General features: G+C 64.7%; 54 protein-coding genes and 2 riboswitches (1 of these 56 cut by a window edge). Of the genes, 22 read left to right on the plus strand and 32 right to left on the minus strand.

Annotated features, from left to right (window positions below; genetic code table 11):
• Nucleotides 1–120 carry the beginning of a zinc ribbon domain-containing protein YjdM gene (locus tag IEJ03_RS11700; protein ID WP_192035029.1) on the minus strand. It extends 222 nt beyond the left edge of the window, so 120 of the gene's 342 nt are visible here — the first part of the coding sequence; its start codon is at nt 118–120; its stop codon lies beyond the left edge, outside the window.
• Between the two features lie 259 nt (nt 121–379).
• On the opposite strand from IEJ03_RS11700, the gene IEJ03_RS11705 reads away from it, so the two are divergent.
• Nucleotides 380–1465 carry a phosphatase domain-containing protein gene (locus IEJ03_RS11705; RefSeq protein WP_347400979.1) on the plus strand — a complete coding sequence of 362 codons (1086 nt, stop codon included), beginning with the start codon at nt 380–382 and terminating at the stop codon, nt 1463–1465.
• Between the two features lie 28 nt (nt 1466–1493).
• On the opposite strand, the gene IEJ03_RS11710 is transcribed toward IEJ03_RS11705, so the two are convergent.
• On the minus strand, nt 1494–1919 hold the full coding sequence (locus IEJ03_RS11710) for a hypothetical protein (protein ID WP_192035030.1): 426 nt from the start codon (nt 1917–1919) through the stop codon (nt 1494–1496).
• Between the two features lie 178 nt (nt 1920–2097).
• Between IEJ03_RS11710 and IEJ03_RS11715 the strand changes: the two genes are divergently transcribed.
• The 4 genes from IEJ03_RS11715 (at nt 2098) to IEJ03_RS11730 (ending at nt 4683) form a co-directional block, all read left to right on the plus strand.
• Nucleotides 2098–2433 (plus strand): hypothetical protein, encoded by a 336-nt coding sequence (locus tag IEJ03_RS11715; protein ID WP_192035031.1) that lies wholly within the window; start codon nt 2098–2100, stop codon nt 2431–2433.
• Nucleotides 2434–2486: 53 nt separating this feature from the next.
• A complete protein-coding gene (locus IEJ03_RS11720; RefSeq protein ID WP_192035032.1) occupies nt 2487–2948 on the plus strand; it encodes a copper chaperone PCu(A)C in 462 nt (153 codons plus the stop codon).
• A gap of 20 nt (nt 2949–2968) precedes the next feature.
• A complete protein-coding gene (locus IEJ03_RS11725) occupies nt 2969–3547 on the plus strand; it encodes an SCO family protein (protein WP_192035033.1) in 579 nt (192 codons plus the stop codon).
• A gap of 245 nt (nt 3548–3792) precedes the next feature.
• On the plus strand, nt 3793–4683 hold the full coding sequence (locus tag IEJ03_RS11730) for a DMT family transporter (RefSeq protein ID WP_192035034.1): 891 nt from the start codon (nt 3793–3795) through the stop codon (nt 4681–4683).
• A 99-nt stretch (nt 4684–4782) separates the two neighbouring features.
• Here IEJ03_RS11730 and IEJ03_RS11735 read toward each other — a convergent pair whose 3' ends face one another.
• From IEJ03_RS11735 to IEJ03_RS11755, 5 genes are all read right to left on the minus strand, one after another.
• The gene (locus IEJ03_RS11735) at nt 4783–5556 is read right to left on the minus strand and encodes an enoyl-CoA hydratase-related protein (RefSeq protein WP_192035035.1); all 774 of its coding nucleotides are present in this window, start codon (nt 5554–5556) and stop codon (nt 4783–4785) included.
• Nucleotides 5557–5693: 137 nt separating this feature from the next.
• Nucleotides 5694–6542, minus strand: a complete 849-nt coding sequence (locus tag IEJ03_RS11740; protein WP_192035036.1) for a 3-hydroxybutyryl-CoA dehydrogenase — start codon at nt 6540–6542, stop codon at nt 5694–5696.
• A gap of 133 nt (nt 6543–6675) precedes the next feature.
• The gene (locus IEJ03_RS11745; RefSeq protein ID WP_192035037.1) at nt 6676–8481 is read right to left on the minus strand and encodes an acyl-CoA dehydrogenase family protein; all 1806 of its coding nucleotides are present in this window, start codon (nt 8479–8481) and stop codon (nt 6676–6678) included.
• Between the two features lie 95 nt (nt 8482–8576).
• Entirely contained in the window at nt 8577–10040 is a 1464-nt protein-coding gene (locus IEJ03_RS11750; protein WP_192035038.1) for an MFS transporter, read from the minus strand.
• Nucleotides 10041–10267: 227 nt separating this feature from the next.
• The gene (locus IEJ03_RS11755) at nt 10268–10927 is read right to left on the minus strand and encodes a class I SAM-dependent methyltransferase (RefSeq protein ID WP_192035039.1); all 660 of its coding nucleotides are present in this window, start codon (nt 10925–10927) and stop codon (nt 10268–10270) included.
• Nucleotides 10928–10998: 71 nt separating this feature from the next.
• On the opposite strand from IEJ03_RS11755, the gene IEJ03_RS11760 reads away from it, so the two are divergent.
• From IEJ03_RS11760 to IEJ03_RS11770, 3 genes are all read left to right on the plus strand, one after another.
• Nucleotides 10999–11379 (plus strand): VOC family protein, encoded by a 381-nt coding sequence (locus IEJ03_RS11760; RefSeq protein ID WP_192035040.1) that lies wholly within the window; start codon nt 10999–11001, stop codon nt 11377–11379.
• Nucleotides 11380–11469: 90 nt separating this feature from the next.
• On the plus strand, nt 11470–11862 hold the full coding sequence (locus tag IEJ03_RS11765) for a DUF4870 domain-containing protein (protein ID WP_192035041.1): 393 nt from the start codon (nt 11470–11472) through the stop codon (nt 11860–11862).
• A 6-nt stretch (nt 11863–11868) separates the two neighbouring features.
• Nucleotides 11869–12798, plus strand: a complete 930-nt coding sequence (locus IEJ03_RS11770) for a lysophospholipid acyltransferase family protein (protein WP_192035042.1) — start codon at nt 11869–11871, stop codon at nt 12796–12798.
• 27 nt (nt 12799–12825) lie between these two features.
• Here the strand turns inward: IEJ03_RS11770 and IEJ03_RS11775 are convergent, their stop codons facing one another.
• On the minus strand, nt 12826–13908 hold the full coding sequence (locus IEJ03_RS11775) for a glycosyltransferase family 4 protein (RefSeq protein ID WP_242457952.1): 1083 nt from the start codon (nt 13906–13908) through the stop codon (nt 12826–12828).
• 86 nt (nt 13909–13994) lie between these two features.
• A riboswitch (TPP riboswitch) is annotated at nt 13995–14121 on the plus strand.
• An 83-nt stretch (nt 14122–14204) separates the two neighbouring features.
• Here IEJ03_RS11775 and tenA point away from each other — a divergent pair.
• The gene (gene tenA / locus IEJ03_RS11780; protein ID WP_192035043.1) at nt 14205–14873 is read left to right on the plus strand and encodes a thiaminase II; all 669 of its coding nucleotides are present in this window, start codon (nt 14205–14207) and stop codon (nt 14871–14873) included.
• Nucleotides 14874–15007: 134 nt separating this feature from the next.
• Nucleotides 15008–15145, plus strand: a riboswitch (TPP riboswitch).
• Nucleotides 15146–15228: 83 nt separating this feature from the next.
• Nucleotides 15229–17145 carry a phosphomethylpyrimidine synthase ThiC gene (gene thiC, locus IEJ03_RS11785; protein WP_192035044.1) on the plus strand — a complete coding sequence of 639 codons (1917 nt, stop codon included), beginning with the start codon at nt 15229–15231 and terminating at the stop codon, nt 17143–17145.
• A gap of 124 nt (nt 17146–17269) precedes the next feature.
• Here the strand turns inward: thiC and IEJ03_RS11790 are convergent, their stop codons facing one another.
• The 8 genes from IEJ03_RS11790 to cyoA form a co-directional block, all read right to left on the minus strand.
• Nucleotides 17270–17800: a porin family protein gene (locus tag IEJ03_RS11790; RefSeq protein WP_192035045.1), complete on the minus strand. Its 531-nt coding sequence runs from the start codon at nt 17798–17800 to the stop codon at nt 17270–17272.
• A gap of 251 nt (nt 17801–18051) precedes the next feature.
• Entirely contained in the window at nt 18052–18735 is a 684-nt protein-coding gene (locus IEJ03_RS11795; protein ID WP_192035046.1) for a CBS domain-containing protein, read from the minus strand.
• Nucleotides 18736–18996: 261 nt separating this feature from the next.
• Nucleotides 18997–19605 carry a Yip1 family protein gene (locus IEJ03_RS11800; RefSeq protein WP_192035047.1) on the minus strand — a complete coding sequence of 203 codons (609 nt, stop codon included), beginning with the start codon at nt 19603–19605 and terminating at the stop codon, nt 18997–18999.
• Between the two features lie 172 nt (nt 19606–19777).
• Nucleotides 19778–20665 carry a heme o synthase gene (gene cyoE / locus IEJ03_RS11805; RefSeq protein WP_242457953.1) on the minus strand — a complete coding sequence of 296 codons (888 nt, stop codon included), beginning with the start codon at nt 20663–20665 and terminating at the stop codon, nt 19778–19780.
• 14 nt (nt 20666–20679) lie between these two features.
• Nucleotides 20680–21009 (minus strand): cytochrome o ubiquinol oxidase subunit IV, encoded by a 330-nt coding sequence (gene cyoD, locus IEJ03_RS11810; RefSeq protein WP_192035049.1) that lies wholly within the window; start codon nt 21007–21009, stop codon nt 20680–20682.
• A 1-nt stretch (nt 21010) separates the two neighbouring features.
• Nucleotides 21011–21634: a cytochrome o ubiquinol oxidase subunit III gene (gene cyoC / locus IEJ03_RS11815; RefSeq protein ID WP_192035050.1), complete on the minus strand. Its 624-nt coding sequence runs from the start codon at nt 21632–21634 to the stop codon at nt 21011–21013.
• 2 nt (nt 21635–21636) lie between these two features.
• On the minus strand, nt 21637–23655 hold the full coding sequence (gene cyoB, locus IEJ03_RS11820) for a cytochrome o ubiquinol oxidase subunit I (protein WP_192035051.1): 2019 nt from the start codon (nt 23653–23655) through the stop codon (nt 21637–21639).
• A gap of 3 nt (nt 23656–23658) precedes the next feature.
• Complete coding sequence (cyoA, locus tag IEJ03_RS11825) at nt 23659–24657, minus strand: ubiquinol oxidase subunit II (RefSeq protein ID WP_192035052.1); 999 nt, start codon at nt 24655–24657, stop codon at nt 23659–23661.
• Nucleotides 24658–25256: 599 nt separating this feature from the next.
• Here cyoA and IEJ03_RS11830 point away from each other — a divergent pair.
• The 5 genes from IEJ03_RS11830 (at nt 25257) to IEJ03_RS11850 (ending at nt 29727) form a co-directional block, all read left to right on the plus strand.
• Nucleotides 25257–26081 (plus strand): outer membrane protein OmpK, encoded by an 825-nt coding sequence (locus tag IEJ03_RS11830; RefSeq protein WP_192035053.1) that lies wholly within the window; start codon nt 25257–25259, stop codon nt 26079–26081.
• Nucleotides 26082–26141: 60 nt separating this feature from the next.
• A complete protein-coding gene (locus IEJ03_RS11835; RefSeq protein ID WP_192035054.1) occupies nt 26142–27410 on the plus strand; it encodes a NupC/NupG family nucleoside CNT transporter in 1269 nt (422 codons plus the stop codon).
• 204 nt (nt 27411–27614) lie between these two features.
• Nucleotides 27615–28076: a cytidine deaminase gene (gene cdd, locus IEJ03_RS11840; RefSeq protein ID WP_347400980.1), complete on the plus strand. Its 462-nt coding sequence runs from the start codon at nt 27615–27617 to the stop codon at nt 28074–28076.
• Nucleotides 28077–28282: 206 nt separating this feature from the next.
• Entirely contained in the window at nt 28283–29296 is a 1014-nt protein-coding gene (locus tag IEJ03_RS11845) for a DnaJ domain-containing protein (RefSeq protein ID WP_192035056.1), read from the plus strand.
• 2 nt (nt 29297–29298) lie between these two features.
• Nucleotides 29299–29727 (plus strand): hypothetical protein, encoded by a 429-nt coding sequence (locus tag IEJ03_RS11850; protein ID WP_192035057.1) that lies wholly within the window; start codon nt 29299–29301, stop codon nt 29725–29727.
• Between the two features lie 13 nt (nt 29728–29740).
• Here IEJ03_RS11850 and IEJ03_RS11855 read toward each other — a convergent pair whose 3' ends face one another.
• Nucleotides 29741–32095 carry a mechanosensitive ion channel family protein gene (locus tag IEJ03_RS11855; RefSeq protein WP_192035058.1) on the minus strand — a complete coding sequence of 785 codons (2355 nt, stop codon included), beginning with the start codon at nt 32093–32095 and terminating at the stop codon, nt 29741–29743.
• A 158-nt stretch (nt 32096–32253) separates the two neighbouring features.
• Here IEJ03_RS11855 and IEJ03_RS11860 point away from each other — a divergent pair, with 158 nt between their 5' ends.
• Entirely contained in the window at nt 32254–33261 is a 1008-nt protein-coding gene (locus tag IEJ03_RS11860) for an amidoligase family protein (protein WP_192035059.1), read from the plus strand.
• Nucleotides 33258–33917 carry a type 1 glutamine amidotransferase gene (locus IEJ03_RS11865; RefSeq protein ID WP_192035060.1) on the plus strand — a complete coding sequence of 220 codons (660 nt, stop codon included), beginning with the start codon at nt 33258–33260 and terminating at the stop codon, nt 33915–33917. The genes IEJ03_RS11860 and IEJ03_RS11865 overlap by 4 nt, the downstream gene beginning before the upstream one ends.
• A 60-nt stretch (nt 33918–33977) precedes the next feature.
• Here IEJ03_RS11865 and amt read toward each other — a convergent pair whose 3' ends face one another.
• The 6 genes from amt to IEJ03_RS11895 form a co-directional block, all read right to left on the minus strand.
• Nucleotides 33978–37328, minus strand: a complete 3351-nt coding sequence (gene amt / locus IEJ03_RS11870) for an ammonium transporter (RefSeq protein ID WP_192035061.1) — start codon at nt 37326–37328, stop codon at nt 33978–33980.
• Between the two features lie 528 nt (nt 37329–37856).
• Nucleotides 37857–38288, minus strand: a complete 432-nt coding sequence (locus tag IEJ03_RS11875; RefSeq protein WP_192035062.1) for an OsmC family protein — start codon at nt 38286–38288, stop codon at nt 37857–37859.
• Nucleotides 38289–38389: 101 nt separating this feature from the next.
• A complete protein-coding gene (tpx, locus tag IEJ03_RS11880) occupies nt 38390–38890 on the minus strand; it encodes a thiol peroxidase (protein ID WP_192035063.1) in 501 nt (166 codons plus the stop codon).
• 103 nt (nt 38891–38993) lie between these two features.
• Entirely contained in the window at nt 38994–39614 is a 621-nt protein-coding gene (locus tag IEJ03_RS11885) for a DUF1415 domain-containing protein (RefSeq protein WP_192035064.1), read from the minus strand.
• 105 nt (nt 39615–39719) lie between these two features.
• Nucleotides 39720–40412 carry a deoxyribonuclease V gene (nfi, locus tag IEJ03_RS11890; protein ID WP_192035065.1) on the minus strand — a complete coding sequence of 231 codons (693 nt, stop codon included), beginning with the start codon at nt 40410–40412 and terminating at the stop codon, nt 39720–39722.
• A 7-nt stretch (nt 40413–40419) separates the two neighbouring features.
• Entirely contained in the window at nt 40420–40842 is a 423-nt protein-coding gene (locus IEJ03_RS11895; RefSeq protein ID WP_192035066.1) for a DUF1499 domain-containing protein, read from the minus strand.
• A 549-nt stretch (nt 40843–41391) separates the two neighbouring features.
• Here IEJ03_RS11895 and IEJ03_RS11900 point away from each other — a divergent pair.
• From IEJ03_RS11900 to IEJ03_RS11910, 3 genes are all read left to right on the plus strand, one after another.
• Nucleotides 41392–42720: an exonuclease SbcCD subunit D C-terminal domain-containing protein gene (locus tag IEJ03_RS11900; RefSeq protein ID WP_192035067.1), complete on the plus strand. Its 1329-nt coding sequence runs from the start codon at nt 41392–41394 to the stop codon at nt 42718–42720.
• Complete coding sequence (locus tag IEJ03_RS11905; RefSeq protein WP_192035068.1) at nt 42717–46025, plus strand: AAA family ATPase; 3309 nt, start codon at nt 42717–42719, stop codon at nt 46023–46025. The genes IEJ03_RS11900 and IEJ03_RS11905 overlap by 4 nt, the downstream gene beginning before the upstream one ends.
• Nucleotides 46026–46140: 115 nt before the next feature.
• The gene (locus IEJ03_RS11910; RefSeq protein ID WP_192035069.1) at nt 46141–47004 is read left to right on the plus strand and encodes an SDR family oxidoreductase; all 864 of its coding nucleotides are present in this window, start codon (nt 46141–46143) and stop codon (nt 47002–47004) included.
• A 234-nt stretch (nt 47005–47238) separates the two neighbouring features.
• Here the strand turns inward: IEJ03_RS11910 and IEJ03_RS11915 are convergent, their stop codons facing one another.
• The 8 genes from IEJ03_RS11915 to IEJ03_RS11950 all read right to left on the minus strand — a co-directional run bounded on the left by IEJ03_RS11915 (nt 47239) and on the right by IEJ03_RS11950 (nt 53464).
• Entirely contained in the window at nt 47239–47703 is a 465-nt protein-coding gene (locus IEJ03_RS11915; protein ID WP_192035070.1) for a hypothetical protein, read from the minus strand.
• A 75-nt stretch (nt 47704–47778) separates the two neighbouring features.
• On the minus strand, nt 47779–48348 hold the full coding sequence (locus IEJ03_RS11920) for a hypothetical protein (protein WP_192035071.1): 570 nt from the start codon (nt 48346–48348) through the stop codon (nt 47779–47781).
• A 78-nt stretch (nt 48349–48426) separates the two neighbouring features.
• On the minus strand, nt 48427–48564 hold the full coding sequence (locus IEJ03_RS11925; RefSeq protein WP_192035072.1) for a hypothetical protein: 138 nt from the start codon (nt 48562–48564) through the stop codon (nt 48427–48429).
• Nucleotides 48561–49619 (minus strand): nuclease-related domain-containing protein, encoded by a 1059-nt coding sequence (locus tag IEJ03_RS11930; RefSeq protein WP_192035073.1) that lies wholly within the window; start codon nt 49617–49619, stop codon nt 48561–48563. Before IEJ03_RS11930 ends, IEJ03_RS11925 begins: the two co-directional genes overlap by 4 nt.
• A gap of 307 nt (nt 49620–49926) precedes the next feature.
• Complete coding sequence (locus IEJ03_RS11935; RefSeq protein ID WP_192035074.1) at nt 49927–50352, minus strand: universal stress protein; 426 nt, start codon at nt 50350–50352, stop codon at nt 49927–49929.
• 9 nt (nt 50353–50361) lie between these two features.
• Nucleotides 50362–51684: a TRAP transporter large permease subunit gene (locus IEJ03_RS11940; protein WP_192035075.1), complete on the minus strand. Its 1323-nt coding sequence runs from the start codon at nt 51682–51684 to the stop codon at nt 50362–50364.
• On the minus strand, nt 51674–52219 hold the full coding sequence (locus IEJ03_RS11945; RefSeq protein WP_192035076.1) for a TRAP transporter small permease: 546 nt from the start codon (nt 52217–52219) through the stop codon (nt 51674–51676). The genes IEJ03_RS11940 and IEJ03_RS11945 overlap by 11 nt, the downstream gene beginning before the upstream one ends.
• Before the next feature lie 219 nt (nt 52220–52438).
• Entirely contained in the window at nt 52439–53464 is a 1026-nt protein-coding gene (locus tag IEJ03_RS11950) for a TRAP transporter substrate-binding protein (protein ID WP_192035077.1), read from the minus strand.
• 195 nt (nt 53465–53659) lie between these two features.
• Between IEJ03_RS11950 and argE the strand changes: the two genes are divergently transcribed.
• Together argE and IEJ03_RS11960 are read left to right on the plus strand one after the other, a co-directional pair.
• Nucleotides 53660–54814 (plus strand): acetylornithine deacetylase, encoded by a 1155-nt coding sequence (argE, locus tag IEJ03_RS11955; RefSeq protein ID WP_192035078.1) that lies wholly within the window; start codon nt 53660–53662, stop codon nt 54812–54814.
• Nucleotides 54815–54848: 34 nt separating this feature from the next.
• Nucleotides 54849–55565 carry a glutamine amidotransferase gene (locus tag IEJ03_RS11960; protein WP_192035079.1) on the plus strand — a complete coding sequence of 239 codons (717 nt, stop codon included), beginning with the start codon at nt 54849–54851 and terminating at the stop codon, nt 55563–55565.
• Here the strand turns inward: IEJ03_RS11960 and IEJ03_RS11965 are convergent.
• Nucleotides 55562–56533: a DMT family transporter gene (locus tag IEJ03_RS11965; RefSeq protein ID WP_192035080.1), complete on the minus strand. Its 972-nt coding sequence runs from the start codon at nt 56531–56533 to the stop codon at nt 55562–55564. The two genes, IEJ03_RS11960 and IEJ03_RS11965, sit on opposite strands and share 4 nt — an antisense overlap.
• Nucleotides 56534–56576: the final 43 nt, after the last annotated feature.

Raw genomic sequence — 56576 nt, forward strand, 5'->3', positions numbered from 1 at the left:
GCTGGCATCGGTCGAGGCCTCCTGCGCCCACTCGTGGCCGCAGCCCGGGCACACGAACATGGCGCCGTCCTGGTAGGTGTAGTCGGCTGCACAAGACGGGCAGTGGGGCAGATCGCTCATGGTTCGGTCCTGATCAAGAGGCGTGAAAGGGCGCGGCACGTCGCCGGGCGCCACGAAGGTCGGCAAGCCTACCCGGTTTGACGCCGCCTCTCCACCGACGGACATCCACGACGGGGCGGGGAGCGATGTCGGGGATGGCCGCGGCAGCGGGCTTTTGCAGGATGGCGCCAGGCTTCTCATAATGAGTTCAATGCCCTGCACGGCCCCTGGCCCATCGCTCGGACCACCGTGCTGTTCCCACCCAACCGCGAGGCGCCTGTTGATCTCCTCATTGCTGCACGCAACGAAAAAGCTGCTTCGCCTGTTCACGCGGCCGATGAAGAGCGACAAGGGCCGTGGCGGCGTCATCGTGCAACCCTATCGCGGCTATGGCTCCCACAAGGAAGCCTTCGTCATGGGGCGGGTGTTTCGTCAGCCGGGCACGGGCCGGCAGTGGGTGGAAGGCGGCACCACCCGGGACCTGGTCGATGTCGCCCGGCGGGTGATACGCCATGGGGTGCGCGATGCACGGGTCATCATGCGGCTGGGCGACGCCCAGACCATCGTGCGTTCCGACCGCGATGGCTACTTCTACGCCCACATCGACATCAACCATTCCCTGCCCACCGACCGGGTCTGGCATACGGCAAGCCTCGAGGTCATCTCGGAGAAGGACGCCATCAGCACCACTACCGAGGTCTACATTCCCCCCGCCGACACCGACCTGATCGTGATCAGCGATATCGACGACACCGTGATGTACACCGGGGTCGCCAACAAGCTCACCATGCTCTATCGGCTGTTCATGGAGAAGGCACAGCGTCGCACCGCCTTTCCCGGGGTCGCGGCCTTCTACCAAGCCCTGCATGGCGGCGTCGAGGGCGATCGCCAGCGTCCGATGCTCTATGTCTCGCGGGGCCCCTGGTGCCTGTATGAGATGCTCGATCTGTTCTTCAACCTCAACCGGATTCCGGTCGGGCCCATCCTCTTCCTGCGGGAATGGGGGCTGCGCCTGTCACGCCCCTGGCCGCGCCGGGCCGAGGATCACAAGTCCGGCGTGATCCGCAACATGCTCGGCCTCTACGCCGACCTGCCGTTCATCCTGATCGGCGACAGCGGCCAGCGAGACCCCGAGATCTATACCCAGATCGTCAAGCGTTATCCCGAGCGGGTGCGAGCCATCTACATCCGCAAGGTGGACAAGGACCCGAAGCGCGATGCCGCCATCGAGCGGCTGGCGGCCGAGGTCAGTCATACCGGCTGCCAACTGGTACTGGCCCACAGCAGCCTCCACATGGCCGAGCACGCCCGGATGCACGGCTACATCTCCGCCGAGGGGCTCGAGGCCGTGCGCGAGGCGCAATGAGCCCCCACTAAATGAGCCCTGCTATTTATTAGTGCCTGGCGCGATGGAAGGCGGTGCTCAGATCGGGGGACATGGTCGGACAGAGCCGCCCCAGCCCCCAGGCCAGGGCGATACCCAACAGCGTGAGGCCGACCGGCAACCAGCCGAACGCCACGCCGGAGGCGGTGTACATGGTCAGGAAGAACACGGCCATGACGCCGCCGCCGAGCATGCGCCCCGCCTTCACGCCCGCGATCGCGATGCTCGCCAGCACCCCGAGACAGGGGATCAGCACGCTGAACAGGTGGATCATGAGGCCCCGGGCGCTTTCGTCGACGCCGGGCAACACTCCGCGTGCCACGCCTTCCCAGGCCAGCAGATAGACGATCACGGGGGCGGCGAAGGCGCCGAGCAGGCGAAGCAGGGTGCGGGGAGTCTCGTTGCCATCGGGCGTAGGCGGTTGAGGCGTCGACATGAGAAGCGTCCTGAATAAAGAGGCGTGATTCGAAGGCCGCCATTGAACCATCGACATCCGCTCGTTGCACGAGGCCTCCACGGCAGGCTGCCGAGCTCCCCGGCGCCGCGCCATAGGACAATCCGCCGCAGGCCGATGCGCTTGCCGGTTCAACGCCCTTCTCAATAGAATGCGCGACATGAAAACGTCACGCCCCTTCCTGCTCATGATCCTCATTCCCGTGATCGGCACCCTGGCCCTCGCAGGGCTCATCTTCGGTGGTCAGGCCATGTCGGATAGTGGTGTGGACGGTGAGATCAAGCGGGCACTGGCCGCCGAGCTTGGTACCTCGGAAGACATCGACCTTCAGCATCTGCAGGACGTGCAGTACGGCTATGGCATCTGTGGCGCCTACAAGGCCGCCGACGGCGACGGCTACGCGTCCTTCTACTACGCGACCACCAGCGATCGTCTGACGCTGGACGTCAACTCCCGTGAATACACGGATAACTGCGGTCTGTCGGCCATCTGCTGATCGCCGCCTGCGGGCGTCATCCCACACGTCCTTCCCGAATGGAGAGCACCGAGATGGCCAACACGCCAGGCAGGACCCTCAAGAACTGCTCCTGGGCAGTCGGCCTGCTGATGCTGCTACTGTGCGGCGGCACGGCCCATGCCGAGGACCTGTCCCTCGAGCATCCGCGGCTTCGCCTGCTGCCGGGAGACATGCCTGGAGCCGGCTACTTCCTGCTCCACAACCGCAGCGAGGCGCCCGTGACGCTGATCGGCGCCCGGACCGATGCCTTCCGGCATACCGAGCTGCACATGAGCATGGAGACAGACGGCATGGCCCACATGCATGAGGTGCAAAGCCTCGAGGTGGCGGCCGGTGACAGCCTCGCATTGGCGCCCAAGGGCTATCACCTAATGTTCATGAAGCGTGTCGATCCGCTGACCGTCGGGGATGAGGTCGAGGTCGAGCTGCTCTTCGAGGACCGTCCGCCATTGCCGGCGACCTTCCAGGTCGTCTCTCCCATCGCCATGCACTGAACGCCGACAGGAAGGTCATGATGCGCAACTGGCTCCTCCCGATCCTGGTCTCGCTGTCGCTGGCGGGCTGCAGCGATCCCAACTGGCACGCCACGGACATCTCCGAGGTCATGCCCGCCCTCGACCTGAGCCTGGTGAACGAGGACGGCAAACCGGTCGAGGAAGACGATTTCCTCGGCACCACCACCCTGCTCTATTTCGGCTATACCCACTGCCCGGATGTCTGCCCGACCTCCCTCGCCCGGCTGACGGCCGCCATCAAGAAGCTCGATGAGCCAGACCGCGACGACGTCCAGGTGCTGTTCGTCTCGGTGGACCCTGAGCGCGACACGCCGGCGGTGCTCAAGCGCTATACCGATGTGTTCGGGCCGCAGTTCATCGGCCTGACCGGCACCACCGCGCAACTCCATGCCCTGACCAATCGCTACCGGATCAGCTACAGCTACGGGGAAGAAGACGCCAACGGCAACTACGACGTCTCGCACTCCAGCGGCATCTTCGCCTTCGACAGCGAGGGCCAGGCCCGCCTGCTGATGCGCGACAGCGACCCCATCGACACGCTGGTCAGCGATATCCGACGCCTGATCGCACAGGGGTAGGCGCAACCTTGGCCCAAGGATGAACGACGCTGCCATCCTTTTTGCCGACGATCCCCCCAGGGTGGCAAAAAACGGCAGTGGCATCGCCGCCACTGCCGAGCTGTCTAATAATATCCATCAGCCTTTCAAACTAGATTCTGTCGCGAGTTCTCGCCTCTGCCTCCGAGCCGGTGCTTTGGTCGACCTCGCCTTCCCCTGGGGCGGCGTCGCCCGTACTCTGCCTGCCCTGCCGACAAGGATGCCGAATGTCTCCCACCGATACACTGCGCATGATCCTGCTCTCCACCCTATGGGGCATGTCGTTCATCTTCATGCGGGTGGCGGTGCCGGAATTCGGCCCGGTGTCCTTGATCCTGGTGCGCATGGGGGTGGGCGCCCTGCTGCTGATGCCACTGTTGCTGGGGGCGGGCTACCTGCGCCTGGTGTGGGAGAACAAGGGACGCCTGTTGCTGCTGGGACTGGTGAGCCATGTGCTGCCGTTCTCCCTGCTGGCCCTGGCGACCACCCGGCTGGAGGCAGGCTTCACCTCATTGATCAACGCCACCACACCGATCTTCACCGCCCTGCTGGGTGCGCTGTTCTTCACCACACCGGTGCAGCGCCAGCAGTACCTGGGGCTCGCCCTGGCCTTCTTGGGTGTCTATGTGCTGTCGGCCAATCGGCTGGATTTCGCCCTGGGCGGGGACGGCTGGTTCATCCTCTCGGCCCTCGGCGCCACCTTCTGCTATGGGGTGGCCGGCAACTATTCGAAGACCCATCTGGCACACCTGCCCGTGCGCGTGCTGGCGGCGGGCAGCACCGCCATGTCGTCGCTGCTGCTGCTGATTCCCGGCCTGCTGCTGTGGCCGGCCGAGCCGATCGGCGCCGTGGCCTGGGGCAACGGCCTGGCGCTGGCGACGTTCAGCACCGCCCTGGCCTTTCTGCTCTTCTTCGGCCTGTTGTCGAGTGCCGGCGCCACCGCGACCTCGACGGTCACCTTCCTGGTGCCGGTGAGTGCGCTGCTGTGGGGCTATCTACTGCTCGGCGAGGCACTCGATCTGCAGATACTCGCCGGCATGGCGATTACCCTGATCGGTACCGCCATCGCCACGCGCATGATCCGGTGGGAACGACTGACCACCCTCCTCAAGCCATGACGGTCGGGACCATGGCGTGAAAAAACGGCCACCGCAAAAATGAACGGCCGTGGTGCGATCACCACGGCCGTGAACTGCTAGTTACTCATTAGGCGCCGCTCAGAAGCTCGGCTTGCGCTTCTCGAGGAAGGCGCTCATGCCTTCCCGCTGTTCACTGCCGGCGAAGCCCAGCGCGAACAGGCTGGTCTCCAGCGCCAGGGCGCTGTCGAGATCCTGATCCATGCCGTCGTGCACGGCCTGCTTGGCGCTGCGAACCGCCTGGGGACCGTTGCCGGCGAGCTGCTTGGCGAGGGTCGTGGCGTAGGCCTCGAGCTCGGCCTGGGGCATCACCTGATTGACCAGGCCAATGCGCAGGGCCTCCTCGGCATCGATCTTGCGCCCGGTGGTGACCAGATCCAGCGCCATGGCGGGACCGACCCGACGCGGTAGGCGCTGGGTGCCACCGAAGCCCGGAATCACGCCGAGCAGCACCTCGGGCTGACCGAAGACGGCGTTGTCGCTGGCCACCGCCCAGTCGCAGGCCAGCGCCAGCTCGCAGCCGCCGCCCAGGCAGAAGCCGTTGACCAGCGCCACCACCGGCACCGGCAGGCGCTCCAGGCGCTTGATGGTGGTCAGCGCCTGGCTGGCGAAGGCGCGAGCCTCCTCCGGGGTCTTGTCGCGCATCTCGGCAATGTCGGCCCCGGCCACGAAGGCCTTCTCGCCCTCGCCGGTGATCAGCACCGCCCGCAGGTCGTCGCGCTCCTCCAGATCGTCGAGCACGCCGGCGAGCTCGCGCAGCAGTGCCGAATTCAGGGCGTTCAAGGCCTTGGGGCGGTTGAGGGTCAGGCGGGCAATGCCGGCCTCGATGGCCAGGTGGATCGGTGCGTCGTGCATGATGACTCCTGTGCGGTGAGACTCGCCCCCGGTCGTCGAGGGCCGATGCCTCCCAACCTAGCAAGCGCTCGGTTGGCAGACGATCCCACCTTTGGCGGGCGGGTGGAAATAACCAGAGGCTGGCAAGCGGGGCGGTTTCACTCGTAGACGTGGAAACCGCGGCCGCTCTTGCGGCCCAGGTAGCCCGCCGCCACCATCCGCTTGAGCAGCGGGCAGGGACGGTACTTGGGATCGCCGAAGCCGTCCTGCAGCACCTCCATGATGGCAAGACAGACATCCAGACCGATCAGATCGGCGAGCTTCAGCGGGCCCATGGGGTGCGCGGCGCCGAGCTGCATGGCCGCATCGATGGCCTCGGGGCTGGCGGCGCCCTCCTGCACCAGGAAGGCGGCCTCGTTGATCATCGGCACCAGCAGGCGGTTGACGGCGAAGCCCGGGGAATCGGCGATGGCGACCGGGGTCTTGCCCAGCGCCTCGGTGAGTTGCTCGATCTTGGCGACGGTGGCGTCACTGGTCTGTTCGGCACGAATCACCTCGACCAGCCCCAGCACCGGCACCGGGTTGAAGAAGTGCATGCCCACCACCCGTTCGGGGCGCTCGCACACCGCCGCGAGACGCGTCAGCGACAGCGAGGAGGTATTCGAGGCGAGAATGGCCTCATGGTTCAGATGGCTCAGCTCGCCAAAGAGCTTCTCCTTGAGTGCCGGGTCTTCCGGGGCGGCCTCGATGATCACCTCGCGATCGCGCAGGCTATCGAGGCTGGTGGTCAGGGTGAGGCGTCCAAGCGCCGACTCACGATCCTCGTCGCGCAACTTGTCCTTGTCGACCAGCCGGGTCAGGCCCTTGCCGATCTTCTCGCGGGCGCTTGCCAGGGCATCGTCGCTGACGTCGAACAACGCGACCTGATGATGACTGGTGATCAGCACCTGGGCGATGCCCTGGCCCATGGTGCCGGCGCCGACGACGCCGATGCGGGTGATACTCATGCTGAGGGTCTCCATGATCCCGCCACGGCTGGCAGCGGCTGCCGCCCGCGGCGCTAAAAGAAGGGAGTCGGCGAGCCTCGCCCGCCGCCCGGTCGTCTCTAGCCTACCTCGCCTGAAAGAATGCTGCAGGTGCTCAGTGGTCGATACCGACCAGGGCGAGGCTATCGATGCCCGCCTCGATCACCGCGCGGTTGGCGCGACCCACGGGCAGCCAGTGGCGCAGGGCGAAGTCGGCACTTACCAACTTGTCACGATAGAAGGCCCAATCGTCGGTGCCTGCGGCGAGGGCGTCCTGAGCCACCAACGCGGCCTGCCCCATCTGCCAGGCACACAGCACATGGCCGGCCAGCTGCAGGAAGGGGGTGGCATAGGCCTGGACGGCATCCGTCCCCTGGTCGGCATCCCGGCCAGCCGCGAGCACCACTGCCTTGGCGGCCCTCAGGTCCATGGCCCCCCCCCTCAGGGCAACCCCCTGGGCGGTCAGTTCGGGGGTATCGGCGAGGCGCGCGGCGGTGGCCACGACCTCGTCGATCAGGGCGTCGAGGGCGGCGCCATCGTCCCGGGCCAGCTTGCGCCCAGCGAGGTCCAGGGCCTGGATGCCGTTGGTGCCCTCGTAGATGGGGGCGATGCGGGCGTCGCGCCACAGCTGGGCGGCACCGGTTTCCTCCACGTAGCCCATGCCACCATGCACCTGAATGCCCAGCGAGGCGATATCCACGGCCTGGTCGGTGGAGAACGCCTTGACCACCGGAATCAGCAGGTCCACCCGCGACTGAGCGGCCTCGCGGGTCGCGGCGTCGCCATGATGACGGGCGCGGTCCATCTGCGCCGCACAATAGAGCGCCAGGGCGCGCAGGGCATCGGTGCGCGCCCGCATCGAGCGCAGCATGCGGCGCACGTCGAAGTGATCGATGATAGCGGTCGACTCGCCGCCACGAACCCCGGGCGCACGGCCCTGGCGGCGCTCAGCGGCGTAGGCCAGGGCCTGCTGGGTGGCCCGTTCGGCGACGCCGATGCCTTGGATGCCGACCTTGTGGCGGGCCTCGTTCATCATCGTGAACATGTGGTTGAGCCCGCGCCCAAGCTCTCCGACCCGATAGCCGATGGCGCCCTCGCCTTCGCCGAAGATCAGGGTACAGGTGGGCGAGCCGTGGATGCCGAGCTTGTGCTCGATCGAGGCGCAGATGACGTCGTTGCGTGCGCCCAGGGTGCCATCCTCCTCGACCAGGAACTTGGGCACCAGGAACAGCGAGATGCCCTTGTTGCCCTCAGGCGCGTCCGGGGTGCGCGCCAGCACCAGATGGAGGATGTTCTCGGCGGCCTCGTGCTCGCCCCAGGTGATGTAGATCTTCTGGCCGTGCAGGCGATAGTGCTCGCCCTCGTTTTCGGCGCAGGGGATGGCCCGGGTGCGCACCCGGGATAGGTCCGAGCCGGCCTGGGGCTCGGTGAGGTTCATGGTGCCGGTCCAGCTGCCGTCGATCAGCTTGGGCAGAAAGCGGGCCTTGAGGTCATCGCTACCGTGATGCGAAAGCGCCTCGATGGCGCCGGCGGTGAGCATCGGACACAGGCCAAGCGCCATGTTGGCGCCGTGCAGCATTTCCTGGACGGCACTCGCTGCCACCTCGGGCAGGCCCTGGCCGCCCTCGGCCTCGGCCACGACGATGCCGTTCCAGCCACCCTCGGCATAGGCCTGATAGGCCTCGATGAAGCCGTCGGGCACCGTCACGCTCCCATCCGGCTGGCGGCGACAGCCCTGGCGGTCGCCGGAGAGATTGAGCGGCGCCCAGACCTCAGCCGCCAGCCGGGCGGCCTCTTCCAGCACGGCGTCGAGCAGCTCGGGGCTGGTGTCCTCGAAGCCCGGCAGGGCGAGGGAGGCGTGCTCGAGGAGTTCCTCGAGCACGAAGCGGGTGTCGCGCAACGGAGCGTGATAGGGCGTCATCGCGGGCATCTCTTTGGAGAAAGGTTCTCCGCGATAGTAGGTGGGCGGCCGCGGCCCGAGCCATTAGGCGAAAGCCGCAGCGACTGACGCTTGCGTCACCGCGCGATCGCCGCGGCCCCGTGCCGAGCCTGCTCGGCGTCGTCGGGCGTGTCACTTGTCTCTTCATGAGAGACGTCTTGAGGCTCGCGTTGGAGCTCACCCTGCGGGCCTGCATCGTCGTAGTAGGCGATATGTGCCTCATCGGCCGGCGGCGGGCCGACGATAGGCTCGGCGACGGGCACGTCAGGCACCGCTGCGGATAGATCCTCGAGGTACTCGTGCTCGACGGCCCCCTGGACCAGCGCGTCGGTGACCCCCAGCTCCGCCCCCGCCAGGGTCTGGGTCTGGGTGGCCACGAAGGGTGCCATCGGCAGCGGCGCCGGGCGCACGCTGCGACGCCAGACGAAGAAGCCGACCAGCCCCAGCCCCATGGCGCCCATCGACCAGAACAGGCCACCATCGCCGAGCGCCGCCATCACCGGGGTGATCAGCGGCGGGCTGACCGTGGACCCCAGGGCATTGATCAGCAGAAGGCCCTGGCTCATGCGCACCAGGGCGCCGGCCGGGGCCCGGTCGGCGGCATGACTGACTGCGACCGGGTACAGCGAGAAGACCCCGCCGCCGAGCAGGAACAAGAGCCCGGCCACCAGCCACGGGTCGCCCGGCACCAGCAGCAGCGCCATCGACAGCCCCGCCGTACAGGCGCCGATGATGATCAGCACCAGCTGGCGATCGTGCTTGTCCGACCAGCGTCCGATCGGGTACTGCAGCAGCATGGCCCCGAGCACCACCACCGCCATCATCTGGCCGACCTGAGCGACCCCCAGGCCGCTGCGCTGCAGGTAAAGCGGCAGCAGGCTATAGACCGCCGCCACCACCAGCCCCGAGCCGAAGCAGCCCATCACCCCGGTGGGCGTCAGGGTGACCAGGCGCAGCGGCGACAGGGGCTCGGCCTGCTCGATCAGCGGCGAGACCCGCGGAATCATCGCCATCGGCAGCACCGACAGCGAGGCCAGCATGCCGACCACCATGAAGGGCGCCGCATCGCTCATGGCATTGGTCGCCCCGAGCAGCAGCTGGCCGAGTACCCCGGCGGCGTAAAGGGCGATCATGTACATGGCCAGCAGGCGCCCCCGCACCTTGGTGTCGGCACCGGCCAGCAGCCAGCTCTCGATGACCAGATAGACGCCCACGGTGGCCCAGCCACCGATCAGGCGCAGCACGAACCAGCCGACCGGATCGAGCCACAGGCCCTGCAGCAGCACGGTAACCGCCACCAACGAGGCGAAGCAGCCATAGGCGCGGATATGGCCGATGCGCAGCAGCAGGCGATCGTTGAACAGCGCCCCCAGCGCCAGGCCGATGAAATAGGCCGACGACACCCAGCCGATCACCACGGCAGACTCTCCCGCCGCATCCAGGCGCAGGGTGATCAGGGTGGCCAGGAAGCCATTGCCGATGCAGAGGATGAACAGCCCTAGCAGGGGCGCCAGAGCCATGGACAACAATTGCCGGGACATGAAGCATGCCTCGCATCTACGAGAGGGAACACCGCCACTCCGGGCGGATGGGGCGCGATATCCATCCTGCAGGCAGGAAACGTCCTGCCACCTCACCCGCAGGCTAGAAGCCACCCGCCGCCGACGCAATGCGGGCAATCGCGCGGCGAATATACGCTCGCCCCGTCCCATCGCCAAGCGCTATTTACGCCCCGTTCATGCACGATCACGACACCTTAGCCACACGCTTAGCTGTGCGACTGAGAGGAACGCCTGAGCAGAACGACATCGCGCCCGGGAAAGACCACGTCCATGTCGAGTCGCTTGGCCAGCCAGTGAAAGCTCGCTTCGCTGAAGAAGCACACATGGGTAGGGTCGAGAATGTAGTGCCAGCTCGCGAAGGCGTCGCGGCTGGTGACGCGCTTGGTCATCAGTCCCAGCCAGCCCCCGGGGCGCAGCAGGCCGGCCAGACGGGTGATTTCGGCGCCGGGTGCGGCCATGTGCTCGACGACCTCGGTGGCGGTGATGAAGTCATAGGTGCGTGACAGCGGCGTCGGGTCGGGAGCGAAGTAGGGGTCATAGATCGCCATCGGATGCCCCGCCTCCTCGAACATCACCGAGAGGGTCGGTCCCGGGCCACTGCCGACATCCAGCCCCTCGGCGCCGGGCGCCAGCCGCGCGAGCAGAGGCGCCTGTAGCCGAGACAGGAAGCGCCGGTAGCCGGCGTCCTCGGGGGAGTTCTGGTGCTGGTCGTAGACGGCACGCTCGGCGTCGGCGTCCAGGTGCTGATGAGGCGGCACGAAGACCAGCGCACAGACCCGGCACTGCAGATAGTCGCGACGCGCATCCCGGTGGTAGGGCTCCGCATCGGGGGCGTCGCACAGCGGGCAGGACAGGGGCTGGGTCATCGTCGTATGCTCATGGAAATTTTCGCCGCCAAGCCTACCCTGTTCGTTCCGGCGGCCCAAGGAGGAACCCCATGCTGTCAGCTCTGGATCATCTGGTGATCTACGTCGATGACCTGCCCCGCGCGGTGGACTTCTACAGCCGGGTGCTGGGCATGGACGCCAAGGAGCAGGACGCCGGCCACGCCGACCTGCATCTGGGCACCCTGACCCTGCGCCTGCAACACCCCGATAGCCCGGCCACGCCCAGGGCGGCGGCCCCCGCCATCGGTGGCATGGAACTGTCCTTCTCAAGCCGCCTGCCGCTCGATGAGGTCGAGCGCCACCTGGCCGCCCTTTCCGTCCCGGTGGAGCTGGGTCCGGTGGCACGCGAAGGCGGCAAGGGCCCGGTGGACTCGCTCTACCTGCGTGACCCGGAAGGCAACCTGCTGGAGATCAACCGCCCGCGGCGATGATGGCAACGCTGGCCTTGGCGGGTATCATGTTGCCAAGGCTCGCTTTTTCACCCTGATTCACCCCTGACCGTTTCGCTCAAGGACGATGTCATGCCCCAGACCCCCGCACCCGAGACACCGCCCCAGACACCATCCGAGACGCCCCCCGCGCCTCGAGGAACAGACACCACCATGGCCATGGTGGTCTATGGCCTCTTCCTGGCCGGCATGGTGATCGGCTTCACGCCGCTGATCGGCGTGGTGATCGCCTACGTCTACCGTGGCAAGGGGCCGGACTGGCTCGAGGCGCACTACCGCTACCAGATCCGCACCTTCTGGATCGGCCTGCTCTACGGCATCATTGCCACCGCCCTGGCCCTGGTGGTGATCGGCGTGCCGCTGCTGATCGCCCTGGCGGTATGGATGATCATCCGCTGCGTGAAGGGCTTCAAGGGCCTGCAGGAGCAGCGCGCGCCGAGCAACGTCACCACCTGGCTGGTCTGATCCGCGATGAGTGACGAGATCTCCCGCCGCGACCGCCTCCAGGCCACCGCCATCACCACCCTGTGGCGGGCCCTGGCCGGGCGAGGCCTTGACATCCTATGGCGATTGTCACGACTCGCAGGCCCGCTGGTGCACCGCTTCAGCCAGCGCGAGCGCCGGATCACCGAGGCCAACCTGTCGGTGGTCTACCCGACCACCAGCGAGGCCGAGCGCCGCCACCTGGCTCGCGAGAGCCTGACGCACTCCACCGCCACCATGCTCGAACTGGGCTTTGCCTGGATGGGCGACCCCGAACGGGTCGAGGCCTCGATCGTCGAGGTCCATGGCCGTGAACTGCTCGACGAGGCCCGGGCCGAGGGACGCGGCGTCATCGTGCTGGCGCCCCACTTCGGCAACTGGGAGGTGCTGAACTTCTGGCTCTCGGGGCACTTCCCCTTCACCGCCATGTATGAGCCGCCCAAGATCGCCCCGCTGGACCCGGTGATTCGCCATGGCCGCGAGCGCCGCGGCGCCGAGCTGGTGCCGACCACCCCCCGCGGCGTGGCGGCACTGCTCAAGGCGCTCAAGCGCTGCGAGGCCGTCGGTATCCTGCCGGACCAGGAGCCCGACTGGGGCAGTGGCGTCTTCGCGCCCTTCTACGGGCGCCCCGCCTATACCGCCACCCTGCTGCCGAAGCTGGTAGCCCGCACCCAGGCGCGGGTGGTCACGGGAGTGGCCAGACGGCTCCCCGGGCGCGGCTTCGCCCTTCACTTCCTGGCCGCCGACGCCCGGGTCTATGAGGCCGACGAGACCACCTCGGCCGGCGGCGTGAACGCCAGTGTCGAGGCCGCCATCGCCCTCGACCCGGCCCAGTACCAGTGGGAATACAAGCGCTATCGCAAGACGCCGGAGGAAGCCGCCGGCGACCCGAACTTCCGGCGCGCGCGTATCTACTGACTCCGAGCCCTCACGCCAAACGGTGCCTTAGCTCGGCTCACCGAGCGCCTTTGCGAAGGCCGCCGCGGCAGTTGACCAATCCTGCTGCTGGCCCCTCGCCACAGCGGCCCCCTCGCGAAGCCGCGCCCGCAGCTCGCCGTCCTCGAGCCAGCGGCGCAGCGCCGCGGCCAGGCCCTTGGCGTCCCCCGGCTCCACGGCCAGACCCGCGCCCTCGGGCAGGGTGTGACGCAAGGCTCCGCCGGTGGTGGTGATCACCGGCAGCCCATGGGCCAGCGCCTCGGTCACTACCATCCCATAGCCCTCGTACCAGGAGGGCAACACGAAGAGATCCGCCTCGGCGTAGTAGGACGCGAGGGCCTCGGGCGACCGGGTTCCCAGCAGATGCATCCATTCGCCGAGCCCTCGCGCCTCGATCATCGCCTCGATGTGGCTGGCATGCGCCGGATCGAGATCCAGCCCCCCGATGCAATCGCACTGCCAGTTGAGACCGGACAGCTCGGCGAGCGCCTCGATCAGCACCTCGTGGCCCTTTCGCGGGGTGAGGCTCGCCACGCACAAGAGCCGTGCCGGCTCGCATTCGTCCTCATGGCGGGTGACCCTTTCAGCCAAGGGGGCCGGTGCCACGCCCGGCTCGACCACGTGAATGCGCGAGGCGGGCACGGCGAAATCGGCCAGCCGCCCGGCCGTGAAGGCGCTGGTCGCGATTACCCGATGCATCGCCGCCAGCGCTCGGGTCTCGCTTTCGCGAAAGCCTTCCCGCTGACTGGCGCTCAGGCTGGTCTCGTCGGCGAGCGGGTGATGCATCAGGGCGGTGAGCTCGAGTCGGTCGGCATGGCGAGCCACCACCTCCGGCAGGCCGGCCATGACCATGGCATCGAGCACCACCCGGGCGCCGTCCGGCCGGTGCGTCAGGGCAGCCTCGAGGCTCTCGGTCGCCTGCTGATCGGGCATCGGGAATCGCCCGGCCAGCCCCTCGACCGCGACCTCCCAGCCACGTTCGCGCAGCGCCTCGGCGATACGGGCATCGTAGACATAACTGCCGGTGAGCTGGTCGGGGTCGCCGGCCACCAGCATGGTCATGGCGGGCGTTGGAGAAGGGGGTGACATCATCCGTGACATCCTCGTCTTGAAAGGGAAGGCCGAGCACCAGCATAACCCGGACTGGCAAGGGCGCGACAAGCTGCTAGACTGGCGTCACTCGCTTGACGGGGTGCCGGTGATGCCGGCTGAGACCACCCAGCGCCGTGCCCAGCACGCCACAGGGTGGATCCCGTTGAACCTGATCCGGCTCGTACCGGCGTAGGAATCAAGCGGTGACCGAAGAGCCGTGTGCTCATTCCTGCCCGGTCATGCCTGCCCTTCCCTATGCCGCCCGTGCCCCGAATCCAGACCGCAACGGAGGCAAGATGGGCTATCGCTTCAGTGACCTGACCGACGCCTGCCACCAGGACTGGCGCGCCTACCTGGAACACGATTTCGTGCGCGCCCTCGGCGCCGGCCGCCTCGACGAAGGTGCCTTCCGTCACTACCTGCAGCAGGACTACCTGTTCCTGGTCCACTTCTCCCGGGCCTATGCCCTGGCGGCCTACAAGAGCCGTACCCTGGCCGAGCTGCGTCAGGCCTTCGACGGTCTGAAAACCATCCTCGACGTGGAGCTCGACCTGCACATCGGGTTCTGCCGCGAATGGGGCATCAGCGAAGACGACCTGGCCCGGCTGCCCGAGGCCCGCGCCACCCTGGCCTACACCCGCTACGTGCTCGAGACCGGCCACCGCGGCGACCTGCTCGACCTGCATGTGGCGCTGGCCCCATGCCTGATCGGCTACGGCGAGATCGCCAACTGGCTGAACACCCAGGCCTTCACGGTGCGCGGCGAGGCCAATCCTTATGATGCCTGGATCGCCATGTACGAAAGTGACGACTTCCAGGCCGCGATGCACGACGAGCGCGCCTGGCTCGATGCGCGCCTCGCGGAGGTCAGCCCGCGACGCTTCCAGGAGCTGAGCCGCGTGTTCACTGAGGCCACGCGGCTCGAGATCGATTTCTGGCAGATGGGGCTGGATCGCCGCGACTGATCCCACTGCCATGAGCCCGCTGCCATTTGCTCCGCCAAGGGGCCTGCTGAAGAAGGGCTCGTAGCAACAGGCCGTTCGGTCGGGTGGTGCCGAACAGCTATTGAAGACCTCCACCGGGAGCCACGGCTCCCATCACTCGCTTGACGGGGTGCCGGTGATACCGGCTGAGATCGCCCAACACGCCTCACGCGTGGCAGGACGGATTCCGTTGAACCTGATCTGGTTAATTCCTTCGGGAGGGTACCAGCGTAGGGATCAAGCGACAGGCAGGCCGCCTTCTCATGAGTCCGACTCGCCGCCAGCCCCTGTCTCTCCTTCGCTTGTCCTCCCTGATGCTTTCGGGAGAACACATCGCATGAGCAACACCCAGCACTTCCTCAACGAACAGGCCCGCGTCGATGCGGCCGCCATCGCGCCCCTGCCCGGCTCGCGCAAGGTCTATGTCGAGGGGTCACGCCCGGACATCCGCGTGCCCTTTCGCGAAATTTCCCTGTCGCCGACCACCACCTCCGACGGCGTCGAGACCAACCCGCCGCTGCTGGTGTACGACACCTCCGGGCCCTACACCGACCCGGATGCCGAGATCGACCTGCGCCGCGGCCTGAACGCCCTGCGCGAGGCCTGGATCGATGAGCGCAACGACACCGAGTGGCTCGAGGGTCCCAGCTCCGAGTACGGCCGCCGCCGCGCCAATGATCCCATGCTCGCCCCACTGCGGTTCGACCTGACCCGTACCCCGCGCCGTGCCAAGGCCGGCAGGAACGTCACCCAGCTCCACTATGCCCGCCAGGGCATCATCACGCCGGAGATGGAGTTCATCGCCATCCGGGAAAATCAGCGTAGGCAAGCACTGGGGACGGCGGAGGTCGAACGCATCCTAGGCCATCAGCACGCTGGCCAGGGCTTCGGCGCGCAGCTTCCCGAGGAGATCACGCCGGAGTTCGTGCGTGACGAGGTGGCCGCCGGCCGGGCCATCATCCCGAGCAACATCAACCATCCGGAAGCCGAGCCGATGATCATCGGCCGCAATTTCCTGGTGAAGATCAACGGCAACCTGGGCAACTCGGCGGTGACCTCTTCGATCGAGGACGAGGTCGACAAGATGACCTGGGGCATCCGCTGGGGCTCGGATACCATCATGGACCTGTCCACCGGTCAGAACATCCACGAGACCCGGGAGTGGATCATCCGCAACGCCCCGGTGCCGATCGGCACCGTGCCCATCTACCAGGCACTGGAGAAGGTCAACGGGGTGGCCGAGGACCTGACCTGGGAGGTGTTCCGCGACACCCTGATCGAGCAGGCCGAACAGGGGGTGGACTACTTCACCATCCATGCCGGGGTGCTCTTGCGCTATGTGCCGCTGACGGCCAAGCGCGTCACCGGCATCGTCTCCCGGGGCGGGTCGATCATGGCCAAGTGGTGCCTCTACCACCATCAGGAGAGCTTTCTCTATACCCACTTCGAGGAGATCTGCGAGATCTGCAAGCAGTATGACGTGGCCTTCTCGCTGGGCGACGGCCTGCGCCCGGGCTCGGTGGCCGATGCCAACGACGCGGCCCAGTTCGCCGAGCTCGAAACCCTCGGCGAGCTGACCCGCATCGCCTGGCAGCATGATGTCCAGGTGATGATCGAGGGCCCCGGGCATGTGCCGATGCACCTGATCAAGGAGAACATGGACAAGCAGCTTGCCGAGTGTGACGAGGCGCCCTTCTACACCCTCGGCCCGCTGACCACCGACATCGCACCGGGCTATGACCACATCACCTCCGGCATCGGTGCTGCCATGATCGGCTGGTACGGCTGCGCCATGCTCTGCTACGTGACTCCCAAGGAACACCTGGGCCTGCCCAACAAGGACGACGTCAAGACCGGCATCATCACCTACAAGATCGCCGCCCATGCCGCGGACCTGGCCAAGGGCCACCCCGCCGCCCAGCGCCGTGACAACGCGCTGTCCAAGGCGCGCTTCGAGTTCCGCTGGGAGGATCAGTTCAACCTGGGGCTGGACCCGGACACCGCCCGGGACTATCACGACGAGACCCTGCCCAAGGACTCGGCCAAGGTGGCGCACTTCTGCTCCATGTGCGGGCCGAAGTTCTGCTCGATGAAGATCAGTCAGGAGGTGCGCGACGCTGCTTTCAAGAACGGGGCCAAGGACGCAGCCGCCGAGCATGGCCTCGAGGACGACCGTCAGGCCGTGATGAAGGGCATGGAAGAAAAGGCCGAAGCCTTCAAGGCCGCGGGCGCCCGGCTCTACCAGGAGGTGTAGAACCTAACCCGCCCCAAAACCCAAAAGGCCCCGCAATGATGCTCACATTTGCGGGGCCTTGCCGTTATCGCCTGCGTCAGGCGGAGCCAGGCGAGGTCGTGGGACGCGACGGCGACAAGCGAGCCTAGAAGCGGTAGGTAGCGCCTAGGCTAAAGCCGTCGAAGGTGTAGCTGTCTTCATCGAGATAGCGGATGTAATCGGCGCCAAACGACAGGTTGCGGCTCATGTCGAACTCGGCGCCGATGCCACCGGAGAAACCGCTCTCGCTGTCGTCGCCGTCGAATCTGACGTTCTCGAAGGACACCTCGCTGGCACCCAGCAACCCATAGAGCCGGAACTCCCGGGACACCGGCAGGAAGCCCTTGGCGAAGATGCCGGCCAGGTAGTCTAGGTCGATGTCCACTGGACCGATCGAATCCGATCCGCCGGTGGCCAGATGCCCCTCGAGGGCGAAGTAGTCGTTGAACTGCATGCCGGCGCGAAGCCTAAGCGCCTCACTCTCGGCGGAGAAACGACCGTTCGGGTCGAAGTCCCAAAACATGACATCGGCGCCCAGATAGGCCGCCGGGGTAATACTCATCTGCTGAGCCTGAGCGCTGCCGGCCATGGCTGACAATGCGACGCAGGCCACCACCGGCATCATGAACCATTTCATGCACCACCTCCTCCATCAGGAACCCTGATCAGGGCATTTCTTTGGAAATGCTCGACAAGCAGGGTTTTGAAACAGCGTTCTATATCCCTGTTCCAAGATGGTCCATTGCCGCTGATTGCGCCAGTAGATTCTCCCTCTCGTTTCTTTTCCCTCTTCCCCTTACCTCGAAGGTCATGACATGCCGGGCATGTGAAGGCTCACACTCGTCGACCCACCCTTCGTGCCCTCACCGCACGGTGCTTCGCCTGCCGTTACATGGCGCCATAGCCCAGTGGCATGCGGCTCAGGTTGTTCTCGATGCGCTTGACGCCCGGCTGGTTCTCGGCGGCCAGCTGCACCGCCTTCATTTCCTCATCGCTGGCCACCAGCCCCCACAGCTCGACCACCCCATCCTTGACGATGACGTTGACGCGCACGGTGTTGAGTTTCTCCTCCAGCTCCTTGTTGAGGGCCTCGCGCAGGCTGCGATCATCCACGGTGCCTTCGCTTGCCGGCGGCGTGCTGGCTAGGCCCTGCAGCAGATTGGCGCGGCTGACGATGCCCACCAGCCTGCCGTCTCGGGTCACCGGCACGCGCTTGATATGACGCTTCTCGAGCAACCGGGCGATCTCGCCGACCGTGGCACCTTCCTCCACCTGGACCACCGGGTGCGTCATGATATCCCGCGCCACCTGGCCGTGCGTCTTGATGTAGCCGGCGGCCGTTTCAGCCCCCGACGAGACCAGCGCCAGCCACCAGGGCGTCGGTTTCTCGGCCTGATTCTCGACGCGTCCCATCAGATCCCCCTCGCTGACCATACCCAGCAGGTGCAGGTCGTCATCGACCACCGGCACCGCACTGATACGGTGGGCGAGCAGCAGACGAGCGATCTCCTGAACTCCCGTCGCGGGGGAGACACTGACAACCGTAGGCGTCATCACATCGACAGCATGCATGGCACATCCTCCTGATGAATGCAGATGGCTCAGGCCAACCTCGTGCAGGGTGCCTGTCGGTTCGTCCCGGCACCGCGCGCAAGGAGGATAATCCCGCCTGGCCCTGATCAAACTCTAGTGCTGCCCTCTGGAAGCCACAAGCCAAGTTAGCGGCCTGGCATGAGGCCTTCGCAGCGTGAGTGAGCGACCACCTCCAGGCTGCCTTCTGGCTTCGGCAACGCAGCCTGGCGGTGAGTCATGACGGGGCCGGTGCGCCGGGGATTAGCCAAGCAGCGAGAGGATGATGCGCTCCCCGTAGCCCCACAGCAGCACGGTGAGGCCCAGCAGTACCTCCAGCATCAGCACCCCGAACCCCAGGGTGGTGCTCGAGACGATGAAACCGGCCTCTCGGTCGATATTGAGGAAATTGGGAATGCCCAGATACAGCAGATAGGCGGTGTAGCAGAGCCCGATGATGCCGGCCAGCAGACACAGCCAGATCAGCGGGTAGACCGCCACCAGACCGCTTAAAAACATCGGCGTGGCCACATAGCCCGCGAATATGATGCACTCGCTCTGTTTCGGCGGCGTCGGTGTGAAGCGCTTGGCCATGGCCCGGATCACCTTGCCCACCGCATAGACCGCGGCCAGGATCACCAGATAGAAGACGATCCCGGCACCCAGGGCATCCAGGTAGCCGAGGCGTATCGTGGTCTCGCCCCCCAGCCCCCACCCCACCTGGGTGGTACCGATGTAGGAGCAAAGGACCGGAATGGCCGCCAGCAACAACACATGATGCTCGTAGAGATGGGTGAGCGTCTCGCGCTCTTCCTTGATCTGCTTCCATTCGCGTTGCGGATGGGCCATCAGGCCCCAGACATGCGTCAGCATCGGGACACCTCCCTCTATCGGCAGACGAGGTCAGCAGGCGCCGACCTCAGGCACACGCAGACGATGCGTGATATCGGCAGTATAGACAGAGGCAGGAAGGAAGCGCCGACGACGGCTTTCACCGTCGTCTCAACGCTTTGGAACGATCAGAGAGACTCTGATCAGGAAAGGATCAGCGCAGCGAGGTCCAGAGCAGCGGCGCCTCGGGCAGGGCCGCATCCACCGACATCATCAGGCTCAGGGCCGTGATGGTCAGGATGGAGAAGCCGAAAACGCTCTTGGCCCAGCGCACTTCGTCCTGAGCGCGATAGCCCTTGCAGGCCAGATACAGCCAGTAGACGCCCATGCCCAGGGCGACGGCGAAGTAACCCGGCCCCGCATAGCCCGCGATGCTCAGCGCCAGGGTCGCGGGAATGAAGGCCAGGATCCAGCCGAGGATATGATGCTTGGCACGATGAATGCCCCGCACCACCGGCAAGACCGGGATCGACGCCGCGCGATAGTCTTCCAGACGGAAGATCGCGATCGCATAGGAATGCGGCATCTGCCACAGGCAGAAGATGGTCAGCAGCGTCATGGCCCCGGTATCGAAGGTGCCGGTGACGGCGCAGTAGCCCACCACCGGCGGCACGGCACCGGACAGGCTACCGACCAAGGTGCCGTACTCGGAGTGACGCTTCATCCACAGGCTGTAGACGCCGACATAGATGACGAAGCCGAAGGCCGCCAGGCCCACCGTCAAGGCATTGGTGCCCAGGGCCAGCAGGCCGAAGCCGGCAAGCCCCAGTCCGGTGGCGAACCACAGGGTGGCCGCCGGGGTCACCCGCCCTTGCACCAGCGGGCGATTCTGGGTGCGCCGCATCACGCGATCGATATCCTGATCGATGACGTTGTTGTAGGCACACCCGGACGCGATCACCAGTGCCAGTCCCACCACCGCCGAGAAAAACAGCAGCAGGTCGAACTGGCCCTGGGCGGCCAGGAAGTAGCCGCCCAGAACGGAGATCAGGTTGCCGCCGATGATGCCCGGCTTGGTGAGGGTCAGGTAGTCCTTGAGCATGGAGGGCGTCTGCGTCAGCCGATCATCATGTTGAGATGAAGATGATGCATGATCCACAAGGAACCTCCGATGACTAGGACCAGGATCGTCACGGTGAAGACGAAGGACATGAAGTTCCAGCCTTCATCGGCCTTGGTGTTCATATGCATGAACAGCACCAGCTGCACCAGCAGCTGGGCGACGGCTGTCGCCACGATGATGATCACGGTCGCCAGGGTATCGAAGGCCCCGGTCATCACCGCCCCGAAGGGAATGATCGTCAGGACGATGGACAGGATCAGGCCGATCACATAGGACTTGACGCTGCCATGGCTGTTGTCGTGAGACGCGTGTGAGCCACTCATATCACAGGACTCCCATCAGGTAGACGAAGGAGAAGACGCAGATCCAGACGATGTCCAGGAAGTGCCAGAACAGGCTGAGGCACATGATCCGCGGACGGGTGACATCGGTCAGCCCCTGCTTCTTGAGCTGCACCAGCATGACCAGGATCCAGATCAGGCCGAAGATCACGTGCAGGCCGTGGGTACCGACCAGGGTGAAGAAGGCCGACAGGAAGGCGCTACGATCCGGGCCGAAGCCCAGGTGGATCAGGTGCTGGAACTCGTAGAACTCCAGGCCGATGAAGCTCGCCCCGAGCAGGAAGGTGATGATCAACCATTTCTGCACCTGGGCCACGCGGCCGGCATTCATCGCCAGCACGGCCATGCCGTAGGTGAAACTACTGATCAGCAGCAGGAAGGTGCTGATCAGGATCAGCGGCAGATCGAAGATCTCGCCCGGCGTCGGGCCGCCGGCCGTGCCCCCGAGGAGCACGGCGTAGGTGGCGAACAGCGAGCCGAAGATCACCAGATCGCTCATCAGGTAGACCCAGAAACCAAAGATCTTGGTGCCCGCGGTATCGTGATGATCGTCGTGGTGGTCATGCCCGTGGGCATGACCTTGGTTGCTAAGAGTATCGGTTGCCATGATTAGCCCTGCATCTCCAGACGAGTTGAGTGCGCAAGATCACCCTTCTGCTTCAAGCGCTGGCGATGCTCGCGCTCGATGCGCTCCACTTCCGCCGCCGGGACGTAGTAGTCGACGTCCTCATTGAAGACGCGCGCGATGAAGGTGGCGAAGACACCGATGCCGCCCAGGATCGCCAGCCACCAGATGTGCCACACCAGGGCGAAGCCAGCGATGGTCGCGAACAGCGACAGGACCGGGCCTTCCCAGGTGTTCTTGGGCATGTGGATGTCCTGGTAGGGCGGTGCGGACACCGGCGGCACGCCACCGTTGGCCTGCTTGTCGTCCCAGAAGCAATCGACGCCTTTCACCTCGGGCAGGTGCGCGAAGTTGTAGAACGGCGCCGGCGAAGAGGTCGCCCACTCGAGGGTGCGCGCATCCCACGGATCGCCGGTCACGTCCTGGTTCTGCTTGCGATCACGGATACTGACGTAGAACTGGATCACGGTGCAGGCGATACCGGCGGCGATGATCAGCGCCCCGACCCAAGCCACGATCATCAGCGGCTGCCACTCGGGGTTGCTGTAGGACTGCATGCGACGCACGGCACCGAAGAAGGCCAGCACGTAGAGCGGCATGAAGGCCACATAGAACCCGATGAACCAGCACCAGAAGGAGCGCTTGCCCCACTTCTCGTCCAGGGTGAAACCGAAGGCCTTCGGGAACCAGTAGGTCAGGCCCGCCAGCATACCGAATACCACGCCGCCGATGATGACGTTGTGGAAGTGGGCGATGACGAACAGGCTGTTGTGCAGCACGAAGTTCGCCGCCGGCACCGACAGCATCACGCCGGTCATGCCACCCAGGGTGAAGGTGATGATGAAGCCCAGGGTCCACAGCACCGGAGAGGTGAACTCCAGGCGGCCGCGGTACATGGTGAACAGCCAGTTGAAGATCTTCACCCCGGTGGGGATGGCGATGATCATCGTCATGATGCCGAAGAAGGCATTGACGTTGGCGCCAGCGCCCATGGTGAAGAAGTGGTGCAGCCAGACGATGAACGACAGGAAGGTGATCGCCACCGTGGCCCAGACCATGGTGTTGTAGCCGAACAGGCGCTTCTTGGCGAAGGTCGCGATGACCTCGGAGAAGACACCGAAGGCCGGCAGGATCAGGATGTACACCTCAGGATGGCCCCAGGCCCAGATGAGGTTGACGTACATCATCATGTTGCCACCGAGATCGGTGGTGAAGAAGTTCATGCCCAGATACCGATCCAGGGTCAGCAGCGCGATGGTCGCGGTCAGGATCGGGAAGGAGGCGATGATCAGGATGTTCGCGCACAGCGACGTCCAGGTGAAGATCGGCATGCGGAACAGGGTCATGCCCTTGGTGCGCATCTTGAGGATGGTGACGAAGAAGTTGATCCCCGTCAGGGTCGTGCCTATCCCCGATATCTGCAACGCCCATATCCAATAGTCCACCCCGACCCCGGGACTGTAATCGAGCCCCGATAGTGGCGCATAGGCCAGCCAGCCGGTCTTGGCGAACTCGCCGGCAAACAGCGACACGTTGACCAGGATCACGCCCGATGCGAACAGCCAGAAGCTCAGGTTGTTCAGGAACGGGAAGGCCACGTCACGCGCACCGATCTGCAGCGGCACCACCAGGTTCATCAGGCCGATGACCATGGGCATGGCGACGAAGAAGATCATGATCACGCCGTGGGCAGTGAAGATCTGGTCATAGTGCGAGGGCGGCAGGAAGCCCTCGGCCCCGGCCGACGCCATCGCCAGCTGGGAGCGCATCATGATGGCGTCCGCGAAGCCGCGCAGCAGCATCACCAGCGCCACGATGAAGTACATGATACCGAGCTTCTTGTGGTCGATGGAGGTGATCCATTCCTTCCACAAGTAGCCCCACTTCTTGAAGTAGGTGATGGCAACCGCCAGCGCGAACCCACCCAAGACGATGCCCGTAATGGTCGTCATGATGATGGGATCGTGCGTCGGGATCGCCTCTAGACTGAGTTTTCCGAACATAATTTACTCCGCTGCCTCCGCGCTCATGGGCTTGCCGTGAGACTCGGCCGATTCGCCGTGACCGTCATCACTGTGGGCCGAACCGTGACCGAAGCCTTCGGCGTAGCTGTCGGCGAATTCGGACACACGTTGTTCGTGGTCACCGCCGGCATGGAAGCTCTTGATGATGCTCTCGTAGAGAGACGGGGATACCTCGGAGAAGTACTGGATCTCGTTGTCCTCGGAGGGCGCAGCGAGCTCATAGTATTCCTCGGGGAAGGTCAGGGACTCGGACGACTCACGCACCTCGGCGACCCAAGCCTCGAAGTCTTCCTGAGAACCCACATGGGCGTCGAAGGTCATGCCCGAGAAGCCGGCACCGCTGTAGTTGGTGGAGCGGCCGGGGTAGACCCCCTGCTCGTCGGCGATCAGGTGCACGTCATTGTCCATGCCGGCCATGGCATAGATCTGGCTACCCAGACGCGGAATGAAGAAGGAGTTCATTACCGAGCCGGAGGAGACGCGGAAACGCACCGGAGTATCCTCGGGGAAGGCCAGTTCGTTGACCGTGGCGATGCCCTGTTCCGGATAGATGAACAACCACTTCCAATCCAGCGAGACCGCCTCGATCACCATCGGCTCCTGATCGGTATCCTCGGCGACGATGGGCTTGTGCGGGTCCAGGCTGTGGGAGGTGTACCAGGTCAGCACCGCCAGGAAGGCGATGATCACGCAGGGCACGAACCACACCACCGCTTCCACCTTGTTGGAGTGGTGCCAATCCGGGCTATAGGTGGCATTCCGGTTGCTGCGACGATAGCGCCAGGCGAAGGCGAGGGTCATCGCGATCACCGGAATGACAACGATCTGCATCAGGCCGAACGCGGTCAGAATCAGGGTGCGCTGCTCCTCCCCGATCTGCCCCTTCGGATCCATCAGTGCCGAATCGCACCCTGTCAGCAACAGGGCAAGCGACACGAGCACCAGCGGACTCAGCACACGTAAGTACTTCTTTCTTCTCATCCTACGACCTCGTCAGGGCACGAAATCAGGCTAACCTTGTACGGATAGAAAATTAGCCAGCTAGTGTATGCGCAGAACCAAGAGAGCCACTTCCGGTGGGTTCAGGGACGGACCCTGCGGCCGTAAGCGGCAACCCATCGCTGCCACGCAACGCGACACGACCTCGTGCGTAAGGCATTTCCATTACGCAGGTCAGGCCTCGGTGGCCGGTATCCTCGGGGATAAGACACGAGTGCAACAGTGACGATTTGTCGCAGGGGGATGTCGCAGGGGGAGGCGGTTGAAGCCCTGTCTAACCACCTGGAATGCCCTGGCATGGAACGCCGGGGAAGGCAGAGGGGGCGGCGCGCCAAGGGGGGAGATAATTGAAGGGTGCGACATCGTGACCGGGAAGAGGAGGTCTGCTTATCGCACCAACGCGCACGCCTCGATGTCTTCGGCACAGCTCATCATGGGAGCGGGCGCATACGCAACCTAACGTTAGTGCAAAAAATTGTTAGACGCCTCATCCCCTTTGGTATCATGCGCGCCGGCAGTTTCCTGCGTCCCCCGGGTGCCCTCAGCTCCCACAACAACAGTCCCATCAAGGCAATTGTTCTATGTCTTCCCTCTCTCTGCGCCGCGCCTCCTCCGTTCTGGGCGCCAGCGTCCTGGTGGCCTCTGCCACCGCCCCCGCCCAGGCCGCCGGCATGGATCCGGCCTGGTCCTTCGCCAATGTCTCGGTGAACTACCTCGACTGGTCCGAGGGCACCGAGGAACGTACTGAAGATTTCGCCGCCAAGGGCGACTTCCCCTATCTGGAGCTCGAGGGCGGCGCCGGCTTCGCCTGGGGCGAGGTCTACGGCTTCTTCGATCTGGAGAACCCCGGCAACGACCAGTTCGACGAGGACAGCGGCGGCAAGGACAATTTCCGCACCGCCGGCAAGATCACCTCCCATATCTATCTGGGTGACTCGCCCTTCACCGTCTACGCCCATATCTACGACTTCCGCGACTATGGCTATAACGCCCGCGAGCAGGATCAGATCCTCGGCGTCGGCTATATCCACACCTTCGACAATGGCCTGTGGTTCAAGCCCTTCCTCGGCGCGGCACGGGTACAGAGCAATAGCTACACCGGCATGAACGGCTACATGGCCGGCTGGGTGCTGGGCTATGCCTTCGAGGCCCTGGACCAGGACTTCAGCGTCACCAACTGGCACGAACAGACCTTCGAGCGTGACGACGACTACCTCACCCAGAACTATTTCGGTCGCGTTGAGAAGGCGGAAAGCGTTGGCACCAACGGGGCGGTTTCTTTATGGTGGCACCCGATTTCGAGCCTGACTGCCGGCGTTCAGTATCGCTACGCGGATAACAAGCTGGGCACCCCCGAGGATTACCAGAACGCGGTGATCTACACGCTCAAGTACAACTTCCTGTAATGCAAAGGGCCCGGACCGCCATGCGGTGCGGGCCGCATTCGCTGCCATGAAGGACTTCCCATGACCATACTCATGAGCCTGGTGGGGATGGCGACGCTCATCCTGATCGCCCTCGTGTTTTCCACCAACCGACGCGCCATCCGCCTGCGTACCGTGGGTGGCGCCTTCGCCATCCAGGCCGGCATCGGCGCCTTCGTGCTGTACGTGCCCTTCGGCCAGGCGGTGCTCGAGACCATCTCCGATGCGGTCAGCCAGGTGGTGACCTATGCCAACGACGGCATCGACTTCCTGTTCGGCGGGCTGGCCGACCCATCCTCGGTGGGCTTCATCTTCGCCATCAAGGTCCTGCCGGTGATCATCTTCTTCTCGTCGCTGATCGCGGTGCTCTACTACCTGGGCATCATGCAGTGGGTGATTCGCCTGCTCGGCGGCGCACTGCAGAAGGTGCTCGGCACCTCGCGCACCGAGTCGCTGTCGGCCACCGCCAACATCTTCGTCGGCCAGACCGAAGCCCCGCTGGTGGTGCGTCCCTTCATCAATAACATGACCGCCTCACAGCTGTTCGCGGTGATGTGCGGCGGCCTGGCCTCGGTGGCCGGCTCGGTGCTGGCCGGCTACGCGGCGCTGGGCATTCCCATGGAATACCTGGTGGCGGCCTCCTTCATGGCGGCACCGGGCGGCCTGCTCTTCGCCAAGCTGCTGATGCCGGAGACCGAAACGCCCAAGGACGACGACGCCGACACCATCCAGCACATCGAGGACGAGGACAAGCCCGCCAACGTGCTGGACGCCGCCGCCTCCGGCGCCAGCTCCGGGATGCGCCTGGCCGCCAACGTCGGCGCCATGCTGCTGGCCTTCATCGGCCTGATCGCGCTGGTCAACGGCATCCTCGGCGGCGTCGGCGACTGGTTCGGCCTGGAAGCACTGAGCCTCGAGCAACTGCTGGGCTGGCTGTTCTCGCCGCTGGCCTTCCTGCTCGGCATCCCCTGGGAGGAAGCCACCCTGGCCGGCTCCTTCATCGGCCAGAAGCTGGTGGTCAACGAGTTCGTCGCCTACATCAACCTGGCGCCCTACATCGAGGGCGAACAGCTGGTTGCCGCCACCGGTGCGGCGATGTCGGCGCACACCGTGGCGATCCTGTCCTTCGCCCTGTGCGGCTTCGCCAACCTGTCCTCGATCGCCATCCTGCTTGGCGGCCTAGGCAGCCTGGCCCCGGGACGGCGCCACGAGATCGCCCGCTTCGGCGTGAAGGCGGTACTGGCCGGTACCCTCTCCAACCTGATGTCGGCGACCATCGCAGGGTTCTTCATCGCCCTGGCCGCCGGCTAGGGCTGACCCGCCTACGCTTCTTGCAAGAACTTCTTGCCAGAGCCTCTTGCCGCCCCGAGCCCCTGGCCGGGGCGGTCTTGATTGTGCCCTATCAGCCGCGACCCCTCTTGCATTGGCGTTGCCCTCGGCGTCATGACAACAGACGGCGATGACGCCATGCTGAAAAGGCGCTCGTGCGACCGACACAAGACGCCATTCTGTCAGATGAACCACCACCGGAGTCCCTGCCACATGCCAGACGACACCTCCACGCTCGATGCCTCGCTGCGCGCCCGATTGATCGCTACACGCGACCGGGCCTATGTGCCCTACTCCCGGCACCCGGTGGGGGCGGCCCTTGAGACCCCCGAGGGCGACTGGTTCCTGGGCTGCAATGTCGAGATCGCCAACTACAAGGGGCTGTGCGCCGAGGCCTCGGCGATCGCCGCCATGGTCTCCGCCGGCACCCAGCAGATCGCCACGCTTTACGTGATTGGCCCGGGCGAGCACCTGTGCACCCCCTGCGGCGACTGTCGCCAGCGCATTCGCGAGTTCGCCTCCCCGTCCACACGCATTCATGTGCTGGACGCCGGTGGCCAAGTGCTGAAGAGCTACGACATGGAAACCCTGCTGCCGGACTCCTTCGGCCCGGAGAACATCGGCAAGCCCTCGCCGATGACCGCCTGATACCCGATCGTCGACTGGCAAGCGCCCCGCCCTCGACGTAGCATGCCGCGGGTGGACCGCCGGTCGGATTAAAGCCCTGCCCCGTCAGGCCGATACCTCTTGGATAAGTGTTTATCGGCCGTCGACGCCTCACGGCTGCATATGCCGCGTCATGACGATGCGCACCACAACAACGATTGCCCCGTGAGTCACTTCGGAGCCAGGGAATGCCCAGCGGTCGCTTCAACCCCTTCGAAACCCTCCTGCTGACCAGTCGCAGCCAGGCCGATACGGCCGGGCTGATGCTGCTCGCCTGGGTGATGGCATGCCGAGGCCCCCTGGACGAGAGGCAGCGCGCCTGTCTCGAGACGCTGGCTGATGAGTGCCGACACGGCCACGACCTGGCGCCGATCTTCGCCCTGGCCGATCGTCAGGACTTCGATGCCATCCAACTCGCCGCCGAGGTCATGCAGAAGGATCGCGGCGGCGCACAGGCCTACCCCTTCCTGCGTCAGGCGATTGCCCTCTGCGTCGCCGAGGGCGAGCCGAGCATCGCCCAGCATCATGTGCTGCGCTTTCTCGCCGACCTGCTGGGCGTGGCCCCCGCCGCCTTCGCGACTCTCTACGGCGAACAGGCCGGACGGCCCTATGCCGTGCCCGAGGATCCCAGCCGGCGCGACTACTGGCTGGCCAGGGAGGACAGGCGTCAGCAAGAAGCGGCTCGCCAGCGCGCACAGGAAGAGCGTCACCGCGAGCAGGAGGCGGCCCGGCAACGCGAGCAGGAGGCACGACGCCGGCGCGAACAAGACAGGCAACGCCAGGAAAGGGCGCGCCAAGAGCGGGATAAACAGGAACGGGATAAACAGGAGCGGGACAGACAGGAAAGGGCTGATCGGGACAGGGCTGATCGCGAAAGAGCACGAAGGGAAAACGCCCGCCAGGAGCAGGCCAGGCAAGAGCGAGCCCGACAGCAATACCAGCATCGGCACCGCGAGGAGGCAGGTCATCACCGCCACCGGACGCAGTCCCCTCCCCACGATGCGCAGGCCCGGCGGGCCCTGGCGGTACTCGGCCTGTCCCCGGGCGCCAACCGCGGCGAGATTCGACGCGCCTACCGCCGAATGGCCCAGACGCACCATCCCGACCGTTTCTTCGCCGAGGGCGAGGCACGCATGGCCACCGCCTCGCGGCGCTTTCAGCGGATCAAGAACGCCTATGATTATCTGATGCGAGCGAGCTGAGCATGCGGGATCTCTACCAGCGCCTGAACCTGCCGAGCGACGCCGACGATCACGCCATCCAGCGGGCCATCGCGGCCTGCGATCACAGCGCCCTCAAGGCCGATGCCCAGGCGGTGCTGGGCGAACCCGAGCGGCGCCAGGAATACGATGCTCTGCTCAACGCCCTCAGCGACATCGGCCTGCTGCGGGCACGGCTCGGCCTGACCCACGGCCCCTTCTGGCAGGACAGCACCGCCAACGATTTCTCGCTGCCGCCGGATAACACCGGAGCCCGCCACGATCTGCTGATCGCCCGGGTCGAGCGCGCCGTCGCCCTGCATGACCGTTGGCGGCAATGGCGCGCGCCCTGGCTGCTCCCCGTGTTGCTGCTCGGCGCATCCATCCTGGGCGCCGGCATCGGCGCAGCGCTCTATCACGCCTGGCTCGGCTAGCTCCTGGCTCGGCCTAGCCCGCCCCGGGTGAGCCCTGGGTGCGAGGGGCGCCCGGCGCCGCCGCCCGTCCCGCCTCGCCGACGGAACGTCCCAGCACATCACGCCCCGACGCCGAGCCGTCGCGCTCCCCCTCTTGGTTCATCTCAGATGCCTGGTCGTACAGGGCATCACCGCTCCGGCCTTCCATCTGCAGGCTCAGGCGCGGCATGGCGAGCTCAAGGCCATCCGCTTCCAGGCGCTGCTTGAAGCGCAGGTTGAAGGCGCGGGCCACGTCCCACTGCATCACCGGCGCGGTGCGCATCCGCATCCGCAGTACCGCCGCCCCCTCCTCGAAGCGTTCGATGCCCTGCATCTCCAGCGTCGACCAGATGTGATGGCGCATCAGGGGATCCTGGCGTAGGTCGTCGGCGACCTCGCGCACCAGGCTGATGGCATCGTCGATCTTCATGGCGTGGGGAATGCGCAGGCGCATCAGGGCGATCCCGAACTGGCGCGACATGTTGTGGATCGACTTGATCTGGCTGAAGGTGATGGTATGCACGATGCCGTCCAGGTCGCGCAGCCGCACGGTGCGCAGGGTCAGCCCCTCGACGGTGCCGAGATGGCCGCCCAGATCGACGAAGTCATCGATGGCCAGCGAGTCCTCGATCAGGATGAAGATGCCGGTAATCAGGTCCTGCACCAGCGTCTGGGCACCGAAGCCGATCGCCAGGCCGATCACGCCGGCACCGGCCAGCAGCGGCGTCACATTGACCCCCAGATTGGCCAGGGCCACGATCGAGGCGATCACCACGATGGTGGTGAAGACCACGTTGCGGATCAGCGGCGTGATGGTCTGGGCCCGGGCGCTGTTGACGCGGCGACCGCGAGAGCGACCCGATTTCGACAAGGCCCGCTGGATGGCGGTGTCGGCAAAGATCCAGGCCAGCCAGGCCACCAGCACCGTGAAGCCGATGCCGATCAGCGCCTGGCCGATCCGTGCCCCGGCGGCCTCCTGCCCGACGCCCAGTAACGAGCCGCCCCAGATTCGCATCGACAATTCGGCAAAGGCCGCCCAGCACAGCATGTGCGACAGGGTGTAGCCGAAGCGCTCCAGGCGCCGGCGATACTGCGAGATCCGCTTGCGTCGCTCCAGGGTATCGCCGTAGCGCCTGAGCAGGCCGGTGATCACCAGGGTCAGGATCAGCAGCGCCGCGGTACCGATCGCCCGAGGCAGGGCCTCGCCGGCATCGCCTACCGTCACCACCAGCGCCACCAGCGAGACGCCCACCATCAGCAGCGCCGGCACATGCCACAGGCCACCGAGCACCCGGATCACGTCATTGGTGGTGCTCTGGACCTTGCGCTGCGAATAGGGGCGGTGACGAATCAGGTGCTTGATCGGCTGCTTGAAGCGCAGGATGAAGACCCCGCTCATCAGCGCGGCCAGCAGGTTGGTGACGATCGACAGGAAGGAGGCCAGGTCCTCCCCCAGCTGGATCGTCAAGCGCGAGGCATCCAGTGCATCCCCGAGCGCCATCAGCGCCCCGATCAGGAACAGCCGCTTGAGTGCTCGAGTCCTGAGCGAGCGCACAGCCACATAACGATGCCCACGGGTGAAGGCCGAGAACACCACCTCGCAGCTCGAGGCCAGCAGGCGACCACACAGCGAGACATAGGCGGTGACCAGCGCCAGGCTGACGGCCGCATTGGGCTCGACGAGCTGCGCCATCGCCAGCATGATGGCGAAGGCCACCGCCCAGGGCAGCAGGCGGCGCAGGAAGTGCACGCCGAGCAGCCAGGCCTTCGGCTCTCGCGGCAGCTCCAGGGGCAGGCCAAAGCGGCCCATCATCAGCCTGGCCAGGGCCATCAGCGAAAGCAGCAGGCCGACCCACACCGACAGCATCACCGCGGCCTCCACGGCCAGGCGCAGCAGCTCGACATTGCCCGCATTGCGGACCAGCTCGCCCGCATCCTGCCAGGCCTGGATCAGGCGCTGATGCCACAGGTTCAGCGGCGACTGGCCGTCTTCGGCCTGCTCCCCCAGCTCGTTGAAGGTATCCGCCAGGGCGCCCAGAAGTCCCTGTGGGCCGGCCTCGGCGCGGCCTCCTTCGACCTCAGCGGTGCTGGTGCGCAGCGCCTTCAGCTCTTCCAGCAGCGCGCCGCGTCGCTCGGCATTCTCGAGCGTTGCGATCACGGTATCCAGCGACTCCACCACCGCCCGGGGGGGCGGCTGGCTACCGGACGACTCCCCGGCGAGCCCGGAGAGCCCCAGCCCCGATGCCTGCCCCTGCGCCAGCGACGGCAACAACAGCATGACCATCAGGGCCAAGAGCCCCCGGATCAGCCACTGGCTGGCAGGCGAAGGACGTGATGAAGGCTCGAGCATAAAGACTCCCGTCGTGGCTGAAGGTGAGAAGGGGGCCTGGTCAGGGTAAAGGAATGCCCTGCCCGAGGCATCCTGTCACCGACGGCCGACGCGCTGGCCGGAGCCCGGGCCAGGTATGCTAGGCTGGCGGAGCCAATTCTGGCTCACGGGAGTGTGGCATGGATCCGCAATCGCCCCCTGTTACCACTAACCGGGAAGGCAATCTCCGCCGCGTCGGCGTCGAGATCGAATTCGCCTGCGTCTCTCCATCGGCGGCGGCGAGCCTGGTGGCCGAGCAATTCGGTGGCCAGGTCATCGCCCTCAGCCCCCATCGCTGGAAGGTGGAAGGCACACGCTGGGGTGACTTCACCATCGAGCTCGATGCCAAGATGGTGCACCCGGATGACAAGGTGACCGCCGCTCCACCGAGTGGCGATGATGAATGGGCCCGTCAGCGTCATCAATGGCACATCGAGCTGCATACCCGCTCCCGGGAACTGCTGGGCGACGTGGTGGCCGGCCTGGTGCCGACCGAGATCGTCTGCCCGCCGATGCCCTGGAATGAACTCGCCGAGCTCGATGCGGTGTTCGATGCGCTGCGCCGCCATGGCGCCAAGGGCACCGACGATAGCCTGCTCTACGGGTTCGGGCTGCACCTCAACCCCGAGGTGCCGGGCACCGATGTCGACAGCCTGCTCGCCCACCTGCGCGCCTACCTGCTGCTGGCGCCCTGGCTGCGTGACCAGATCGACATCGACATCACCCGGGAAGTGCTGCCCCATGCCAACCCCTTCCCCAAGGCCTATGCCCTCAAGGTGCTCGATCCGGCCTATGCCCCGGATCTCGACACCCTGATCGGCGACTACCTGCACGACAACCCGACCCGTAACCGGGAACTCGACCTGTTGCCGCTGTTCGCCTGGCTGCGGCCGGACTATCCCGATGCCCTGCTCAAGAACGCGCTGGTCAAGCCGCGGCCGACCTTTCACTACCGGCTGCCCAATGCCCACCTGTCAGCAAAGAACTGGGGCTCGGTGGTGGAATGGAACCGCTGGCTCACCGTGGAGCGCCTCGCCGCCGACCCCGAGCGGCTGGCGGAGCGCACCCACGAATATCTCACCCATCATGCCCGCTCGCCCATGTCGCGCTGGCTTGAGCGGCTCAGGCACTGGATGAAGGACGAATGACCCGACCGCTGATCGGCATCACCACCTCCGATGACAAGAGCCGCCTCGCCTGGGCCTTCGACTGGCTGGCCGTGTGGCGCCATGGCGGGCGCCCGCTGCGGCTGTCGCCGTCACGCCCGGTGCCCAAGACCCTGGACGGTCTGATCATCGGCGGCGGCGATGACATCGAGGCGCACCTCTACGGCGGCGAGGTGCAGCTCGATGTGCGCGTCGACCCCGAGCGCGACGCCCTGGAGCTCGACCTGCTCGAGCGCTTCATCCCCAGTCGCTGCCCGGTGCTCGGCATCTGCCGTGGTGCCCAGCTGATCAACGTATATCTCGGCGGCACCCTGGACAGCGACATCTACACCACCTATCAGGACCTCAAGCGCCGGCGCACCGTGCTACCCCGCAAGACCGTCGATATCGTCGCCGACAGCAAGCTGCATCGCATCCTCGAGGTCAGCTGGTGTCGCATCAACAGCCTGCACCACCAGGCCGTGCAGGAGGCCGGCCGCGGCATCGAGATCGTCGCCCGGGACCGGGACGGCCTGGTACAGGGCATCGAATCGAAGGAGCACGACTTCCTGATCGGCGTGCAATGGCATCCCGAGTGGCTGATCTTCAACCGCCCCCAACAACGGCTGATCCGCGCCCTGGTCGACGCCGCCTGCTGACCGTTTCTCGGCGCCATCCATCACCGCCTGACCGGCGCCATCCCTTTCATCATGCAAGCCCTAGCGCGGCATCACCCTCACCTCACCCTGCGCCTCCAGTGGGCGGGGCCGGTTGATTAGGTAACCCTGGGCATAATCGATCCCCAGAAGTTCGAGCTGGCTCATGATCGCCTCATTTTCGACGAATTCGGCGATGGTTTGCAGGCCGAGGGTGTGGCCGACAGTATTGATCGCCTCGACCATCGCCCGGTCGATAGAATCGCTGTCGATGTCGCGTATGAAGCAACCGTCGATCTTGAGAAAATCCACCGGCAACTGCTTGAGATAACCGAACGACGACAGCCCGGCACCGAAGTCATCGAGCGCGAACTTGCACCCAAGCTCCTTGAGCCGCCAGATCAGCTCGGTAACTCGGGATAGTTGAGCGATCGCCGTACTCTCGGTGATCTCGAAGCACAGCGTGCCTGCCGGTAGCGCCGCACTGGCGACTCGCTCGACCAATTCTTCGCAGAAGCGCTCATCGGATAGCGACGCCCCGGAGAGATTGACCGCCCACAAGCCACACACTTCAACTGATTGATGCCTGTCGGACAACCATGCCAGGACATTACTGATCACCCAACGATCGATCCGAGGCATCAAATTGTAGCGCTCGGCAGCGGGCATGAAGGTCCCCGGCGTGATCAGTCGGTCGCCTTCCTGGATACGCACCAGGATCTCGTGGTGGCGCGACTCGCCGGGCCGGCCGACCGGGACGATCGACTGAGCGAACAACCGCAGTCGATCCTCGTCGAGCGCCGCCTGTAGCCGTGGCACCCATTGCAATGCGCCATGACGCTCCATCAGCACGCTATCGTCCGCCTGGTAGACATGAATACGATTGCGCCCCGCCTCCTTGGCTGCATAGCACGCCGCATCCGCTGCGCTCAGCACATCGCTCAGTGAGCACGCACCCGAGATGCCGACCAAGCCGATGCTGACACCGATCGAGAAAGTCCGACCCTCCCAGGCAAAGCGGAAATCATCGATCGCCTCGCGCAGGCCTTCTGCAAGTGTCTGAGCCTTGTCCAGCAGGCAATCGTAGTAGACGATGCCAAACTCATCGCCGCCCAGCCGGGCGACCAGATCCGACGTTCTCAGGTGTTCGCGCAACAGTGCGCCCACTTGGCGCAGCAGTTCGTCACCGGCCATGTGACCGCAGGTATCGTTGACCACCTTGAACTGGTCGAGATCGAGATAGCACAGGACATGCTGCCCTTTTTCGCGCTCAACCAGTTTGCTCAACGCCACTTCGAAGCACCGCCGGTTGGCCATTCCGGTGAGGGCATCATGATTGGCCTGATGATTGAGCCTGCGTGACAGATCACGGGTCTCAGAGACATCCTGGAAGACCACAACCGCGCCGACAATGCAGCCGTTGCGGGCGCGGATGGGAGCGGCAGAATTCTGCACCGGGCAGGGGTCGGCGTTTTCCACTTTCAGCAGGTGCGAGGCCGAAGCGACGATAGGCTTGCCGTCGCTGAGTACCCGTCGCGCCGGGTTGGCGATCGCCCTGCCGGTCAGCTCGTCGATCAGCTGGTAAACCTTGCCGATCGGCTGGCCAAGCGCTTCCCGATGGCTCCAACCGGTCAGGCGTTGCCCCTCACGATTGATGAAGCGAATCAGCCCACCTTCATCGGTGGTAATCACCCCGTCACCGATCGAGGCCAGCGTGACCTGGGCCAGGTCGCGCTCACGATGCAACTGATCCTGGACGCGCCGGCGCTCGGTGACATCACGCACTAGCGCCGCGCACTCGGCGTCCGAGTCCGCGGCGCCCTCGCTGAACTGCAACTCCAGGTAGCGAGCTCCCTCTACGGGGTCGTTGACACGTATCTCTCGCCGCTGCCCGGGCAGCGGCGGTGTACCGGCGACCAGGCGCTGAAGCGGCTGACCGACGATCTCCACGGCATGGATTCCAAATAGCTTCTCCGCGCCAGGGTTGAGGCTGGTCAAAGTTCCATCGGCACGCCACGTCACCAGCCCGTCACGCAAGTTCTGCACCAGCACCTGGGTTCGTGCCATGGCCTTTTCCAACGCCTCCGACACGCGATTGTAGCTGGCCGCAATCTCCCCCACCTCGGTAAAAGGGTCGGCGGCGACGCGCCCTTTCACATTGCCGCTGCGCTCATGGCGGCGCATCGCTTCAAGCAGATCGAAGAGCTCGCTGCGGGCACCGTGCTCGGCCACATTGAGCCCCAACTGCTCCGCCTCGGGCGAGACTCGCAGCGCCATCAACCGGCCGGTCAGCATCAGCAACAGCCAGGCACTGCCGCCGCCCCACAGTGCGCAGGCCACGATTCCCAGCAATTGCGCCTCGACCTGCTGCCAGCGCGATAGCCCAGTGCCCAGCAACTCGAGATCACCTAGCAGGCCGACCGCCAGCGTGCCCCAGATCCCCGCCACCAGGTGGGCGGGGATCGCCCCCACAGCGTCATCAATGCGCCAGCGCAGTAGTCCCTCGCTGCTGATGACCATCAAGACACCGCTGGCCGCACCGACCACCAGCGACTGCTCGGCAGTCAGCGCATGCGCCCCAGCGGTGATCGCCACCAACCCGGCTATGGCACCGTTCATGGCATAGTTCACTTCGGCATAGCGGCGTAGCCGCCACCCCACCAGCATGCCCGAGAGCACGCCACCAACCGCACCCATCACAGTATTCACAAGCACACCGGGGACCCGCTCGTCGAACGCCATGGTGCTACCGCCATTGAAGCCGAACCAGCCTAGAAACAGCAGCAGCACACCCAGCATTGCCAGCGGCAGGTTGCTGGCAGGCACCGGCGTGGTCGGCTGGCCGTCGACGAACCGCCCGTGACGAGGCCCGATACGCAGCACGGCAACCAGCGCCACCCATCCTCCCAGGCTGTGCACTACCGTCGAACCGGCAAAGTCGACGAAGCCACGCGCCTCTAGCCAGCCCGAATACTCACCCAGCGCGCTGGCCCAGACCCAGTGACCGAACACGGGGTAGATGAGCACACCGACCAATAAAGTGATCAGCAAATAGGCAAGAAACGGCATGCGCTCTGCCACTGCACCGGAGACGATGGTGGTGGCAGTGGCGCAGAACATCGCCTCGAACAGGAAGAAACTGGCAAGCCAGGCATCGTTCCCGACCGCCATCCGCGGCAAAAAATGCGAACCGCCGACAAGACCAGCGATGCTGTCGCCGAACATCAGGCCGAAGCCAAGCAGCCAGAAAGCAGCCACGGTGACCGTAAAATCGGCGAGATTCTTCATCGCCACATTGATGGCATTCTTGCCACGCGTGACGCCCGACTCGAGGCACAGGAAGCCGGCCTGCATGACAAAGACCAGCATGGCGCCCCATAGCACCCACAGCATATCCAGTAGCGGGACATCCATATATATGTGCTCCTAACGCTCAGAGCCCCACATTCACCCCCTGAATGCGGCCATGGAGCCTGGCGCTCTGCAAGAAAACGATAAGCGCAGCGATTACAAGCACCGAAATAGTGCGTCGACGCGCCGTCAAGCGGCTAATAAAGTGCATTCAGGCAATGTCGCTCAGCGACTGCCCGCCTGTACCGCCAATGTCAGACTTTGCCATATTAGTGAAAGCAATAACGGTGCCAGCCGAGTGCGACTGGAGGGCTCCAACGCTCCGGTCGGCCCTGGGAAGGGTGGTTCTGTAGGAGGTCATGGTCCTGGTGGTGGCGACCAGGTCCCGCCTTTTCAACGTTCTCGAGATGAACCATGAGAGCAGACTACCCCCTAACGACGACGGCCCTCCCGGTAAACCGGGAGGGCCGTCTTGTACTTACGGTTTAGTAACTGCTTATTCGTTTCGTTACCAGTACCGCTCGCTATCAATGCCTATTGAAGTGGGCTTTCTGCACGTGGCTTTTTCAGCAGAGCGCCCTGTAATAGGCATTAACCTTCCAGGCGAGCGTCCAGGCTGATCTTGGCATTGAACAGCTTGGAGACCGGGCAGCCTGCCTTGGCCTTGTTGGCGGCATCGTCGAAGGTCGCCTGATCGGCACCGGGAACCTTGGCCACGCAGTCTAAGTGCACGGCGGAGATGGTGAAGCCGCTGTCGTCTTGATCGAGGCTCACGGTGGCCTCGGTCTTGATGCTCTCGGGCTCGAGCCCGGCCTCGCCCAGCATCATCGAGAAGGCCATGGAGAAACAGCTGGCGTGGGCGGCACCGATCAGCTCTTCGGGGTTACTGCCGGCCTGGCCCTCGAAGCGCTGCTGGAAGCCGTAGGGGACGGATGATAGCGCCCCGCTTTCGGTCGAGACCGTGCCCTTGCCCTTTTTCAGACTACCTTGCCATTCAGCGGAACCCTGCTTCTTGATGCTCATACTGCCTCCTTGTACGGATCGCGTTGCGTATCGTGCGTCGGCCCATGCGTCATGCGGCCCGCATGGTGTCTGGCCCGGACGATGCCGGGCCCGGATAGGGTCTAGCCCAGCGCGGCCATGGCGGCCTGATAGTCCGGCTCATCCTTCAGCTCACCGACCAGCTGGCTGTGGATCACCCGGTCTTGCTCATCGATGACCACCACCGCCCGGGCGGTCAGCCCGGTCATCGGCCCGCTCGCGAGTGCCACGCCATAGGCGCGATGAAAGTCCGGATGGCGAAAGGTCGAGAGCGTCTCGACGTTGTCCAGGCCCTCTGCACCACAGAAGCGCTTGGCGGCAAACGGCAGATCCGCCGAGACCACCAGCACCACGGTGTTATCGAGCCTTGAGGCGTACTCATTGAACTTGCGGGTCGAAGTGGCGCAGGTCGGGGTATCGACGCTGGGGATGATGTTCAGGACCTTGCGCTTGCCGGCATAGTCGGCAAGGGTCACGTCCTCCAGGGCCTGGTTGGTCAGGGTAAAGGCCGGGGCCGTTTGGCCACTCTGGGGGAGCTCACCGTCGACCTCGACGGGGGTACCGGCACGGGTGATCTGCGTCATGTCACCTCCTTCAGCATCGGGCCATCGGAATGAAGGCCCGGGAAAGGTCACCTATCACTTACTCTGGCGCCTACCTCTTCTGTGGTGATGGTGGCGCCGGGAATCAAGGGCGGCCCGCGCCTACCGTCGTCAACGCCGCCAGCTTCGTTGCCAGTGCCTCGCCACCCAGGGCCGTCATGGCGGCGGCATTGCGCTCGGGAATGGCCTCCGGGTCCGGGTAGTGCGCCAGGGCCTCGGCGATGGCGTCTTCTCGCAGCAGATGCAGCATCGGCCAGGGCGAGCGGTTGGTGTAATTGGTCGGATCATCCTCCTCGACACCCTCGAAGCAATAGTCCGGATGGAAGCTCGCCAGCTGGTAGACACCCTCGTAGCCCTGCTCCTCGAACAGCGCCTCGGCGACGCCCAGCAGGTCCAGATAGTCATCGAAGTCGTTCACCCCGTCGGCGAGCACCAGCAGCGTGGTGGAAAGCGCAGGATCCTCGTCCAGTCGTCGGCACTCCTCGAGCAGCGCCCCCAGGGTCTCGGCCCAGTCGTGCGCCGACACCGCCACGTAGCGAATGGTCTGGCGCTTCACCTCACGCCCGGCGAAGGGGCACAGGTTGCGAGGCACCACGAAGTCCTCGACCCAGGCGCGGGACGCGGCGAGGGCCCGGTCGGAGAGAGCCCGATCAGCATGAACACCGTCGGAAGCGGCAGAAGAAGCAGGAGTGGAAGCGGAGGACATCGGCGACTCGTCGGCAGGAAAATGGCAGGCCCCGACATTGTAGCCGATCGATGCGGCGCCAGCGTCAGACAGCGGGTGACCCGACAGCACGCCTGCAGAGCGGAGCTAGCCGTCGGCGCGACGTCGGTAACGCCGCGAGGCCAGTCGGTCGGCCAGCCGAGTGGGTTCGGGCAGCTTGGTACGGCCCAGGCAAGCCTGCGCCCAGTCGACGGCGGTGACCAGCGACAAGCGATGCCCCGGGGACACGAAGACCGGCTTGACGCCTGCGCGGGAGCGCAACACGGCCCCGATGCACTCGTCGCCATCCATCAGCGGCGTCCAGTCGCCGCGGCGCTCTGGCACCTCGGCGTGGCGCCCGCACAGCCGGGTCTTGGCGATGCCGATGGTGGGCAGGTCGAGCCACAGCCCCAGATGCGCCGCGATGCCGAGCCGGCGAGGATGGGCGATGCCCTGTCCATCGACCATCACCAGATCGGGACGCCGGGAAAGCCGCGAGAAGGCAGCAAGCGCCGCCGGCAGCTCGCGAAAGGCCAGCAGCCCCGGCACGTAGGGAAAGCGGGTGGGCTCGCGATGCACGACCTCCTCGAGGACGGCAAGCCCCGGCCAGGCCAACAGCACGACGGCGGCGCGAGTGATCGCGCCGCCGTCCTCGAAGCCGATATCCACCCCGGCAATGCATGTCACCGCGGCAAGCCGGTCCTCATGTTCGAGCCGCAAAGCCAGTCGCTTCTGTAATGCGATCGCCTCGCTGGGCGTCAGCGCCCAGTCGTGCAGGCCGGTCGTCTGTGGCCAGCGCACCGTAGAATCAATCGCAGAAGCCCCAGCCCTCGAGCAGCATGCGAAGCTTCTCGACACGCGCGCGATTCTTGCCCAGATCGGTGACGCCTAACCGGGAGGCGCTGCGAACATGGCAGACACCCTCTTCCTCCGACCAGAAGAACTCCAGGTCGTCGATGAACCCCAGCGGCGAATGGCATTCGGCATGCAGGTAGGTATCGGTCGCCGTGATCACTTCGGCCTGTTCACAGCCGGCGATCGCCGTCTGCAGGCGCTTCATCAGCTGCGCCGGCGTACGATCCCCCAGTTCCAGCGGCGCGATGTAGTGGGTCCTGTCCTCGACCGGCGCCTCGCTGGAGACGCTGCTGTGCTGGTCGTCGCAGATGGCGAGATGGCCATCATGGATCCCCAGGTTGGCGGGACGCTTGCTGGTCAGCGGGTTGGTCATCATAGGCTGCATCCTTAACGGTCTGATCGCTTGTTATACGGTTGTTGTTCGCGGGTGGTGTGATGCCCGGCCAATGAAGGTCGGTCTTCCTGTTCAGGGCGTGCTCGAGCGGCGCCTGACCCATGGATGCCATCCCTGCATCGAAAGGCCTGGTGGCAGGCCTGCATCCGCGACATGAATCGACACCGTCTCTTCATGTCCTCCTTCGGCTATCCAGAGTCGCCAGAAGCCAGCATCTATGCGAAGGATCTTATGCTGCGAAAGAACTTATGCTGCGAAGGGACTTAATGCTGCAAAAATACCTTTATGCGACATAACGCATATGGATGACCCTGAACATAAGGACTTAAGCAAAATTGCATAAGCAATTTGTTCGCCCTTGGCAACTCATCTTTAGTCAAGTCCACATCCGGGGCCTTTGCAAGCGGCATGGCGTCGGTGGAGCGTCCATGGTCTCGACGCTGAATCCACGCTCGCCGCGCGCCCCTGCAGTGAAGGGCCCATCGGCAGTATGATGGTGCCCTGTCATTCATGGACGTCGCGGAGCCCGCCTTGAAGCTGATTCACACCTCGGACTGGCACCTCGGCCAGACCTTTCACGGCCAGGAACGCCATGTCGAGCATCGGGCCTTTCTTACTTGGCTGCTCCAGACCCTGGACGTCCGCCAGGCCGATGCCCTGCTGGTCGCCGGGGACCTGTTCGATGTGGTCAATCCCTCGCTGAAGGCGCAGGAGCTGCTCTACGACTTCATCGTCGAGGCCCATCGACGTCTGCCGACGCTGGATATCGTGCTGATCGCCGGCAACCACGACAGCGGCAACCGGGTCGAGCTGCCCGCTCCGTTGATGAAACGCCTCAACACCCATGCCCTGGGCCGGGTGCACTGGCAGGACGACGGCAGCCTGGATGCCGAGCGCCTTCTGGTGCCGCTGACCGATGCCGCCGGCGAGACCCGCGCCTGGTGCCTCGCGCTGCCCTTCCTGCGCCCGGCGGAGGTGACCGGCCGCACGGGTCCAGCGGCGAGCAAGGAAGAATCCAGCGCCTCCGATGGCCGCGATGACACCGCTGACCGGCATGACTACGTGGCCGGCATCGGTGCCGTCCATGAACAGCTGATCGCTGCCGCCCGCGATCGGCGCCAGCCGGATCAGGCCCTGATCGCCATGAGCCATGCCCACCTGCGCGGCGCCGCCGTCTCGGAAGCCAGCGAGCGGCCGATCGTGATCGGCGGCGAGGAGTCGCTCTCGGCGAGCCTCTTCCCCGACGACATCGCCTATGTGGCGCTCGGTCACCTGCACCGCCCCCAGCAGGTCGGCGACGCGCGCATCCGCTACAGCGGCAGCCCCATTCCGCTGGACTTCAGCGAGGTCGACTACCCCCACCAGGTGGTGGAGGTGACTCTCGAAGGCGACACCCTCGCCGCCACCGAGAGCCTGCCAATTCCCCGCAGCGTGGCGCTCAAGCGCCTAGGCCCCGCCGATCTCGACACCGTGCTCGCCGAGCTTGAAGCGCTCGAGGACGATCCCGACCTGCCGACCGAACGCCGGCCCTGGCTCGAACTGCGCGTCGACCTGGATGGCCCGCAGCCCGACCTGCGGGCTCGGGTCGAGGCCGCGCTGGAAGGCCGCGCCCTGCGCCTGCTGCGCATTCACACCCGTTACCCCAAGGCCCGCGGCGAGGCCGCCGGCTCGCGCCGGGTAACCCTCGACAGCCTGGGCCCCCAGGCGCTGTTCGCTCGCGCCTGGGAAGAGGAATATGGCGAGCCCGCCGACGAGGCGGTCACACGCGACTTCGCCCAGCTGTTGCAGGAGGTGATGGATGAGGACGTGATGGATGACGAAGACGCTTCTCACACCAGCACCGAGGGGGCTCGGCCATGAAGATCCTCGCCATCCGCCTCGAGAACCTTGCCTCGCTGGCTGGCCATCAGTCGCTCGACTTCACCGCCGCGCCCCTGCGCGATGCCGGCCTCTTCGCCATCACCGGCCCCACCGGCGCCGGCAAGAGCACCCTGCTCGACGCCCTGTGCCTGGCGCTCTATGGCAATACCCCGCGGCTGCGCGGCGCCCGCCAGGACCAGGCCCGGGTCCCGGACAGCGGCGACACCGACGTGACCAGCTTCGACCCCCGCACCCTGCTGCGCCGCGGCGCCGGCCAGGGCCATGCCGAGGTCGACTTCCTGGGCCGGGACGGGCGTCGCTATCGGGCCCGCTGGGCGGTGCGCCGCGCCCGCGGCAAACCCGACGGCCGCCTTCAGGGTGCCGAGCAGTCGCTGCGTGACCTGGACGCCGATCGCCTGCTGACCGCCCAGAAACGCGAGTTCGAAAAGCAGCTGCCGGCGGTGCTCGGCCTCAATTTCGACCAGTTCACCCGCGCCGTGATGCTCGCCCAGAGCGAGTTCGCCGCCTTCCTCAAGGCCGACGACAACGCCCGTAGCGACCTGCTCGAGAAACTCACCGACACCGCCGAGTACTCCAAGCTCTCCATCGCCGCCTTCCAGCGTGCCAAGGTCGACCGCGAGGCGGTCGCCGCACTGAACGCGCAGCTCGCCGACGACCGCCCCGCCGAGCCCGAGGCCCGCGCCGAGCTGGAACGCGCCGCCGAGGCTACCGAGCGCGAACTCACCGCCCACCAGCAGGAGTCGCGACGCCTGGAGACGCAAGCGCAGTGGCTTGCCACCGACGAACGGCTGAGTGCGGCCTACCGGGATGGCCTCGCGCAGCAGCGAGACGCCGAGGCCCGCTGGCAGGCCCTCGCCCCCGCCCGGGCCGACCGGGAGTGGCGCCGACTGCTCGCCCCCAAGCGCCATCGCCTCGCTCGCCAGGCCGAACTGCCCGGCGAGATCGCGCGCCTCGAGGCGACCCGTGCGGCCACACGGCAGGCCCTGAAGAGCGCCGAGACCGACCGGCAGACCGCCACCGAGCAACGCGACGCGGCCGAGAAGGCCCTGCAGGAAGCCGGCGAGGCTCGCCAGGCGGCCGAGCCCGGGCTGCGCCAGGCTCGGGAGCAGGCTCAGCGACGCGACAGCCTGGCGCAACGCCTGGCAGAGCTCGAGGAGAGTCACCGGCAGCGCAAACGACAGGCGCATCAGGTCAATGAGCGACAACGACAGGCCGAGGCCCGCCAGCAGGAGCACCAGTGCCGAGTCGATGACTGGCAGACCCGGTTGCGAGAACTCATGGGGGAGCACTCCCAACTGAGCGATGCGCGCCAGGCGGCTCAGCAGGCTCACGACCGAGCCGCGCGGCGTCAGCTGGCGCTGAGCGAGCTCGCTAGCCGCTGGCAGGACGCCCACCAGGCCCTCGAGGCCCATCAGAGCCTGGCCCGTCGCCTGAAGAACGACGAGGCGCAGAAAGAGCACACCGAGAGCCAAGGAAAGGCCGCCCGTCGGCGGCTGGATGAACACCTGCGGCACTACGAGAGCGTGCGAGCCTTCGTCGAGCGCAACCGGGCCGTGCGCAGCGAGAGCGTGCTCCGGCTGCGCGAGGGCCTCACCGATGGCGAGCCCTGCCCCGTATGTGGCGGCCACGACCACCCCTGGCGTCACCAGCCGCCGGCCACGCCCGAGGCGGCACAGCTCGCCGCCCAGCAGGCCGAGGAGGAGCGCCAGCTCGCCGACGCCAAGCAGCACTGCGATACCGCCCAGCAGGAACGCGACGAGCTGCTGGGCCAGTACCTCGCCCTCGAAACCTCGATCGCCCAGCAGCGTCGTGATCTCGAGGCCGCCGAGACACGATACGCACAGGCGAAGCGGGCACTCACCGACCACCCCATGTACCGCGAGCTCGATGCCATCGAGCCAAGCGAGCGTGGGGCCTGGCTCGCGCACCAGCGCGAGCAGAGCGATCGCGCCCGCCACCAGCATGAACAGGCCCTCGAGGCCCTGACCCGCGCCGAGGCCGAGCTGGCGCCGCTTCAGGAGGCACTGCGTCAGGACGAGCTGGCCCTCGCCCAGCTCACGGCCCAGCGACAAGGCATCGATCAGGAACTGGCGAGCCTGTCCGAGCGGCTGCCGCCGCTCAGACAGGAGCGCGACGAGGCCGCCCGCGAGCTCGAGACCCTGCTCGGCGAGCACGCCAGCGCCGATGCCTGGCAGCAGCGTCTGGAAGAGCGCCAGGAGGCGGCCCGCCAGGCCAGGGAGGCCGCCCAGGCGCGGCTGCACGACGCCGACCGCCGCCAGGGCCAACTCGACCAGCAGGCCCGTCACGAGGCCGACCAGCTCAAGCGCCTCGAGGAGGAACGCGAACCCCTGGAGCGAGAGCTGCATGAGTGGCGCCAGGCACACCCGGCCCTGGACGATGACACCCTCGCCCGGTTGCTAGCCCAGCCTGACGAGGAAGCCGAGCGCCAGGAGCGGGAGCTTGGCGAGGCCGAGGAAGCCCGCCAGCGCCGCGACGCCAGCCTCAACGAGCGTCGTGTGGCGCTGCTCGACCATCGCCGCGATCAGGCGCTGGTCGATGACGAGAACGCCGAGGACAATCGCCTGCTGAGTGACGAGGCAGACGAGGCGATACGCCGCCGCCAGGCACGGCTGACCGAGGCCCAGGCCGAGCTCGCGCCCCGGCGCGACGCCGCCCAAAAGGCCCGCGACGAGGCCGTGCATGCCCTGCGCGACGACGATCGCCGCCGCCAACGCCAGCAGACGGCGCAGGCCGAGCTCGATGCCGCCCTCGCCGAGCAGCGGCGCTGGGGGCGCATCAGCGCCCTGATCGGCTCCGCCGACGGCAAGGCCTTCCGCCGCATCGCCCAGGCCTACAACCTGGAACTGCTTCTCGACCATGCCAACGCTCACCTGACCAACCTGGCGCCCCGCTACCGGCTGCGCCGCGGCGGCAGCCCCCTGGGGCTGCTGGTCGAGGATCACGACATGGCCGACGAGCAGCGCTCGGTGCATTCGCTGTCCGGCGGCGAGACCTTCCTGGTCTCGCTGGCACTGGCCCTCGGACTCGCCTCCATGGCCTCCGGCGAACTCGCCATCGAGTCGCTGTTCATCGACGAGGGCTTCGGCAGCCTCGATCCCCAGTCCCTGGCGCTGGCCATGGAAGCACTGGACGGCCTGCAGGCTCAGGGCCGTCGGGTCGGCGTGATCTCGCATATCCAGGAGATGCACGAACGCATCCCGGTGCAGATCCAGGTCGGCCCGCAGGGCAACGGCGCCAGCCGGCTGACGCTGGTGGGCGACTGACGCCCGTGACCACGACCTCGCCAGTTGGCGAGGGCCAACAGACGAGAAAGCGACTCGCCCTATCAGCGCGCATGATGCGGCAATAGGCGAGCCGCTCCCCCACAAGGAACCCCGCATGTCACAGGCCGCAGACACTTCGACCCGCAGCACCCTGATCACCGGCTGCTCGAGCGGCATCGGCCATGCCGCCGCCCACGCCCTGACCAGGCGCGGCTGGCGGGTATTCGCCACCGCACGGGCCGAGGCCGACGTCAAGCGTCTGGAAGAAGAAGGCCTGGAAGCGCTGGTGCTAGACCTGGATAGCAGCGCCTCGATCGAGGCCGCGGTGGAAACCATCAAGGAGCGCACCGGCGGGCGACTGACGGCGCTGTTCAACAACGGCGCCTACGGCCAGCCCGGTGCGGTGGAGGATCTCTCCCGCGAGGCGCTGCGAGCTCAGCTCGAGACCAACCTGCTGGGCACCCACGAGCTCACCACCCGGGTGCTGCCGATGATGCGCGCTCAGGGCCATGGGCGCATCGTGCAGAACAGCTCGGTGCTCGGCTTCGCCGCCCTGCCCTATCGCGGCGCCTATGTGTGCTCCAAGTTCGCCCTCGAAGGCCTCACCGATACCCTGCGCATGGAGCTCAAGGGCAGCGGCGTCCATGTCAGCCTGATCGAGCCCGGCCCCATCACCAGCCGCTTTCGCGAGAACGCCTATCGCGCCTTCCAGGCGCATATCGACACCGCCCACAGCGCCCATGCCACCACCTACCAGAAGGTGGAGGCTCGCCTCGCCAGTAGCGACGGCAAGGCGCCCTTCACCCTGGAGCCCGAGGCCGTGGTAGATAAGCTCATCCACGCCCTGGAAAGCCGCCGCCCCCGGCCCCGCTACGCCGTGACCGTGCCCACGCACCTGTTCGCGGTGTTGAAGCGCATTCTGAGTTCGCGAGGGATGGATCGGGTGCTGTTGCGTTCGACGAAGGATGAAAGGGAGTGAGCGCCAGCAGAAAACCACCGCCGGCCGGCCACTAAACAGCATAAGAGTACCCAGTCGAAACCGGCCGAATGGTCGGTTTTCAACCGAACACACACGGAGATGACCTACATGCCGTCACCAAATAGGCGTCCGCTTACGGCCAAAAGCGGTCGTTGATATTAACGCCGCCAGGATGCGCGGCTACGAAATGTAGGCGAAGCCGCAATGTAGTAGACGTCGCCGTGCCTGGCTTGGTTATGCATTTATTTGATGCCATAGCGTGAAAGCCGCAACTAAAAGCGGAAAAAATATATCGATCGAGTTTCTGGCAAGAGACCACCACATAAAGCTCCAGCCATGGCGATGGATAATGACCTTGGAGTTTGTTTTCACATGCTTGAGGAAATCCCTATATCCCATTTGTTCTCTTGCATCCGGAAATTCCGCCTTTTGTGCGCCGTACACAAGAAGTTTGCCGTCAACCTGCATGTATATAAAAAATTTTACCAAGTAGTAAATCACCACTAGAAACAGAAAGTTTGGAATAAGCTCCTGCTTGTCTGGCGAGATCGATATACCTAGTGGCTCAACACTCGTGGGGACGAGGTCACCTTTGATGATCATCAGTAGGGTGACAGAGAAAATCAGTAGATTCCGCCTGACTTTCCGCGTGGTTTCGCTGAGGGCACTACTGAGGAAAATTTCCTGAAAATCTCTCATTTAGATGACAACTCGTTCACTGCATAACGCCAGCGGCAGGGGCGCGACGTCAGGAGCGTCCCTTGCCCGCAATGGTTATGTGGCATTGTGCCTCTGAACCCCAAAAATGCCGCCACCAAGGTAGTTCATCGGGTTCCCATTTTGCCCACTTTTTTTGTGGAGTTCTTTTACTAACTGTTCCGTATCTTCTATGGCCCGCCTAGCATTCCCTATTGTTGAATATTCCTGCCACTCACTCTCAGTCGTGAGGCGAAAAGAGTCGCCCGGAAGATCTACTTCTTTTCTTACGGATTCGGTGGTTGTTTTCCCGTGGGCCATTCTATCTCTGAAAGCAAACAATTCGTGCAAGGTTGAATATGGACGCTGGCTGAAATCTGGTTCAATATCAGCCTCGCCACAGAGGGTCTTAAACTTTTTAAGCTTTGACAAAGATCTTTCTTTTCTATCCCAATCATCGTGTTTTAACTGGCCAAGATGATTAAGGTAAGCCTCGATAGTAAACGCGCAATAGATGAGGCAGCTTACTAGATTGTATAGCTGGCCATTTTGATCTCGCTCAGCCTGTTCCAACATCGCTTTGGCTCCTACGAACATATAAGCGAATGTGTTTGTTGTTTGCCGACCTGACACTGTGGCCTTACTCATGACTACCTCGTGACACATAAAAGGTATTAGACAGCCCGCTCGTTTATTGACTTGAACGAGCGCGCGCGTTCAACATTCTTATGCCGCCACATCAACCCATTGATTTTTCGGTGTATTTTCGTTGACGTGGCTATATAACACCAATAAACGCGCATGTTGCCTTTGCTGGCTCGACCACTTTGGGTCGATAGCAGCCCCTTTCTCCGTCTTCATCATTCAGCTTCCTGGCGAAATACCAGATACTGATGCTCGCACTTCCGGCAGGTGGCGGTGTAGGTCGGGCCGTCCTTGTTCACCCTGACGCTTTTCCACTCACAGGCGGGGCATGGCTGCTTCAAGGAGGTATTGGTGCCGCAGCCTTTGCACTTCACATAGTATCCATATTGGCCATACATGCCTGTCAGGCACTCGACTTCCCCGCATGATTTGCAGGCCACCAGACTTTCAGCAGACGTATCCTGAATCTCTGAGCTGGCACTGGCGATGGGCTGATGAGTAGCGGCAAGGGAATCGGTAGAAGCCTCGTCGGCAGACATGCGGCTCAATGGGCTATAAGGCACGGCGGGCGCCTCTGCCACTTCCATGGCAGAAGAAGTCACTTCCTCATGGGCCGGATTCACCTTTTCATCATTTGCCAGTAGGAAGCTCCCTATATCCTCCAGTTCCTGAGCCGCGAATCTGGGTTTCCCCTTCATGAAAGAGGGGGCAAGCGACATGCTGCCAACAAGCTCGCGAATCTTGCCGGCCAGAAACTCCGTCTTGACGACCTGCGCGGAGACATCATTTGGCATCATGTCTCGATGCAGGATGGCACTGCTGGATACCGCACACAGTGTCTTCCAGTCTCGTCCTCGAACCTTAATCTGGATACCGAGCAACTTTCCAAGGAAGTGCTCGACGTTGGCCCCGAGAAATGAGCGCAGTAGCTTAAGTTGGAGTTCGGCCTGACGGATCGGGGATGGCATGCCGCGCCAGTTGCCCTGGTAACTGCGCGACCACTCCCCTTCGGCATTGACCTTGACCTCACCGACGATGCTCTTGGATTCGATGATGATGAAGCCAAACGGGTGAATCACCAGATGATCGATCTGCGCACGCTCACCCTTATGCTCGATGCGCAGGTCATTGATGATGTGAATCTGGTCGTGCTCGCCGAACTCGCGGCGCAGGTGGAAGGCGACATCCTGCTCCTGTTTGTGGCCGTAATAGCCACGCATGTCGCTGTCACGGGCGTCGGCGCTTGAACAGGCGTCCTTTTCCTTGAGTATCATCTTTCGTTCCCTGAAGGCGTTGGCGGTCACTCCATTAACCGCACCCAACAATATTGTCCGACTATAACAGCCGCCGAGCCAGCGTACAGCCGCATCTCCCCCATCAGCCGATACCGAACGGACCTTCCGACACCCGAGGGCACGGCGATTGCAGGCCAGGCGCACACTCCGAGGCTCACTACAAAAGCGGCCGTCAGACGAATCTGACGGCCGCATATTACTATGTCTCAGCAGACGAAAACCGTCGCTGCGACACTGGCTGCCGTGAAGACGATACGCTCCACGGCAGCTTCACTACGTTAACTACTTAGCGGATGACAAAGACCGAGCAATCGGCATGTCGGACCACGCGCTCGGCTGTCGAGCCGATGAAGTAGTCGGTGAGTCCAGGCCGGCTGGCCATCATCAGAATGGCATCGGCACTGATCTCCGCGGCGTACTCGAGAATCTGATCATGAGCAGCGCCCTCGCGGGTGATGACATTCATGGTGACGTTCTCCAGCTGCAGCGACTGCGCCAGGCCCTGAAGCTGGGTCAGTGCCTCGCGTCTCGGCTCGGCATCGTCACTCTCGTCCAGCTGAACGACGAGCGAGTCCCCGTGAACCCTGGTCGGATCTACATAGAGCAGGGTGATGTTGCCCGACCCGTCAATCAGCAAACGGGCGGCTTCACGCAGTTCGGCGACATGCTCCTGATGAACAAGGTCGACGGGTATCAGAATCTGATTAAACATGGCGTCACCTCAACCCATTACTTTATTGGGCAGCCAGAGCACAATTTCAGGGAAAATCATGCACAAGATCAGCACCACCAGATTCACTGCGATAAAGGGCGTGACTGACCGGTAGATCTCTCCCATCCCGACATCGGGGGGAGCAATGCCTTTCAGGTAGAACAGTGCGAACCCATAGGGCGGCGTCTGCACGGCGATCAATATATTGAGGATCATCAGCACACCGAACCAGATCGGGTCATAACCCAGGGACACGGCGATCGGTGTAAACAGCGGCGCGCACATCAGCACGATGATGAATTCATCGATGATGAAGCCCAACAGCAACATGATCAGCTGGAACAGGATAATGATCATGATGGGCGGCAGATCCAGGCTGGCAGCGAGATCAGCCACCATGCTCTGCACCCCCATCAGCAGATGGAAGTTGCTGAACACCGAGGCGCCGAAGATGATCCACATGGCCACGCTGACCAGGGTGGCGGTCTGAAGTCCTGCAGACCGGAACATGGCCGGCCGGAAGCGCTTGTAGAGTATCGCCAGCAGAATGGCACCGAAGACGCCTATGGCCCCCGACTCGGTCGGGGTGGCGATGCCGGAAATGATGCTGCCCAGCACGACAAAGATCAGCAGTAGTGCGGACAGGCCATCGCGAAGGATGACGAACTTCTGTTTCGGCGTGCGCTCTGGCGCGGCGGAATCCTCCTCATCCTTGGGGGCTCGGGAGGGATTGAGCCAGCAGCTGATGACCACATAGGTGATCAACAACACGATCGTCAACAAGGCCGGCATCATGGCACCCAGGAACATGCGTCCGACCGAGTTCTGGGTCGCGGCGGCGAACATGATCATGGGGATGCTGGGGGGAATCAGGATACCCAGGCCACCGCCCGCCATGATGACGCCCAGCGCCAGGCGTCGATTATACCCGCGGTCCAGCATGGGACGCAGGGCGATGCTGCCGGAGGTCATGATGCCGGCACCGATGATGCCGACCATGGCGCCGATCATCGAGCAGACCCCGATCACGCTGATGGCCAGGGAACCACGCACCCGCCCGATCAAAAGCTGGCTGGCGTTGAACATGGCATCGCCGATGCCCGACTTGGTCAGCAACTGCCCCATGTAGATGTACAGGGGAATCGCCAACAGGATAAAGCTGAAGAAGGTCGACTCCAGGGTCGTCGGGATGACGTTGAAAATGCCTTCGCCCCAGGTCAGGTAACCGATGGCCATGGCGATCCCGCCCAACGCCAGGCCCACGGCGGCTCCCAGCGCGAAGAAGATCAGGATGCACAGCAACAGCACCCCGGTCAGCAGTTCAATGCCCATGATGGACCCCCTCTTTTTGTTTCAGCAGCGGGGTGCCCGTCGCCAGATAGAAAATATCGTTCAAGGAGTCCCGCAAGAACTGCGCAATAAACAGCGCACAGGCGATGATCATCATTAGCCAGAAGTGATACATGGGAGGAGCCCATTCACTCTGCCGGCGATAATCGTACTCTAGTGCCTCGAACAACTTGCCCGTGCTCACCTTCACGATAATGATCAGGAAGAAGATGGCTAGCACGTAGCCGATGAGGTTGAAGACGCTTTTGGCCTTGGGTGAGACCTTGAGGTAAAGAATATCGACGTTGATGTGTGCCCGTTTCTGCTGGGCATAAGCACCACCCAACGCCGTGATGTAACCGAAGAGAAATAGCGATAAGTCGTAGGCCCAGATGGTGGGACTACCCAATACGTAGCGCGCGAACACTTCAAAGACGACGATACCGGCCAATACCGGCATCAGATAGGAAGCAGCTTTGCCCGTCAGCATGACGATGAGGTCAATACCGCGGCAGAGCCCCCTCAGTAAAGTAAGCATCTCAAGGGATCTCCTGAAATCATGCAAAAGGCGGAAAGCACCTTACGCACTTTCCGCCTCCTCCTGGCCTTCTCGTTACTGCGGTTTAAGGCGATGCGTCGTCACATCTCCCACAGACGAAGGCCCGATACTGGCACTTTAGAGCGGGGAAGCGTTGCCTTGGCATGCTACCCCCGCTTTCAAGAGCGATAACGCGAAAGGCGAAAAGCCCAGGTGTTATCAGTAACCAGTTTCGTTCAGGATCTCGATCAGCTGCTTACTGTATTTGTCCTGTTCAGCATACTCGGCACGGAGAGTGGCACCGGCTTCGGCCCAAGCCTCTTTATCCGCTTCGCTCGGCTCCGGGCTCCACTGCAGCCCGTTGGCCTTCATTTCTTCCAACGCCTCGCTTTCCCACTGCTTGGACATGGTCAGCTGTTCTTCGGCGTGGATCTCGGTGGCCTTGCGCACCGCGTCCTTCAGCTCGTCAGGCAGCTTGTTCCACTCGTTGCGGTTGACGACGATCGGCAGAACCTGAGCGCCAGCCAGGGGCAGCGGGTACATGTACTTGGCAACCTCGACGTGGTTACCGTCGCGGTGGTCGATCATGTTGCTGCCGATGGAACCGTCGATGACACCGGTGGCCAGACTGGTGTAAATCTCGCTCCAGGCCATGGAAACCGGGGAAGCCCCGAGGTTGCGCAGGAACTTGCCATAGGCACCGGGAGCGCGAATCTTGAGCCCCTCGAAATCTTCGACCGATTCGATCGGTTCCTTGGTCAGGATGTACACCGGCGGCTGAATATAGGGCTCAAGCCATACCATGCCCTGGGAGCCGTAGGCCTCCTCCAGCACGTCACCCCAGCCCTTTTCGTGGAAGAGGCTCTGGAGTTTGTCGGTGTCCGCGGTGCCACCGGGCAGGCCAATCTCGACCACCCCGGCCGGCAGCTCACCCGCGTGCATCGACTGGAAGGGAGCGCCCATGGTGATCAGGCCAGACTTGACCGCACCCAGCAGGCCGGTGGTGCCGACCCCTTCGCCCGAGTACAGAACCTGGACATTGATTTTGCCGTCAGAAAGCTCCTCGATGTTCTCACCGAGATTTTCGTAGAGCTCGCCAAAGGCGGTGCCGCGACTGTACAGGTTGCTGAAGCGCCAGTTGTATTCTGCAGCGGCCACATCAGCGGCAGCGACGCTGAATGCCAGTCCTACGCCAAGCGCCGATTTGGAAAAGCCTTTCTTCAGACTGCTGAATTTATTCAACATATTATTATCCTTCTAAGAACAAATGGAGTACGTCCAGGTCGACAATAGTAGGATAAACAACTAACGAATCGCAAACCCGGCGTTCAACGTTCAGCGTTCAGCGTTCAAAATTAAGAACACCCCAATTTTGCAATCACCTCGTCAGTATGCCGCCCCATGGTAGGCTAGCGCCATTCCCCGTTCAGGAGCCAGATCATGACCGCCACCGCCCTGCTCGAGACGCTGGTGGGCTTCGCCACCGTCTCCCGCGATTCCAACCTCGAGCTGATCCGCTTCATCGAGGGCTATCTCGACGACTACGGCGTGCCCTATCGGCGCATCGAGAACGACGACGGCAGCAAGGCCAACCTGCTGGCCCGCATCGGGCCGCAGGTCGAGGGCGGCGTGGTGCTCTCCGGGCACACCGATGTGGTGCCGGTGGAGGGCCAGCCCTGGTCGAGCGATCCCTTCACCCTGCGCGACGGTGGCGACGGGCGCCTGTACGGCCGCGGCACCTGCGACATGAAGGGCTTCATCGCCTGCGCCCTGGCCCAGGTACCGCAGTGGGTCGAGCAGCCGCTGGAGCGGCCGATCTACCTGGCGCTTTCCTATGACGAGGAGATCGGCTGCCTGGGAGCGCCGCGTCTGATCGAATCGCTGATGGCGAATGAGCCGCGCCCGGCGGCGGTGATCGTCGGCGAGCCGACGCTGATGGCGCCGGTGGTGGCCCACAAGGGCATCACCAACCTGCGTACCACCGTCACCGGCCAGGCCGCCCATTCGAGCCAGGTGTATCAGGGCGTCTCGGCGATTCACGTCGCCGCGCGACTGGTGACTCGCATCGAAGACATCATGGAGGAGCTGAAGGCCGAGGGGCGCCTCGACGAGGCCTTCAACGTGGCGCATTCGAGCCTGCACGTCGGCCGCATCCATGGCGGCACCGCCATCAACATCAAGGCGCGGGAGTGTCATTTCGACTGGGAGATACGCCACCTGCCGAGCGACAGCTTCGAGACGCTGTATGCGCGCTTCGAGGCCTACGCCCGGGAACTCGAGGCCGAGATGCAAGCCCGCGCGCCGGGTACCGGCATCGTCACCGAGCACATCACCCAGACCGTGCCGGCACTCGCCGACCGGGACAACGCCGCGGCGGTAACGCTGTGCAAGACGATGCTCGGCGACCGGCCCAGCGAGGCGGTGGCCTACACCACCGAGGCCGGCCAGTTCCAGGGCGCGGGGCTGCCCACGGTGATCTGCGGGCCCGGCAGCATCGGCCAGGCCCATCAGCCGGATGAATATGTCGAGGGTGAGCAGCTCGCGGCCTGCGACGCCTTCATGCAGGCGCTGGGCGCGCGGTTGGCCGAGGACTAAAATGAACGCTTCGTCACATCACCGAGAGACCCCGATGCCTCGCCTGCTGCTGATCAAGACCGGGAACAGCTTCCCCGACGTCATCGCCGACCACGGCGATTTCGAGGCGCTGTTCCAGGCGCAACTGCCCGACCACGCACTCACCGTGTGGGATGCCCGAGGGAATACCCCGCTGCCCGATCATGAGGCATACGATGGGGTGCTGATCACCGGCTCCCACGCCATGGTCAGCGACGCCGAGCCCTGGAGTGAGGCGCTGAAACCCTGGCTGCGCGAGGCCTGCGACCGCAACCTGGCACTGCTCGGGGTCTGCTACGGCCATCAGCTGCTGGCCGAGGCACTGGGGGGACGAAGCGGCTACCACCCGGACGGTCGCGAGGTAGGCACCTTCGAGGTCACGCTCACCGAGGCCGGCCGGGCGGATACCCTGCTCGGCGCCCTGCCCGCGCGCTTCCCCGCGCATCTGACCCACGCCCAGTCGGTGCTCACGCCGCCGTCAGGCGCCGTGGTGCTGGCCGCCAATGCCCACGACCCTTACCAGGTGCTGCGCCTGGGACCGCGCCAGTGGAGCGTGCAGTTCCACCCGGAATTCACCGCACCGGTGCTGCGGGCCTATCTTGAGCACCAGCGCGAGGGGCTTCTGGAAGCGGGTCAAAACGTCGATGCCCTGTGCGAGAGCATCGACGACACGCCCGAGGCCAGCGGGTTGCTCGCGCGCTTCGCGGCCAGCGTGAGTAGCTCCCCCCGCTAGCGCCGGTCATCCTCCGCCACGGGGTTAGCCGAAAGCTCCTCCACGGCGGCTCCTTCCTCCTCAAGCACCGTCTGTGGGTCGGGCGCACCAGCGGCGGCCTTGCGCCGCTGGCGGGTCAGGTCGAGCAGGCCGCCGCCCAGCAGGGCGGCGATGATCAGCGCACCGCCGACGAAGGCCAGCGGTGCCGGCGTCTCGCCGACCCACCACCACACCAGCAGGGTGCCCACCAGCGTCTCTAGCAGCAGCACCAGGCTGACCTCGGCGCCCGGCAGGTAACGCGGGCCGGTCTGGATGCAGAAGTAGGCGCCGGGCAGGAACACCAGACCCATCAGCGCCAGACGCTTGGCGTCATCCGCCGAGGGCAGCTCGGCGCCGCCCAGCAGTAGTGCGGGCAGCAGCATCATCGCGCAGCCGATCGGCAGGATGACGGTGGTGTCCACGCCCTTCTGGGCGCTGGCCACGGTGGTGTTGACGGCCAGTGCCAGCGGCAGGCCGAGCGCCACCACCAGCCCCAGCGGGTTGCCCTGCCCTACCTCACCGGCCGCCATCAGGCAGGCACCGGCCACGCACAGCACAATGATGCCCCAGGTCTGGCGGCGCAGCCGCTGGCCGAAAAGTAGAAGGCCGATCAGCCCGGCGATCAACGGCGCCAGATTCTGGATCACCAGCACGTTGCCGGCGGCGGTCAGGCGATTGGCAGCGACGAAGCTCCAGCCCCCGCAGGCGAAGGCCAGCGGACACCAGAGCGCCGCCGGGCCGCAGGCGCGCACCGCGTCCGGCAGCCTGCGTCCGTAGCGCAACAGGGCCACCAGGCCGAGCACCAGGCACAACAGCAGCGCCCGCCAGAACATGAAGGTGGCCACCTCGACCTCGGTGTCCTTGACGAAGAGCGCGTCCGGCGACAGCAGCAGCACCCCCGCCCCGGTGATCAGGTAGCCGCGCAATCGCCACGACAGTCGTTGCCACATCCTCCACCTCCGATCAGCCGCGCCAGCCAGGCCGTGGCGCCAC

It is taken from the genome of Halomonas sp. YLGW01 (assembly GCF_014840935.1).
Taxonomy (GTDB): Bacteria; Pseudomonadota; Gammaproteobacteria; order Pseudomonadales; family Halomonadaceae; genus Onishia.

Coding starts and splice junctions, on each gene's coding strand:
- cyoD (WP_192035049.1), bottom strand. CDS start 21,009: ATGAGTGGCTCACACGCGTCTCACGACAACAGCCATGGCAGCGTCAAG.
- IEJ03_RS11740 (WP_192035036.1), bottom strand. CDS start 6,542: ATGAGTATCACCCGCATCGGCGTCGTCGGCGCCGGCACCATGGGCCAG.
- cyoC (WP_192035050.1), bottom strand. CDS start 21,634: ATGGCAACCGATACTCTTAGCAACCAAGGTCATGCCCACGGGCATGAC.
- IEJ03_RS11965 (WP_192035080.1), bottom strand. CDS start 56,533: ATGTGGCAACGACTGTCGTGGCGATTGCGCGGCTACCTGATCACCGGG.
- IEJ03_RS11935 (WP_192035074.1), bottom strand. CDS start 50,352: ATGTTTAATCAGATTCTGATACCCGTCGACCTTGTTCATCAGGAGCAT.
- IEJ03_RS11885 (WP_192035064.1), bottom strand. CDS start 39,614: ATGTCCTCCGCTTCCACTCCTGCTTCTTCTGCCGCTTCCGACGGTGTT.
- IEJ03_RS11910 (WP_192035069.1), top strand. CDS start 46,141: ATGTCACAGGCCGCAGACACTTCGACCCGCAGCACCCTGATCACCGGC.
- cyoA (WP_192035052.1), bottom strand. CDS start 24,657: ATGAGAAGAAAGAAGTACTTACGTGTGCTGAGTCCGCTGGTGCTCGTG.
- IEJ03_RS11745 (WP_192035037.1), bottom strand. CDS start 8,481: ATGACGCCCTATCACGCTCCGTTGCGCGACACCCGCTTCGTGCTCGAG.
- cyoB (WP_192035051.1), bottom strand. CDS start 23,655: ATGTTCGGAAAACTCAGTCTAGAGGCGATCCCGACGCACGATCCCATC.
- IEJ03_RS11710 (WP_192035030.1), bottom strand. CDS start 1,919: ATGTCGACGCCTCAACCGCCTACGCCCGATGGCAACGAGACTCCCCGC.
- IEJ03_RS11950 (WP_192035077.1), bottom strand. CDS start 53,464: ATGTTGAATAAATTCAGCAGTCTGAAGAAAGGCTTTTCCAAATCGGCG.
- IEJ03_RS11865 (WP_192035060.1), top strand. CDS start 33,258: ATGACCCGACCGCTGATCGGCATCACCACCTCCGATGACAAGAGCCGC.
- tpx (WP_192035063.1), bottom strand. CDS start 38,890: ATGACGCAGATCACCCGTGCCGGTACCCCCGTCGAGGTCGACGGTGAG.
- IEJ03_RS11750 (WP_192035038.1), bottom strand. CDS start 10,040: ATGTCCCGGCAATTGTTGTCCATGGCTCTGGCGCCCCTGCTAGGGCTG.
- IEJ03_RS11875 (WP_192035062.1), bottom strand. CDS start 38,288: ATGAGCATCAAGAAGCAGGGTTCCGCTGAATGGCAAGGTAGTCTGAAA.
- IEJ03_RS11720 (WP_192035032.1), top strand. CDS start 2,487: ATGGCCAACACGCCAGGCAGGACCCTCAAGAACTGCTCCTGGGCAGTC.
- IEJ03_RS11725 (WP_192035033.1), top strand. CDS start 2,969: ATGCGCAACTGGCTCCTCCCGATCCTGGTCTCGCTGTCGCTGGCGGGC.
- cyoE (WP_242457953.1), bottom strand. CDS start 20,665: ATGCTCAAGGACTACCTGACCCTCACCAAGCCGGGCATCATCGGCGGC.
- IEJ03_RS11835 (WP_192035054.1), top strand. CDS start 26,142: ATGACCATACTCATGAGCCTGGTGGGGATGGCGACGCTCATCCTGATC.
- IEJ03_RS11915 (WP_192035070.1), bottom strand. CDS start 47,703: ATGAGAGATTTTCAGGAAATTTTCCTCAGTAGTGCCCTCAGCGAAACC.
- IEJ03_RS11715 (WP_192035031.1), top strand. CDS start 2,098: ATGAAAACGTCACGCCCCTTCCTGCTCATGATCCTCATTCCCGTGATC.
- IEJ03_RS11860 (WP_192035059.1), top strand. CDS start 32,254: ATGGATCCGCAATCGCCCCCTGTTACCACTAACCGGGAAGGCAATCTC.
- IEJ03_RS11850 (WP_192035057.1), top strand. CDS start 29,299: ATGCGGGATCTCTACCAGCGCCTGAACCTGCCGAGCGACGCCGACGAT.
- IEJ03_RS11925 (WP_192035072.1), bottom strand. CDS start 48,564: ATGATGAAGACGGAGAAAGGGGCTGCTATCGACCCAAAGTGGTCGAGC.
- IEJ03_RS11790 (WP_192035045.1), bottom strand. CDS start 17,800: ATGAAATGGTTCATGATGCCGGTGGTGGCCTGCGTCGCATTGTCAGCC.
- IEJ03_RS11755 (WP_192035039.1), bottom strand. CDS start 10,927: ATGACCCAGCCCCTGTCCTGCCCGCTGTGCGACGCCCCCGATGCGGAG.
- IEJ03_RS11920 (WP_192035071.1), bottom strand. CDS start 48,348: ATGAGTAAGGCCACAGTGTCAGGTCGGCAAACAACAAACACATTCGCT.
- IEJ03_RS11795 (WP_192035046.1), bottom strand. CDS start 18,735: ATGCATGCTGTCGATGTGATGACGCCTACGGTTGTCAGTGTCTCCCCC.
- thiC (WP_192035044.1), top strand. CDS start 15,229: ATGAGCAACACCCAGCACTTCCTCAACGAACAGGCCCGCGTCGATGCG.
- cdd (WP_347400980.1), top strand. CDS start 27,615: ATGAACCACCACCGGAGTCCCTGCCACATGCCAGACGACACCTCCACG.
- IEJ03_RS11800 (WP_192035047.1), bottom strand. CDS start 19,605: ATGCTGACGCATGTCTGGGGCCTGATGGCCCATCCGCAACGCGAATGG.
- IEJ03_RS11945 (WP_192035076.1), bottom strand. CDS start 52,219: ATGCTTACTTTACTGAGGGGGCTCTGCCGCGGTATTGACCTCATCGTC.
- IEJ03_RS11845 (WP_192035056.1), top strand. CDS start 28,283: ATGCCCAGCGGTCGCTTCAACCCCTTCGAAACCCTCCTGCTGACCAGT.
- IEJ03_RS11855 (WP_192035058.1), bottom strand. CDS start 32,095: ATGCTCGAGCCTTCATCACGTCCTTCGCCTGCCAGCCAGTGGCTGATC.
- IEJ03_RS11830 (WP_192035053.1), top strand. CDS start 25,257: ATGTCTTCCCTCTCTCTGCGCCGCGCCTCCTCCGTTCTGGGCGCCAGC.
- IEJ03_RS11775 (WP_242457952.1), bottom strand. CDS start 13,908: ATGATGTCACCCCCTTCTCCAACGCCCGCCATGACCATGCTGGTGGCC.
- argE (WP_192035078.1), top strand. CDS start 53,660: ATGACCGCCACCGCCCTGCTCGAGACGCTGGTGGGCTTCGCCACCGTC.
- amt (WP_192035061.1), bottom strand. CDS start 37,328: ATGGATGTCCCGCTACTGGATATGCTGTGGGTGCTATGGGGCGCCATG.
- IEJ03_RS11730 (WP_192035034.1), top strand. CDS start 3,793: ATGTCTCCCACCGATACACTGCGCATGATCCTGCTCTCCACCCTATGG.
- IEJ03_RS11735 (WP_192035035.1), bottom strand. CDS start 5,556: ATGCACGACGCACCGATCCACCTGGCCATCGAGGCCGGCATTGCCCGC.
- IEJ03_RS11760 (WP_192035040.1), top strand. CDS start 10,999: ATGCTGTCAGCTCTGGATCATCTGGTGATCTACGTCGATGACCTGCCC.
- IEJ03_RS11905 (WP_192035068.1), top strand. CDS start 42,717: ATGAAGATCCTCGCCATCCGCCTCGAGAACCTTGCCTCGCTGGCTGGC.
- IEJ03_RS11895 (WP_192035066.1), bottom strand. CDS start 40,842: ATGATGACCAACCCGCTGACCAGCAAGCGTCCCGCCAACCTGGGGATC.
- IEJ03_RS11765 (WP_192035041.1), top strand. CDS start 11,470: ATGCCCCAGACCCCCGCACCCGAGACACCGCCCCAGACACCATCCGAG.
- IEJ03_RS11930 (WP_192035073.1), bottom strand. CDS start 49,619: ATGATACTCAAGGAAAAGGACGCCTGTTCAAGCGCCGACGCCCGTGAC.
- IEJ03_RS11940 (WP_192035075.1), bottom strand. CDS start 51,684: ATGGGCATTGAACTGCTGACCGGGGTGCTGTTGCTGTGCATCCTGATC.
- tenA (WP_192035043.1), top strand. CDS start 14,205: ATGGGCTATCGCTTCAGTGACCTGACCGACGCCTGCCACCAGGACTGG.
- IEJ03_RS11770 (WP_192035042.1), top strand. CDS start 11,869: ATGAGTGACGAGATCTCCCGCCGCGACCGCCTCCAGGCCACCGCCATC.
- IEJ03_RS11960 (WP_192035079.1), top strand. CDS start 54,849: ATGCCTCGCCTGCTGCTGATCAAGACCGGGAACAGCTTCCCCGACGTC.